Annotated in this window: 41 protein-coding genes (1 of these 41 only partly in view); 20 read left to right on the top strand and 21 right to left on the bottom strand. The window is 72.2% G+C overall.

What is annotated here, in order from left to right:
• The 3 genes from WME89_RS16475 to WME89_RS16465 all read left to right on the top strand — a co-directional run.
• Positions 1–4,097: the 3' portion of a serine/threonine-protein kinase gene (locus WME89_RS16475; RefSeq protein ID WP_438010097.1), read on the top strand. It extends 352 nt beyond the left edge of the window; only the last 4,097 of its 4,449 coding nucleotides appear in the window; its start codon lies beyond the left edge, outside the window; its stop codon occupies positions 4,095–4,097.
• Positions 4,094–5,377: a patatin-like phospholipase family protein gene (locus tag WME89_RS16470; protein WP_438010096.1), complete on the top strand. Its 1,284-nt coding sequence runs from the start codon at positions 4,094–4,096 to the stop codon at positions 5,375–5,377. The genes WME89_RS16475 and WME89_RS16470 overlap by 4 nt, the downstream gene beginning before the upstream one ends.
• A gap of 330 nt (positions 5,378–5,707) precedes the next feature.
• Positions 5,708–7,099 (top strand): PAS domain S-box protein, encoded by a 1,392-nt coding sequence (locus tag WME89_RS16465; protein WP_438010095.1) that lies wholly within the window; start codon positions 5,708–5,710, stop codon positions 7,097–7,099.
• A gap of 70 nt (positions 7,100–7,169) precedes the next feature.
• Here the strand turns inward: WME89_RS16465 and WME89_RS16460 are convergent, their stop codons facing one another.
• From WME89_RS16460 to WME89_RS16450, 3 genes are all read right to left on the bottom strand, one after another.
• Positions 7,170–8,525, bottom strand: coding sequence for a hypothetical protein (locus WME89_RS16460; RefSeq protein WP_438010094.1), 1,356 nt, complete (start codon positions 8,523–8,525; stop codon positions 7,170–7,172).
• 2 nt (positions 8,526–8,527) lie between these two features.
• Positions 8,528–9,544: a hypothetical protein gene (locus WME89_RS16455; RefSeq protein WP_438010093.1), complete on the bottom strand. Its 1,017-nt coding sequence runs from the start codon at positions 9,542–9,544 to the stop codon at positions 8,528–8,530.
• Between the two features lie 706 nt (positions 9,545–10,250).
• Positions 10,251–12,458, bottom strand: coding sequence for a PilZ domain-containing protein (locus tag WME89_RS16450; protein ID WP_438010092.1), 2,208 nt, complete (start codon positions 12,456–12,458; stop codon positions 10,251–10,253).
• Positions 12,459–12,751: 293 nt separating this feature from the next.
• Between WME89_RS16450 and WME89_RS16445 the strand changes: the two genes are divergently transcribed.
• The 7 genes from WME89_RS16445 (at position 12,752) to WME89_RS16415 (ending at position 21,222) form a co-directional block, all read left to right on the top strand.
• A complete protein-coding gene (locus WME89_RS16445) occupies positions 12,752–13,117 on the top strand; it encodes a hypothetical protein (protein WP_437626173.1) in 366 nt (121 codons plus the stop codon).
• A 363-nt stretch (positions 13,118–13,480) separates the two neighbouring features.
• A complete protein-coding gene (locus tag WME89_RS16440) occupies positions 13,481–14,122 on the top strand; it encodes an RNA polymerase sigma factor (protein WP_438010091.1) in 642 nt (213 codons plus the stop codon).
• Positions 14,123–14,132: 10 nt separating this feature from the next.
• Positions 14,133–15,491: a FecR domain-containing protein gene (locus WME89_RS16435; protein ID WP_438010090.1), complete on the top strand. Its 1,359-nt coding sequence runs from the start codon at positions 14,133–14,135 to the stop codon at positions 15,489–15,491.
• A 398-nt stretch (positions 15,492–15,889) separates the two neighbouring features.
• Positions 15,890–16,867, top strand: coding sequence for a phosphotransferase family protein (locus WME89_RS16430; protein WP_438010089.1), 978 nt, complete (start codon positions 15,890–15,892; stop codon positions 16,865–16,867).
• 6 nt (positions 16,868–16,873) lie between these two features.
• A complete protein-coding gene (locus WME89_RS16425) occupies positions 16,874–18,229 on the top strand; it encodes an MATE family efflux transporter (protein WP_438010088.1) in 1,356 nt (451 codons plus the stop codon).
• 221 nt (positions 18,230–18,450) lie between these two features.
• Positions 18,451–19,587, top strand: a complete 1,137-nt coding sequence (locus WME89_RS16420; protein ID WP_438010087.1) for a hypothetical protein — start codon at positions 18,451–18,453, stop codon at positions 19,585–19,587.
• Positions 19,588–19,794: 207 nt separating this feature from the next.
• Entirely contained in the window at positions 19,795–21,222 is a 1,428-nt protein-coding gene (locus WME89_RS16415) for a hypothetical protein (protein ID WP_438010086.1), read from the top strand.
• Positions 21,223–21,371: 149 nt separating this feature from the next.
• Here the strand turns inward: WME89_RS16415 and WME89_RS16410 are convergent, their stop codons facing one another.
• Positions 21,372–22,691, bottom strand: a complete 1,320-nt coding sequence (locus WME89_RS16410; protein WP_438010085.1) for an expansin EXLX1 family cellulose-binding protein — start codon at positions 22,689–22,691, stop codon at positions 21,372–21,374.
• 509 nt (positions 22,692–23,200) lie between these two features.
• On the opposite strand from WME89_RS16410, the gene WME89_RS16405 reads away from it, so the two are divergent.
• The 3 genes from WME89_RS16405 to WME89_RS16395 all read left to right on the top strand — a co-directional run bounded on the left by WME89_RS16405 (position 23,201) and on the right by WME89_RS16395 (position 28,549).
• The gene (locus WME89_RS16405) at positions 23,201–24,724 is read left to right on the top strand and encodes a 3' terminal RNA ribose 2'-O-methyltransferase Hen1 (protein ID WP_438010084.1); all 1,524 of its coding nucleotides are present in this window, start codon (positions 23,201–23,203) and stop codon (positions 24,722–24,724) included.
• A complete protein-coding gene (locus WME89_RS16400) occupies positions 24,721–27,288 on the top strand; it encodes a polynucleotide kinase-phosphatase (RefSeq protein WP_438010083.1) in 2,568 nt (855 codons plus the stop codon). Before WME89_RS16405 ends, WME89_RS16400 begins: the two co-directional genes overlap by 4 nt.
• Before the next feature lie 190 nt (positions 27,289–27,478).
• Entirely contained in the window at positions 27,479–28,549 is a 1,071-nt protein-coding gene (locus WME89_RS16395; protein ID WP_438010082.1) for a PAS domain-containing protein, read from the top strand.
• A gap of 185 nt (positions 28,550–28,734) precedes the next feature.
• Here the strand turns inward: WME89_RS16395 and WME89_RS16390 are convergent, their stop codons facing one another.
• From WME89_RS16390 to WME89_RS16345, 10 genes are all read right to left on the bottom strand, one after another.
• A complete protein-coding gene (locus WME89_RS16390; RefSeq protein WP_438010081.1) occupies positions 28,735–30,609 on the bottom strand; it encodes a cellulose binding domain-containing protein in 1,875 nt (624 codons plus the stop codon).
• 522 nt (positions 30,610–31,131) lie between these two features.
• A complete protein-coding gene (locus tag WME89_RS16385; RefSeq protein ID WP_438010080.1) occupies positions 31,132–32,517 on the bottom strand; it encodes an MFS transporter in 1,386 nt (461 codons plus the stop codon).
• A gap of 435 nt (positions 32,518–32,952) precedes the next feature.
• Positions 32,953–34,350, bottom strand: coding sequence for a sigma-54-dependent transcriptional regulator (locus WME89_RS16380; RefSeq protein ID WP_438010079.1), 1,398 nt, complete (start codon positions 34,348–34,350; stop codon positions 32,953–32,955).
• A complete protein-coding gene (locus WME89_RS16375) occupies positions 34,347–37,391 on the bottom strand; it encodes an ATP-binding protein (protein WP_438010078.1) in 3,045 nt (1,014 codons plus the stop codon). Before WME89_RS16375 ends, WME89_RS16380 begins: the two co-directional genes overlap by 4 nt.
• Positions 37,388–37,660, bottom strand: coding sequence for a hypothetical protein (locus WME89_RS16370; protein WP_438010077.1), 273 nt, complete (start codon positions 37,658–37,660; stop codon positions 37,388–37,390). The genes WME89_RS16375 and WME89_RS16370 overlap by 4 nt, the downstream gene beginning before the upstream one ends.
• Before the next feature lie 345 nt (positions 37,661–38,005).
• Positions 38,006–38,968, bottom strand: a complete 963-nt coding sequence (locus WME89_RS16365) for a macrolide 2'-phosphotransferase (RefSeq protein ID WP_438010076.1) — start codon at positions 38,966–38,968, stop codon at positions 38,006–38,008.
• A 322-nt stretch (positions 38,969–39,290) separates the two neighbouring features.
• Positions 39,291–40,499, bottom strand: coding sequence for a DTW domain-containing protein (locus WME89_RS16360; protein WP_438010075.1), 1,209 nt, complete (start codon positions 40,497–40,499; stop codon positions 39,291–39,293).
• A 47-nt stretch (positions 40,500–40,546) separates the two neighbouring features.
• Positions 40,547–41,002, bottom strand: coding sequence for a cupin domain-containing protein (locus tag WME89_RS16355; protein ID WP_438010074.1), 456 nt, complete (start codon positions 41,000–41,002; stop codon positions 40,547–40,549).
• Positions 41,003–41,287: 285 nt separating this feature from the next.
• On the bottom strand, positions 41,288–41,590 hold the full coding sequence (locus WME89_RS16350) for a hypothetical protein (protein ID WP_438010073.1): 303 nt from the start codon (positions 41,588–41,590) through the stop codon (positions 41,288–41,290).
• 57 nt (positions 41,591–41,647) lie between these two features.
• On the bottom strand, positions 41,648–42,772 hold the full coding sequence (locus tag WME89_RS16345; protein WP_438010072.1) for an IS1 family transposase: 1,125 nt from the start codon (positions 42,770–42,772) through the stop codon (positions 41,648–41,650).
• A 345-nt stretch (positions 42,773–43,117) separates the two neighbouring features.
• Between WME89_RS16345 and WME89_RS16340 the strand changes: the two genes are divergently transcribed.
• A complete protein-coding gene (locus tag WME89_RS16340; RefSeq protein WP_438010071.1) occupies positions 43,118–44,047 on the top strand; it encodes a hypothetical protein in 930 nt (309 codons plus the stop codon).
• Entirely contained in the window at positions 44,037–44,669 is a 633-nt protein-coding gene (locus tag WME89_RS16335) for a hypothetical protein (protein WP_438010070.1), read from the top strand. The genes WME89_RS16340 and WME89_RS16335 overlap by 11 nt, the downstream gene beginning before the upstream one ends.
• A 16-nt stretch (positions 44,670–44,685) precedes the next feature.
• Here WME89_RS16335 and WME89_RS16330 read toward each other — a convergent pair whose 3' ends face one another.
• From WME89_RS16330 to WME89_RS16305, 6 genes are all read right to left on the bottom strand, one after another.
• Positions 44,686–45,252 carry a sigma-70 family RNA polymerase sigma factor gene (locus WME89_RS16330; protein ID WP_438010069.1) on the bottom strand — a complete coding sequence of 189 codons (567 nt, stop codon included), beginning with the start codon at positions 45,250–45,252 and terminating at the stop codon, positions 44,686–44,688.
• Entirely contained in the window at positions 45,249–45,662 is a 414-nt protein-coding gene (locus WME89_RS16325; protein WP_438010068.1) for a transcriptional regulator, read from the bottom strand. Before WME89_RS16325 ends, WME89_RS16330 begins: the two co-directional genes overlap by 4 nt.
• Positions 45,663–45,932: 270 nt before the next feature.
• Positions 45,933–46,931, bottom strand: coding sequence for a methylmalonyl Co-A mutase-associated GTPase MeaB (gene meaB, locus WME89_RS16320; RefSeq protein WP_438010067.1), 999 nt, complete (start codon positions 46,929–46,931; stop codon positions 45,933–45,935).
• Positions 46,928–49,585 (bottom strand): methylmalonyl-CoA mutase, encoded by a 2,658-nt coding sequence (gene scpA / locus WME89_RS16315; RefSeq protein WP_438010066.1) that lies wholly within the window; start codon positions 49,583–49,585, stop codon positions 46,928–46,930. Before scpA ends, meaB begins: the two co-directional genes overlap by 4 nt.
• Complete coding sequence (locus tag WME89_RS16310; RefSeq protein ID WP_438010065.1) at positions 49,578–50,039, bottom strand: VOC family protein; 462 nt, start codon at positions 50,037–50,039, stop codon at positions 49,578–49,580. Before WME89_RS16310 ends, scpA begins: the two co-directional genes overlap by 8 nt.
• Before the next feature lie 233 nt (positions 50,040–50,272).
• Positions 50,273–51,772: a M14 family metallopeptidase gene (locus WME89_RS16305; RefSeq protein WP_438010064.1), complete on the bottom strand. Its 1,500-nt coding sequence runs from the start codon at positions 51,770–51,772 to the stop codon at positions 50,273–50,275.
• A gap of 214 nt (positions 51,773–51,986) precedes the next feature.
• Between WME89_RS16305 and WME89_RS16300 the strand changes: the two genes are divergently transcribed.
• The 4 genes from WME89_RS16300 (at position 51,987) to WME89_RS16285 (ending at position 55,491) form a co-directional block, all read left to right on the top strand.
• On the top strand, positions 51,987–52,622 hold the full coding sequence (locus tag WME89_RS16300) for a rhomboid family intramembrane serine protease (RefSeq protein WP_438010063.1): 636 nt from the start codon (positions 51,987–51,989) through the stop codon (positions 52,620–52,622).
• A gap of 156 nt (positions 52,623–52,778) precedes the next feature.
• Positions 52,779–53,435, top strand: a complete 657-nt coding sequence (locus tag WME89_RS16295) for a uracil-DNA glycosylase family protein (RefSeq protein ID WP_438010062.1) — start codon at positions 52,779–52,781, stop codon at positions 53,433–53,435.
• A gap of 412 nt (positions 53,436–53,847) precedes the next feature.
• Positions 53,848–54,168 carry a hypothetical protein gene (locus WME89_RS16290; RefSeq protein ID WP_438010061.1) on the top strand — a complete coding sequence of 107 codons (321 nt, stop codon included), beginning with the start codon at positions 53,848–53,850 and terminating at the stop codon, positions 54,166–54,168.
• 513 nt (positions 54,169–54,681) lie between these two features.
• Positions 54,682–55,491, top strand: coding sequence for a class I SAM-dependent methyltransferase (locus WME89_RS16285; RefSeq protein WP_438010060.1), 810 nt, complete (start codon positions 54,682–54,684; stop codon positions 55,489–55,491).
• Between the two features lie 161 nt (positions 55,492–55,652).
• Here the strand turns inward: WME89_RS16285 and WME89_RS16280 are convergent, their stop codons facing one another.
• On the bottom strand, positions 55,653–56,747 hold the full coding sequence (locus WME89_RS16280) for an NADH:flavin oxidoreductase (protein WP_438010059.1): 1,095 nt from the start codon (positions 56,745–56,747) through the stop codon (positions 55,653–55,655).
• Between the two features lie 316 nt (positions 56,748–57,063).
• Here WME89_RS16280 and WME89_RS16275 point away from each other — a divergent pair, with 316 nt between their 5' ends.
• Positions 57,064–57,639: a TetR/AcrR family transcriptional regulator gene (locus WME89_RS16275; RefSeq protein WP_438010058.1), complete on the top strand. Its 576-nt coding sequence runs from the start codon at positions 57,064–57,066 to the stop codon at positions 57,637–57,639.
• The last annotated feature ends 32 nt before the right edge of the window (positions 57,640–57,671 follow it).

Here is a 57,671-nt window from a genome sequence, read left to right as displayed (position 1 = left end):
TGTCGGCGTTCATCGTCTCCGAGGCGGCGAAGGGGCTGCACTACGCGCACGAGCGCAAGGACGAGGGCGGGATGCCGCTCGCGATCGTCCACCGGGACGTCTCGCCGCAGAACGTCCTGATCTCGTTCGAGGGCGTCGTGAAGATCGCCGACTTCGGCATCGCCAGCGCGAACCTCTTCCGCGAGGAGCCCGGCGTGCTGAAGGGCAAGTTCGGGTACATGTCGCCCGAGCAGGCGCGCGGCGAGCGCGTCGACAGGCGGAGCGACATCTACGCCCTCGGCGTCGTGCTCTACGAGCTGCTCGCCATGCGCTCGCCGTACGGCAAGCTCGACGACGAGGCGCTCCTCCAGGCCGTCAAGGAGGGCCTCTTCGACCCGCCGTCCGCGCACGCGCCCGACACCCCCGCGGAGCTCGAGGCGATCGTGATGCGCGCCATGGCGCACGCGCCCGAGGACCGCTTCCAGACCGCGCGCGACCTGGCCGGGGCGATCGCGCGCGTGCTGCTCGCGAAGCAGGAGCTCGTCGACAACGCCTCGGTCGAGCAGACCGTCGCCCACCTGCTCGGCCGCGAGCGCGAGCAGGACGCGCGCGCGAACGCCGCCGCCGAGGGCGCGAAGCAGGAGGAGCAGGACGAGGGCTCGGTGGTGCAGCCGCAGACGCTCGCGGCGGTGCCGGCCGCGCGCACGGGCGGCGAGGCCGAGGGCACCGGCGCGCCGCGCGTCGTGCGCGAGGTGCGCCACGTGGCCGTGGTCACGATGCGCATCGAGGGCGTCGACGCGCTGCTCGGGGCGCAGGGGCGGCTCGCCGGCAAGCGCAGCGGGCGCTCGATCCGCACGACGCTCGACGCGATCGCCTTCAAGCACGGGGCGATCTGGTCGTGGGAGTCGCACGCGAGCGCGCGCGCCGTCGTGGGGCTGCTCGCGAACCCGTCGCGCGCCGCGGCCGACGCCGCGTCGCTGGCGGTCGACGTGCACGAGGCGCTCGCGGGCGCGTCGGAGGACCTGCCGGTCGAGCTCCGCGCCGCGATCGGCATCGTGCGCGGCATCGCGTACGGCGAGCGCGACGAGCAGGGGCACCTCATCAACCACGCGCTCAAGGAGCCCGCGAACTTCCTCGCCGAGCGCCTCGGCAGCCGCACGCCCTTCGGCAAGACCTGGGTCGCCGGCGGCGTCTACCGCCTCGTCCGGCGCGACTTCCGCTGGGGCGACGCGCCGTCGCTCGACCTCGACGACGCGCGCGGCTACCAGGTCCCGCACCAGATGCGGCTCTACGCGCTGCAGCGCCCGCTGACGCGCGAGGAGCGGATCGCGGAGATCGCGCTCTCGCCGAACGACCTCGTCGGGCGCGACGCGGAGCGGGCCGACCTGCACGCGGCCTACCACCGCGCCGTCTCGCCGCCCGTGAAGGGCATCGTCGAGCCCCCGTCGCGCTTCGGCGAGAGCGAGCCGCCGCCGAGCCGGCCGAGCAAGCCGCCGAGCCCGCCGGGCGGCGCGCTCCGGGGCCAGTCCGTGGCGCGCGTCCTCGTCGGCGAGATGGGCATCGGCAAGAGCGCGCTCGTCTCGACGTTCCTCTCGGAGCTCCCGGGCGAGGCGCGCGTGCTGCACGTCGAGTGCTCGCCGGTGAAGAGCGAGCTGCCGCTCGCCACGATCTGCGACGTGCTCCGCGACGTCACCGGGATGGGGCTCGACCACACGATCGACGACGCGGCGCACGTCATCCGCGCGCTGCTCGGGCCGATCGCGCGCTCGCCGCTCGGGGCGCGCATCGTCACGCGCCTGGCCGAGCTCGTCACGGGCAAGCAGCTCGACCACCCCGAGGAGGACGCGACGGCCTACGGCCGCGACACGGTGGCGCGCGGCGTCAAGTACCTGCTGGGCTCGCTGGCGCGCCACCAGCCGCTCGTCGTGGTCATCGACGGCCTCCAGTGGGCCGATCGCCCGAGCCTGGAGCTCATCTCGGAGCTGCTGAAGCAGCGCTCCGAGCGGCTGCCGGTGCTCGTGCTGCTGCTCACGCGCCCCGAGGAGCGCGTGACCCCGTTCATCGAGGGGCTCGTGCGGATCGAGCTCCGCGGGCTCAGCGCCGAGGAGCAGATGCGCCTCGTGGAGGCGCGCCTCGGGGTGCGCGAGGGCGTGGCCGCCGTGTGCGGCGAGCTCGTGCCGCGCGTCGCCGGCAACCCGTTCTTCCTGCTCGAGATGGTCGACGCGCTCCTCGAGCGGGGCACGCTCGAGATCGTCGAGCACCCGGGCGGGCGGCACGAGCTCGTCCGCCACGACCGGACCGGCGACCGCGGCGAGCCGCTCCCGTCGACGCTGGAGCAGCTCATCGGCGACCGCCTGCGCGAGCTGCCGCCGGCGGAGCACGACGTCGTGAACTGGCTGGCGGTCGCCGGGGGCCCGCTGCTCAAGGACGACATCCTGAACCTGACGCGCCTCGCGGACGACGAGGCGGTGACGCGCCTCTGCGCGCGCGGCCTCTGCGATCGCCGCGCCGGCGCGGTGGACTTCCGGCACCCGCTCGTGCGCGACGTCGCCTACCTGGCGCTCGACAGCGCGAGCCGCGTGCGCATGCACCGGCGGCTCGGCGAGCACCTGTCGACGACGCCGCTGGCGCAGGGGCTCTCGGCCGCCATCGTGGCGCAGCACCTCGCGCGCGGCGAGGCGCCGGGCCCGGCAGCCGAGCTCTACCTCGACGCGGCGCGGGCCGCGCGCGCCGCGCACCAGGCGCAGCTGTCGCGCCGGTACTACGAGCGCGCGCTGTCGCTCCTGCCGACCGGCGACACCCGCCGGATGATCGCGCACGAGGCGCTGGAGGCGATCTTCCGCCACCTCGGCCGCCGGCGCGAGCGGCGGAAGCACCTCGCGGCGCTGCGCCAGCTCGCGAAGGAGAGCGGGCAGGCGCGCTGGGCGGCGCTCGCGCTCGTGCGCACCGCGCGGCTCGACCTCGACGACGGCCACCTCGCCCGCGGCCTGCCGGTGGCCCAGCGCGCCGCCGAGATCGCGCGCATCGCGCGCCGCCCCGCGCTCGAGGTCGAGGCGCTCACGATCCTCTCGGAGGTGCTGCGCGAGCTCGGCGACGTCCAGGGCGCGATCAGCGCGGCCGACCGGGCCCTGCGCGTGACGCACATGGGTGGGCTGACGCCGCGGGCGCGCGCGGAGGTGCTGCGGACGAAGGGGGTGCTGCTGCGCCGGGTCGGCCGCGTGCAGGAGGCGGTGGAGGCCTACGCCGAGGCGATCGCCGTGTTCCGCGCGGTGGGGGCGCGCCGCAGCGAGGCGCGCGCGAAGAACTCGCTCGCGGTGGCGATGTTCGTGCTCGAGCGCTTCGAGGACGCGATCGCGGTCGGGCTCTCGTCGATCTCCATCGATCTCGCCATCGGCGGGCGTTTCCAGATCGCGAAGACGCTGAGCAACATCGGCCACGCGTACGCCAAGCTCGGCGACACGCCGCGCAGCCTCGCGTACATGAAGCGGGCGCGGGAGGCGCACGAGCGCTATGACGATCAGGACGCGCGGGCCGACACGCTCCTCTGCTCGGCGGGGATCCTCCTCGAGGCGGACGAGCTCGACGCCGCGTACGCGCTCTGCGCCGACGCGAGCGTGCTCATCGCGGTGACCGGCAGCGTCTACGACATGATCCACGAGCGCAACGTGCGCGGCCTCATCGCGAGGGCGCGGGGCGATGTCCAGGAGGCGATCGCGAACGCCTCCGAGGCGCGGCAGCTCGCCGAGTCGCAGGGGCTGATGAGCTACCACGCCTACGCGACGGCGATCGAGGCGGCGGCGCGGGTGGACGCGGGCGAGGTGCACTCCGGGGTGCTGCTCGCGCGGACGGCGCTCGGCGCGGTCGAGGCGAGCAGCTCCGAGTACGGCATCGAGGTGCGCGACCTCTGCTGCGCGGCGCTGCAGAAGGGCGCGCCGGCGAGCGCCGTGGACGCCTACCACCGCGCCGCGATGCACGTGCGCCAGGTGGCCGGCTACATCCGCGACGCGCGGCTCAAGGCGCTGTTCCTGGAGCGCACCGTGGTGCGACGCATCCTGGCCGCGGAGGCGGAGGGTCCGGCGGCGGGGCAGGACCCGCTCCGCCGCGGGGAGATGGCATGAGCGGTACCGGTACAAGGACAGCGACGAAGCCGCGACGGAAGGTCGCGGTGATCCTCTCGGGCGGCGGCGCGCGGGGCGCCTACGAGGTCGGCGTGATGTCGTACGTCCTCGACGCGTTCGCCCGCCTCCGCGGGGCGCCGCCGCGCATCGACATCCTGTGCGGGACGTCGGTCGGCGCGGTGAACGCGTGCTACCTCGCTGCGCACCTCGACGACCCGACGCTGGGCGTCCGGCGGCTCGTCAACCTCTGGACGCAGCTGAAGCTGGAGACGGTGCTCGGCTTCGGGGTCCGGCAGGCGATCTCGCTGCCGAAGCTCCTGTTCGGCGGCGGGTCGGAGGGCGTGGGCCTGTTCGACGTCTCGCCGATGCAGAAGCTCGTCGAGCGCGAGATCCCGTGGCGCGCGATCGCGCGCACGCTGCGCCACGGCTACCTCTCGGCGGTCAGCGTGTCGACGACGGAGATCGGGACCGGCCGCACGGTGATCTTCATGCAGACCGGGCCGGACGGCGCGCTGCCGACGACGGCGCCGCCGCGGACCATCATCCGCGGGGCGCTGATCGGGCCGCCGCACGCGCTCGCGTCGGCGGCGATCCCCATCCTGTTCCCGCCGGTGCGCATCGGGCGCGACCTGTACATGGACGGCGGCGTGCGGCAGAACACGCCGATCGCGCCGGCGCTCCGGCTCGGGGCGACGCACGTGCTGGCGATCGGCCTGTCGCGGGAGGTACGCAGCATCGACGCGGGCGACAGCGGCAAGCCGCCCGGGATGGCGATCGTGCTCGGCAAGGTGCTGAACGCGTTCCTGCTCGACCATATCCAGACCGACTTCGAGGTGCTGACGCGGGTGAACCACATGATCGAGGACGGCGAGCGGGCGTTCGGCCCGGATTTCCTGCACTCGATCAACGGGGCGGCGGCGCAGCGCGGGGCGCTGCCCTACCGGCGGGTGGAGACGCTGGTGGTGCGGCCGAGCGTGGATCTCGGGCGCCTCGCCGCGGAGCACGTGAAGGCGGGGAAGATGCAGGGCGGGCCGGCGATGATGCGGCGGCTGCTCTCGCTGGTCGACGTGGGGGCGGAGAACGACGCGGATCTCGCGAGCTACCTGCTGTTCGACGGGTCGTTCACGAAGAAGCTGATCGAGCTCGGGCGGGCGGACGCGGAGGCGAGGCGGCACGACGTCGCCGATTTCTTCGGGAGCGCGGCGGAGGAGGCGGAGCCGACCCTCTCGGACAGCGCGGAGTGGTCGATCCCGCCGCCGGTGGGTCCAGGCGGCGCCTAGCACGACCGGGCGAAGCTCCTCCTCGGAGGACAGGAGCCTCGCCCCGCGCGCGGCCAGGGCCCGGCGGAGACGGGCTCCATCCGGTCCCGCCAGGGGCGCGCTCGGGGGCGAAGTGCGCTGTCCAGCGCGGGCGCTCCACGAGCAACTCCACTCCTCGCATCGCGACAGACACGTCGCCGGCGCCGCGCCCGTGAGCGGGCGCCTCCGCGCGCCTGCCCTTGCCTTTTCGTGACGCGAGAGGGCAAGATACGGTGTGGTGGAGCACCTGCGACCTCCGGATGCGCGCCGTCGTCCGAAGAGCGGGCACCTCCACCTTCGAAAGAAGCGTATATGATAACGGAACAGGCGGTCGATCCCTCCGTCGTGCACCCGAGCCGGCCTCGCTGGGACGACGCGAAGCTGGCGGTCATGGCCGAGGTGGCGCCCGTGGCGATGATCGTGTGCGACCGGGAAGGCGTCGTGCGCTTCTGGAACCGGGAGGCGGCGCGGCTGCTCGGGTGGGCTGAAGCGGAGGTGATCGGCCGGGAGCTGCCCTGCCTCGGCCACGCCGAGGTCGACGCCTGGTGGGAGCCCCCGGGCGCGGGCGCGTCGATCGCGGCGCGAGGCGTCCGCAAGGACGGCTCCGGCGTCGCGCTGGAGATCAAGCCGGCGGTGGTGGGGCGCGACGCGTCGGGCGCGGCCTCCGCCGTCGTGGCCGTCCTGCGGGAGGCCGGCGACGAGCGGCGCCCTGGGGACGCCGCCGCGAGATCGGGGGCGAGCGAGGCGCTCCGCGAGAGCGAGGAGCGCTTCCGCATGGTCACCCTCGCCACCCAGGACGCCATCTACGATTACAACGTCGTGACCGGCGCGGTGTGGCGCAGCGACTCTTTCGAGAGGATCTCGGGCCAGCCCGAGGAGGTCTACGCGGACGCGAGCTGGTGGCGCGAGCACCTCCACCCGGACGACGTGAACAACGTCACCGAGGCGCTCGGGTCGGCGATGAGCTCCGGCGCCAGCAGCTGGACCGCGGAGTACCGCCTGCGCCGCGCGAACGGCGAATACGCCGTGCTCGTCGATCGCGGCGTCCTCCTCCGGGACGCGGGCGACAAGCTGATCAAGGTCGTCGGCGCGGTCTCGGACGTGACCGAGCAGCGGCGGCTCGAGGCGCAGGTGCAGGAGTCGATGGTCCGGCTCAAGGCGGCCGCCGAGGCGCTCGAGGAGCAGAACCAGCGCCTCGAGGAGGAGATCATCGAGCGCATGCGCAGCGAGGAGAGCCTGCGCGCCCAGAACGAGGCCATCCGGCTCATGTCCGCGCCCGTGGTCCAGGTCTGGGATCACGTCCTGGCCCTGCCGCTAATCGGCTCCATCGATGACGTGCGCGCGTCGCGCATCACGGAGACGCTCCTCGAAGAGGTCGTGAGGACACAGGCCAGGTTCTCGATCATGGATCTGACGGGCATCGAGAGCGTCGACCTGGCGACGACCAAGCACCTCCTGGACATGATGCGGGCCATCAAGCTGCTCGGGACGCGCGGGGTGGTGTCGGGCATCTCGCCGCAGATCGCGGCCACCATGACGGAGCTCGGCGCCGAGACGCAGGGGCTCGTCACCTTCGGCACCCTGAAGGACGCGCTCCGCTACGCGATCGGCGCGGCAACGCGCGCCGCGGCCGCGCCGCTGCCCCGCCCGGGCCCGGCGGGCGGGACGGGGGCGCGGACCGCGGGGCCGCCGGGCCGGCGGTGACCCGCTCGGCGGGAGGGCGCCTGTCGGGGAGGGCTGCGCCCGGAGCGCGCCGCGCGGTCCGGGCGTTGCGTCAGAGGACCTTCAGGAAGGCGATCAGGTCGGCGCGCTGGCCCCTCGAGAGGTGGATCGGGAATCGCCTGCCGTCCTTCGAGTCGTTGTAGAAATCGCTGTTGAAGTAGTCGACGACCTCCTCGATCGACATCGCGGAGTTGTCGTGGAAGTACGGGGCGTTCCGCGCGAGGCGCCGGAGCTGCGGGACCTTGAAGCGGCCGACGTCCTCGAGCCGACCGGTCGTGGCGGCCAGCCCGATGTCCTTCTTCACCTCGAACGGGACGATGACGCCGTCCTCGTCGACGAGCGGCAGGACGATGGGCTCGAAGGCGCCCCCGCCCGCGTGGTGAGAGAACCTGAGCCCGTGCCGGTTCCGCTCGGAGACGCCGATGTTGAACGTCCGTGTCACGCTCGGCCCGAAGACGGGGTTCTTGACGTCCGTGTCGCCGTTGCCCAGCGCCTCGACGTTCGAGAGGTTGTTGAACACGTTGGGCACGTTGTGGCACGTCATGCAGGATCGCTCGAATACCTTCTTCCCGCGCTTCTCTGCGTGCGTCGCGATCGCGACGGTGTAGAACGGGTCGCGCGCCAGCTTGCGGAACATCGGGTCCGACGGGTCGCGGAGCGCGGCGAGCCGCGGATCCGAGAGCTGGGAGAGCTGGAACGCCTCGAGGTCGTTGCCGTCCTGGACCGTGAAGAGGTCGTCGAACCGCCTGTCCGACTCCTGCGTGTGGCTGAAGACCGCGCCCCGGTCGGTCTCGAACATGGTGCGCGCGCGCGCGTCATGGAGGAACCCGTTCGAGAAGGCCAGGTTGACCAGCCGGATCGACTTGCGCCAGAAGAACACCCTGCGGAACGGGTCTTCCTCGGCGCGCTGGAGGTTGAAGCGGTTCGGGCGGTACTTGACGAGGGCCAGCTCGTCGAGGTTGCGCAGGCCGTCCGGATCGCCCTGCGCGTCGCCGTGGAGCCCCGTGAAGAGCGCGTCGTCGAGGCCCACCGACGCGGACAGCGGGGGGGCCGGGAGCCCGAGCTCCACGACGAGCCCGCGGTGGCACGTGAAGCACGTGCGCTGGTTGCTCACGACCGTGCCGCCGAAGGCCAGAGAGGGCCCCTCGAAGATCGCCTGGGTCTTGTCCTCCGTGTCGGCGTCCGCGGCGAGGCCGAAGAGGGCGCGACCGCGCGCCGGATCGGCCCCGGGCTGGATGGGATTGAACCGCAGGGTCTCTTCCAGGTGCAGGTTGTACGTTCCGCTGTTCGTGGCCCGGATCTCGGACGCCGCCCCGCCGAGCAGCTCCTGGTCGTCGCGTGAGCCGCACGCCGGGAGGGTAGCCGCGGCGAGGGCGGCGAGGAGGAGGCGCGAAGGTCTCGTCGTCATGGCTAGTTCCCCTCCGGGCTGCAGAAGTTCAGGCCCTTGGTGTGCACCCCGGTGAAGTAGTCCTCGCACGCCCCGGCGCCGCCCCACGGCCGGATCGGCGGCGCCACGTTGCCGAAGGTCGCGTCGATATCCCAGGCGTATCCCCGCGGGATCACGCCGCCGAACTGGGTGCCGTTGCTGTAGGTGGAGAACAGGTGATCGAGCGGCGGGAACGTGTAGTACTCGGGCGGCTCGATCGTGATGCTCAGGAAGAAGCCGTTGCGCAGGTAATCCGCGAAGCTGACCGCCTCCGAGGCGGGCAGCGTCCTGGCGTAGCCCCGGATCGTCGACAGATCGATCCTGTACGGGTTGGAGAGGCACAGGTTGGGCGGCGGGAAGCCCTCGACCACCTGAGCGTACTCGGGCAGATCCGCGCGCACGGTCTTGTCGTAAGCGAGCGTGAACTCGAGATCGACGTCGCCGTCCTTCTCAGGCTGGAAGAAGGGCGAGCCGATGGCCCGCACCGACGGCAGCTCGATCGTGATCGAGCCGGGCGGGGGCGCCGCGAAATCGAGCTCGCTGCCGAGCAGATCCCTCGTGGTCGCGTCGTAGTAGAAGTCGAGGAGCCCTGCCTGGCTGATGATCCAGAACTGGTATCGCCCATTCACGATGTCCTCGCTCTCGGGCCAGAAGGGGTTCGGGAAGAAGTTCACCCCCGGGGTCCTGTCGACGCTCGGGTGGGGCACGAGCACCCCCTTGCCGGTGACCCTGACCCGGACCGTGTTGTGGTCCTCGCTCCATCGCAAGGTGGCCTGCATCTCGCGCTCGCAGTCGTTCGGCAGCGCGATGACCGTCGCCTCCGGCGGGACGCCGGCGCCACGGTACAGAGGGACCCGCATGAAGCCTTCATGATGATCGCCTCCCGACTCTGCCTCGACGGGAGCGCCGGCGAGGCCGGACGAGCCGGCCGTCAGGACACCGGCGCCGAGCGCGATGACGACCCCGACATGACGCGGTTTCAGGTGACGTGGCCTGGACATGGAATGGCTCCTGTCCGCAGAGGCGGCGCCACGCGGGGTGGACGCGCGCCCTGCGCGTGAAGGGCGGAGATGTGGTCGATACAGGTCAGCGGCTCACGTCAGCTGCCGAGATACGGACGTCAGCAGCCGCGCAGCCGGTACACTGCACACGAGGACGACCGCCTCCCGCCCCGAGCAGCAAGGAAGCACGCCCTCAAGGAGCGTTTATATCCGAAGGGGACGTAATTCTAAAGACCAAATGAAGACGTATTTACTTGACGACAGCGACGCCGGAGCGGTCACGTCTCGTCACCGGATGTCACAACCTGCCGAACTGGACGACGGAGTCCCCCTCTGGCCGCGCGCGGCAGCGGGTGAGTCCATGGCGCGTCGAGGAGCGCTGACGGAGAGCGCGGAGCGGCGACAGGGATGGTCGTCGAGGTGCTTGTCCCCTCACCCCGCCTCCCGGCTCGACGCGGGTGTCTCCGCGGCGGGGGCCGAGCGCGCGGCGCTCGGGGGCGGGTGATCGCGGCGGCGAGCGGGCCCCTGTCGGAGCGCGCTCACCCGGCGCGTGTCATCGAAGAACGTGGTTGGGGGGGTGCCGGGATCTGCCGGCGGCGGCGCCGCGGGGAGCGGCGCGTGGCGCGTGGGGGCGCCGTGGAGAAGGACCGCCCGCGCAGGGGGCGCCGAGGGTAACCCGGCGCCTCGACCTGGCGGGCCCGCGCCCTCAGCGCTCTTTGCCCTTCTTGTCGCTGCCCTTCTCGGACTTCTTCTTGGCCTCTTCGGCCTTCTTCTTTTCCTTCTTCGACTTCGACGCCACCTTCTTGGGCTCGTCGCGGCCGAGCGAGATCTCCAGGCGATCACCGCGCGCCTTCGCCTTGTAGGCGGGCACTCCGTCCTTGAACTGCAGGGTGATCTCCGCGCCGTGGGGCGTGTTGACCACGCGCACCGAGGCGATGCGCTTGTCCTTGCGGGCGAGGCCGCTGCCCGAGGAGAGCGCGCGCCGGTCAGGCAGCGACACGGTGAAGCCCATCGCGCCGGCCGCGCCGTTCAGCTCCTCGACCGGGCCGTCCATCTTCAGCTTCAGCACGATGGGGTTCCGCACGTTGCCCTGGCCCCACTCCCGCGGGCTCTCCTGCGCGTCGTCGTCGTCCGCCTCGGCCGCGTCCTCCTCGCCGGGTCCGCCCGGGATCGCCGCGCCCTGCGCGAGCGGGTCGCCGGCGAGCGCGCTCGGCTCGGCGGGCGGCGTCGGCGGCACCGGCTCCGTCGTCGACAGCGGGGTCGCGCCGAACAGCGGGACGTTCGCCGTCAGCACGCCGCCAGGCGCGGCCGCCGCGCCGCCCGGCGCCGTCGCCGCGGCGGCGGCGGCCAGGGCGGGCGCGCCCGAGGACGCCGCCGGCAGCGCCGGAGCGCCCTCGGCTGTCTCGCCAGGCCCGGCGGTCGGCGCGTCGCCGCCGCTCAGGCCGAGCAGGCGCGCCGCGCCGAACACGACGAGCACCGCCGTCAGCCCGAGGAAGCTGCCGATCGCGGCGGCCTTCTTGTTGAAGCGCGGCGGCTCCGTCGCCTCGCCCGCCGCCTCGTCGGCCTCCTCGCGGACCACCCGGCGCCGGCCCGTCTTCAGCGCGCCGGCCGGCGGCGGCGCCGTCTTGCGGCGCGGACCGTCCTTCGCCGCCCCGTCCTCCTCGCCCGCGGCGCGCGCCGCACGCCGCGCCTTGATCCTCGCGACCATACCGGCCATCGCCGTGGCCGCGCGCGCCCCGGCCCCGGCGAGCGCGGGCGCGATCTTCCCCGCCACCGCCTTGCCCGCCTGCGCGGCCCTCTCGCCGACGTCGCGCAGCCGGCTCGGCTCGGCAGCGGCGACCGATTCGGCGCCCGCCTCGTCCGACCCCTCCGGCGCGGCGTCCTGCGCCGAGGGCGGCGCCGCGTCTTCCGCGCGCGCCTCCCGGGCCGACGGCGCCGGCGACATGTCGCCGTCGTGATCGTCCTCCGCCTCGGCCGCCGCGCGCTCGACCGGCTCGCGCGCCGGCGCCGACGACGCCCGCACCGAAGCGCGCTCGACCGGCTCGCGCGCAGGCGCCGGCGCCACCGACGCCCGCGAGGCCGCGCGCTCGCCCTGCGGCGGCGCCGATGAAGCCCGCGCCGGCGCGCCCTCGCCGTGCGGCGGCGCCGACGAGGCGCGCGCGCCCGCGCCGGCCTCCAGCGTCGGCGCCGACGGCCTCGGCGGGGGCAGGCTCTCGGACGACGCGGACCGCGGCCGCGGCGCCCTGGCCGCGCGGGGCGCCTCGTAGCGCAGCGTCACGACGAGCTGCGGCACGCTCGTCGCCGGGTCGACCTCGACCTTCACGTGGTCGATGTACGCCTCGCGGCGCGTGCCCAGCTCGACCTCTTCGAGCTCGAGGGAGCGGCCGACCTTGAGGAACTCCAGGTTGGAGCCGACCTCGAGGTCGTCGGGGCCGCCCGTGCGCACGCGCGCCTTCATGGGCGAGCCCAGGCCGTCGATGTGGAGCCGCACCCGCGCGCCGCGCTGCGCCGTCTCCGCCGCGTGCGCCGAGCCCGAGGGGACGGTGAGCGCCGGCGCGGAGCCCCCGGCGCCTGCGTCCATCGACGAGCACATCGCGCGCACCGCCTCCTCGGCCTCGGCGTCGAGGCCGGTGAAGCGGAGGCCGAACTCGCCGCCGCGCGCCTCCTCGGCGCGCCAGCAGACCTCGCCCTCGACGACCAGCTCCTTGCCGAGCCCGTCGAACCGGCAGATCAGCGCGTCGCCGACCCGCGGCAGGTACGCCGTGCGCAGGCGCATCCCCTCCGGGGACATGTCGATCGACTCGGCCTCGAAGCCGCCGCCCGACGTCTCGCCGACCGCGACGAGCGCCTCGATGCGGACCCGCTGTCCGGCGCCGGCGCGGCGCTCGCCGCCGCCCTCGCGATCTCTTTCCAAGGATTCCGGCGCCTTGCGAACGCCATCTCCCTCTGCGCCTCGAACGTTCATACGCCCACTCCTCCGCCTTGGCCGCGAAGCCGCGTCCGCGATCGCGGGACCTCCGCGGTGCAGAGGGCCCTCTGGCCGGCAGTACGGCGTAAGCCCCGGGCTGGCCAAATTTGGAGCACGCGCGGCGGTGCGGGACGCGCGCGGAGCGTCGGCCACGCGGCCCTTCGGGACGCGCGCGGAGCGTCGACCAACCGCTCGCTTCGCCTGGCGCGTGGGGGGCCAGACGTGGGAAGCTCTCGGCGATGGGCAAGGACGAGCCGCCGGAGAAACACGACAAGCCCGCGCCGGCCGCGAACCAGGACGTCGTCTTCATCCACAGCCCTGTCGAGCAGGGCGAGGGCTTCCGGGTGATCCGGAGCCGCGAGGACCGGATCGAGATCGGCGAGCTGCGGCCCACCGAGCACGGGCGCCCGCTGACCGGAGACCTCGTGAAGCTGACGCAGCGGTCCGAGCACGCCCGGCTCTTCGACGTGGAGGTGCTCCTCCCGGCGCAGCGCGCGCCCGAGGCGCAGCGCTCCGGCCCAGCGCAGGTCGCGACCGACACCTACCGCTCGAACTGGGAAGCGATCTTCGGCCAGCGCGAGGAGAGCAACAAGCTCTCCAACTGAGCCCGGCGCAGCCGCCGTGCGCGGCCACGACGTCGCGCCCGCGCCAGGCGACAGCGACGCTGCTGGATGTGAACTCCACCTGATCCTCTCGACAGCAAGGATCGCTCACGGGAGATCACATCGGCTCACCCCGTTCCTGCGCTGGAGCGGCTCCCCTGCCCTCCTTCGTTGCGTCCCCTCACCTTCGCATCGACTCCTCGCCTTCGCCGGAGCGGCTCCGGGGCGAGCGGAGGGCCTCTCCGTCCGCGCGTCGAATGTTGAGCCGCGGAGGGCACCTGGGGAACACTGCTGGGCGTGGTCAGAGCGCGCCGATCGACCGTCCCCCCCTTGACAGGGATCGCGTCCTCCGCGCAGAGCGGTAACGTGCAAGCGCTGCCGCTGTCTGCCACGGACGACGAGACGCTCGCGCGCGCCGCGGCGCAGGGGCACCCGGGCGCCGCGCCGGTCGTGTGGCAGCGGTTCGCGCCGCTCGTGCGCCGGATCCTGAAGCGCACGCTCGGCCCCGGCGACGAGGTCGACGACCACGTCCAGGACACGTTCCTGCGCTTCTTCCGCGTGGCCAAGGACCTGCGGGACCCGTCGCTGCTCTCGAGCTTCATCGTCGGCATCGCGGTGCGCGTCGCGCGCGCCGAGCTCAGGCGCCGGCGCGTGCGCCGCTGGCTCCAGCTGTCGCCCTCGGGCGAGCTCCCGGAAGTCGGCGGCGCGCAGCAGGATCCGCAGGGGCGCGCGGCGCTGACGCGGCTCTACGCCATCCTCGACCAGGTGGACGACCGGTCCCGGACGCTCTTCGTCCTCCGGTTCATCGAGGGGCTCGAGCTCACCGAGATCGCCGCCGCGCTCGGTTGCTCCCTGGCCACGACGAAGCGCCACCTCGCGCGCGCGTCGCACCGGATCCTCACCGCCGCGCAGCGCGATCCCGCGCTCTCGGCCTACCTCACGAAGGCCCCGCAAGCGCTCGATCAGCCCGGGAGCCTCCTTGCCTGCGGAGGAGAGCATGATGAATGAAGCGGAGAAGTTGAGCCGTCTCGCTGACCTCGCGCGGGAGGGCATCCCCGCCGACGTCGACGCGGCGCACGACGCCGCCGAGCGTGCCCGCTTCGTGGAGGCGGTGAGCCGCGGGGCAGCCCTGCGCCGCGGGGGAGCCTGGGCTCGTATCGAGGCGTGGCTGCGCTCGCTCGGGGTCTGGCCGGCGCTGGCGGAGCGGCCGCGGTGGGGGCTCGCGCTCGCGGGCGCGGCGGCGCTCGCCGTCGCGCTCGTCGTGCTCTGGCCGGCGCGGCGGCTCGACTACGCGGTCGAGGGCGCGCCCGTCGCCGCCGGCGGGTACATCTCCGCGGCGGCGGGCGACGAGGCCCGGCTGCGCTTCACGGACGGCACCACCGTCGCGCTCTCGCCCGGCAGCGCGCTGCGCGTGGCGGAGGTCGAGGCGACCGGGGCGCGCATGCTGCTCGAGCACGGCCGCGCGTCGCTGCGCGTCACGCCGCGCCCCAAGGCGCGCTGGTCCGTCGAGGCGGGGCCGTTCGCGGTGCTGGTCACCGGGACGGCGTTCGACGTGTCCTGGACGCGCGGCGACGGCACCTTGCGCGTCGATCTGCACGAGGGGAGCGTGACCGTGCGCGGCCCGCTCGCGCCCGACGGCCTGCCGCTCCGCGCGGGGCAGCGGCTCGTGGCGCGGATGCACGAGGGCGACGTGCAGATCTCGAGCGCCGACGCCGCGAGCGCGGCGGCGCCGGCGCAGGGCGGGCCGTCGTCCGCGCAGGCGGCGCAGCCCGGAGGAGAAGAGAAGACCATCGGACCCGGCGACGTTGCGCCAGACGACGCCGGGGCCGCACGGCCGGAGGGCTCGCGGGCCGAGGGGGCGCCCGCGGGCCCTTCGCCGGACGGCTCTGGGGCGGCGGCGGACGGCGCGGCGGCGGCGCCGAGCTGGGCGAAGCGCGTGGCGGCGGGCGATTTCCGTTCGGTCCTGGCGGAGGCGGAGCAGCGCGGCCTCGGCGGGGTGCTCGAGCGGGGCTCGCTCGACGACCTCGTCGCGCTGGCGGACGCGGCGCGGTACGCGCGGCGCGGCGACGTCGCGCAGCGCGCGCTCACCGCGACGCGCAAGCGGTTCCCCGGGACGAGCCACGGCAAGGCGGCGGCTTTCCTGCTCGGGCGCATGGTCGACGACGGCGGCTCGCCCAGCGCGGCCGTGGCCTGGTACGACGCTTACCTCGCCGAGTCGCCGGGCGGCCCTTTCGCGGCCGAGGCGCTCGGCCGCAAGATGGTCGCTGTCGAGCGCACGGGCGGCCGGGCGGCGGCGCGGCCGCTCGCGGAGCTCTACCTGAAGCGCCACCCGCGCGGCGCGCACGCGCCCGTGGCGAGCGACCTGATGAAGCCGTGATGCAGGGCGGGTGACGCCGGGGCGGCCGCACCCGCCAGACGCTCCGCTATCAGCGGATCACCATTGGATGCTGCTGTACAGGTAGCTCCTGTCGTCGCGGTCGCCGCGGGTGCACCTTCCAGCTGATGCTGCCGCGGTGGAACCCCGCGCCCGAGGAGCAGTAGAGGCGCACGAGCTCGCGGGCGCTGCGATCGCAGTCCGCGCCCATGGCGACCTCCCCGGCAGGGCACGCGACGGGCGGACACCGAGTGGGGCGCGCAGGAGGGCGGCGGCGCTGCGCAGGAGGGGCGACAGGGGCAGCTGGGACGAGCGGCGGCGGGGCGGCGGCCGCCAGGGCCGGTCGGCCGAGCCAACACTGGTATACTTGCCACGCTGGTCGCCGATCGACAGGGGAACACGTGGAAAGCAAGACCAAGAACACGAAGACACGCCCGCAGATCGCAGCCATGGTCGCCAGGGCCTTTGGCGGCATGACGCTCGCAGACGGCGAAGAGGCCGTGCTCGAGCTGAAAGAAGGCTGGTTCAACGCGGCCTACGACATCCGGCTCGCCGACGGCCGGCAGGTCATCCTCAAGATCGCGCCGCCGAGAGGCGCGGAGGTCCTGCTCTACGAGAAGAACATCATGGCGACCGAGGTCGCTTCCATGCGCCTGGTCCGGCAGAACCCCGCCATTCCAGTGCCCGAGATCTACTTCTACGATGATGCCCGTGACGTGTGCGACTCGGATTATTTCTTCATGGAGAAGATCGCCGGGGACAACCTCGAGCACGTGAAAGCGCGCCTGTCCCCCGAAGCGCAGGCGTCGGTCGAGCTGCACATCGGCGAGATCATCCGGGAGATCAACGGCTTTACCGGCACCTATTTTGGCTACGAGGGGAACCCGGACCTGCGCGCGAGCACCTGGAGAGAGGCGTTCATCAAGATCGTGGAATCGGTCCTGGAAGACGGCGCCCGCAAGAACGTGGTCTACGACCACGGCCACGACGAGATCCGCGCCGCCGTCCTCAAACACGCCCGCGCGCTGGAGGAGATCGACACGCCCCGCCTGGTCCACTGGGATGCCTGGGACCTCAACTTCCTTGTCAAGGAGGGCAGGATCGCCGGCATCATCGACTTTGAAAGGGCGATCTGGGCCGATCCCCTGATGGAGGCCCAGTTCCGGCCGCTCTTCAGCGACGGTATCACGAGCAGCATGCGCGGCTATGGCAAGACCTCCTTCACCTTCGAGGAAGAACAAAGGTGCAGCCTGTACTCGCTGCACCTCGCCCTGGTCATGAACACGGAGTGCTATTACCGCAACTACGACACCAACTTTGTCTACGACCTCTCCAGGCAGTTGATGGGCGCGAGCATGGACTGGCTGAAAGCCAACTGAACGCTCATGAGCGGCATGTCCAGGGTTGAACGCCTGGGGACCGAGAAGGTCGGGAAGCTCCTGCTGGAGATGTCGTCCCACACCACGCTCTCGCTGCTTGTCTATGCTGCCTACAGCGTCACGGACATCTACTTTCTCTCCGTGGGCATCAATTCGCTGGCGGCCGCCGGGGCCTCGATCATCTCGCCGGTCCTGATCGCCCTCGGCGCCGTCGCCACGACCGTCGGGGCCGGCGGCGCCTCGGTGGTCTCCAGGGCGCTCGGCGAGCAGGATGTGGAGAAGGCCGCCCGGACGGTAGCGAACATCTTCCTGATCTTCTGGACGGTGGCGATCGCCATCGCGGCCCTGGGCGCGGTTTGCATCGCGCCGCTCGTCTATCTGCTCGGGGCCACCGACAGTATTGCCCCCTATGCCATCGAGTACGGGCGGATCATCTTCCTGGGCGCCATCACCAGCACCGGCTACTCGGCCATCGTCAGGGCGGATGGCAACACGGGGTACTCGACCGCCATGTGGATCATCCCCATCTGCGTCAGCATCGTCCTGTGCTGGCTCTTCGTCATCGTCTTGCAGCTCGGCGTCAAGGGAGCCGCCCTGGCGACGGTCTCTGGCCAGACCATCTCGACCGGCATGAGCGTCCATTTCTTCTTCTTCCGGAAGAACCGCTCCTATCACATCAAGGCGTCTCACTTCAAACCGGACTGGCCCGTCATCGCCGAAGTGCTGATGATCGGGCTCCCCTCGCTCATCAAGAATCTCAGCGCCAGCCTGATCGCCATCGCGACCAACAACCTGCTCAGGCGGATGGGCGGCGACAGCGCCCTTGGCGTGTTTGCGATCGTCCACAGGCTTTATTCCGGGCTGATCACGCCGCAGACAGGCATTGTCCAGGGGATGCAGCCGCTGGTGGGGTACAACTTCGGCCAGAAGAAATTCGAGCGGGTGCGGGAGGCCATCCGGCTTTCCCTCGGCGCCGCGGTCGTCTATGGGTCGCTCGTCTGCGGCATCTGCCTGATGATGCCGGCGGCGCTGATCGCCCTGCTTTCCAGGGAGAGCGCGATCATCGCTGAAGGGCAGACAGCCTTGCGACTGCTGGCGCTCTCCTATCCCCTGACCGGCGTGGCCATGGTCACGGCGGCCTCGTTTCAATCGGTCGGACGGGCCAAGGAGGCGCTGCTGTTCACCCTCGGGGGCATCCTCCTCGTCAAGCTGCCGGTGCTGCTGCTGGCCTCCCGCCTGTTCTCCCTGACGGGTATCTGGGCCGCGGAGGCGAGCTCGGAGCTGATTCTTTGCATCGCCTCCTTGATCATGCTGAAGAAGATGCCCCGCTGGTCCTGGTCATGGCGTGACGAGAGGACGTAGCCGCGGCGCCGCCCGGCGCGGGGCATGAAACGACCCTCTTTGCCGCCGACGCTCTCGCGTGGCGCGGCGTCCTCCCGGAGACGCCGCACCCTCTACCCGGCCTCCTGACCCGCCCGCGCGCGGACCGTCGTCGATGCCTCCTGGAATGGACGAGGGTGCGTCCCTGGAGCCGACGAGGATGCGTCTCCGCCCCTGCCCGCGATCTGATAAAGCCCTGGCGTGTGCGCGCCTCCCCCCTGCTGACCTGGCTCCTGCTCGCCGCCGCGCTCGCCCCGGCGCAGGCCGCGGCGGCCCCCCCTGCGCCCTCGCAGGAGCCCGCGGCGGCCGCCTCGCGGGTCGCGATCGTCGAGGCCGACGCCGACGACCCGCTGGTCCGCGAGGCCGCCACGCGGCTCCGGGCCGAGCTCGGCGCGGCTGGGTTCGAGGTGGTCTCCGTCCCGAAGGCGCGCGACGGAGACATGCGCGACGTGCGCGCGGCGCTGGAGCGCGCCGCGCGGGACGAGGGCGCATTCGCGGCCGCGGCGATCTTCCGCTCCCGGGCCGGCGCCACGGCGGACCTCTGGATCGTCGACCGGGTGACGCAGAAGACGGTGGTGCGCACGGTGGAGGTGGCCGGGGCGGCGGCGCCCTCGGTGATGGCGGTGCGCGCGGTCGAGCTCCTGCAGGCGAGCCTGCTCGAGGCGAACCTGCTGGCGTCGCGCCCGCCGCCCGGGGGCGCGGCGGCCGACAGCGTCGCGGTCCCCGACGACGTGCGGCGGTGGATGGCGCCCGTCCGGCGGCAGGCCGCGGCGGATCCGGCGGCGGAGCGGCCCGGCCTGCTCGCGGGCATCGGCGTGGAGGCCGGCCTCACGGCGCTCCAGAGCGCGGGCGGCATCGGCCCGGCGCTCGGGCCCGCGCTGCGGCTCTCGTACGGGGGCGGCGCGGCCGGCGGCGGCGTGCTGCCCGCGGGGCTCGCGGCGCGGCTCACGTTCGCGGGGCCGACGCTGGCGCCGGCGCTCGAGGGCGCGCTCGGCACGGTGTCGGTCCGGCAGGAGATGGCGTTGCTGGAGGCGGTGTGGGCGCTGGAGACGGGCGGCGCTGTCTCGCCCGTGCTCTCGGCGGGCGTGGGCGGGTTCCACCTCTTCGTCAGCGGCGACCCCCGGCCCCCGCTCCGCAGCGCGACCGGCGAGGTCTGGTCGGTCGCCGCGGCGCTGGGCGCGGGCGCCGGGCTGCGCGTCACCGAGCGCGCGGCGCTCCTGCTGGACGCGCACGCGATCTTCGCCGAGCCGCGCGCCGTCGTGACGCTCGGCGGCGAGCGGCTCGGCACCGCGGGGCGGCCGACGTTCGCAGGGTTCCTGGGGCTGCTCGTGCGGCTCTGACGCGGTGTGGCCGGCGTCCGCGAGGTGTCCCTCCGGGGCTGCTCGCCCGGCCCTGACGCGGGCTCATCGCCCTCGGGGTGCAGGGGAGGACGCCTGCGGCGCACGAGCGCGTTTGGCCGCGCTGGAGAAGCTTCGATTCCGTTAATGTCAGGAAAACGGACAGGGGGCGCCCGTTGTGGGCAGGGGCTCCTGGCTCGGGAGGCATCGATGACCATGCGAAGATTCTCGGCGACGTTGCTCGCCACATTCGCTTTCTCGACAGGATTCCTCGGTTGCTCCGACGACTCGAGCGACGGCACCGGCGGGAGCGGGACGGGGACGAGCTCCGCCTCCGGCAGCGCCAGCTCGGGCGCGGGTGGCGACAGTGGCGCTGGCGGGCGTGGCGACGGCGGCTCCAGCGATGGCGGCTCCAGCGATGGCGGCTCTGGCGGGGGTGACGGCGGCTCGAGCGCCGACGGTGGCTCCGGAGGAGACGGCGGGGCCGGCGGCTCCGGGGGAGGCTCTGGCGGGGGCGGCTCCAGCGGCGGGGCGGGCCTCGCCGCCCGGTGCGAGGCTGACGCCGACTGCGGCCGCGGCGGCCTCTGCATTCCGGAGTCGGACTTCGAATTCTTCGGCGGGGGCCCGGCGGGCGGGTACTGCACGACAGCGTGCAGCGCGGACAGCGACTGTGCCGGGGAGGGCAGCGTGTGCGTGAGCGGCATGTGCCTCCTGGGCTGCACCCTGGGAGAGCCTCCGCTCGACACCATCGTGACGGCGCTCGATCCGGGGAAGTGCCAGGGTCGCGAGGACCTGCGCTGTGACGCGCTCGACGACGCATCCATCTGCGTGCCGAGCTGCGGCTCGGACAGCGAGTGCACCGGCGGCCGCAAGTGCGACCCCCGGTGGAACCTCTGCGTCGACGAGCCGACGACAGGGCTGCCGGACGGCTCGCTGTGCCAGATCGGCCGCGACGGCACGGATCCCTGTGCGTCGTGGTGTATCGATTTCGGCGACGACTACGGCGTGTGCAGCGGGCTGTGCGTGCTCGGCGGCGAGGTCGCCAACGAGGACTGCGGGGGTCTCGAGAGCGGACTCTGCGTCTACAGCCTCATCGAGGATGCCGGCGCTGGCGACGTCGGTGCGTGCGCCACCGCGTGCACGAGCCACAGGGACTGCCCGTTGCCGCAAGCCTCGTGCGTGTCCGTGGGGCTCGACACCAACGGATTCTGTCTGGTCGGAGTGACGCCGTGTCCGCGCGGCCAGCGGCAATGCACGTCGGCCGAGGTCTGCACCCGGACGCCCGAGGGCCCGTTGTGCCTCGACGAGAGCTATCCGCTGGAGGACTCGGGGGCTGGTGGTGCCGGCGGCGCGGGCGGCGCAAGCGGCGCGGGCGGGGCTGGTACAGGCGGCGCGGGCGGCTCCGGCGGCGAGGCTGGTACGGGAGGCTCCGGCGGCGAGGCTGGTACGGGAGGCTCCGGCGGCGAGGCTGGTACGGGAGGCTCCGGCGGCGAGGCTGGCACGGGAGGCTCCGGCGGCGCCGCTGGCACAGGAGGCGCGGCCGGCACGGGCGGCGGCGCAGGCGGAGTTGGTGGCGCAGGCGGCGCGGGCGGGGCTGCTGGTGCCGGCGGCGCGGGCGGGCTCGGCGGCGGCGCCTGATCCGCCAACGCCGCCAGGGAATCCAGCGGCTCCCAGAGCTGCTGCGAGCAGGCGCCGCCCCGTTCACGGGCGGCGCGGCGCCGGGCGAACGGCCCGGCGTCGGCATCAACCGATCACGAGGCGCTCTGGACGAGCGCTGCGCAGCGGGATCACTCGCAGGTCGAGAACTGGGCTGAAGCGGTCTGCTCGGCCGTGCTGACCTCGACCGTCGTCTCGATCGCCTCGCCGAGGACGTCGGTCACGCGCACGCGCCACGGCCCCGCCGCCATGTTGCCGTCGCCCACGCGCCAGTAGTTGTACGATTGCCGCGTGGCCTCCTTCCAGCTCCCGTTGAGGTACACCGCGAGCTTGGCGATCGGGGTGCGGTGGCCCTGCACGCGGAACTCGTTCCACCAGGCGTTCTGCTCCTTCAGCACGAGAGAGATGTTCCCCTCGACCGGACAGGGCACGTATTTCCAGGAGATCTTGCCCCTGGCCCCGCCGTTGCCGGTCCCGAGATACCCCTCGTCCGCCGACCCGATCTGCTGAAACGCCTCCCGGCTCAGATCGATATGCCCGGCCGTGCACTTCGGGTTGCCGGCCGACGGGCACTGATCGACGACCGTCGCCACCACCTTGCGCCCATCGTCGCGGCTCACCTCCACGCAGGCCCCGCACGCGGCCGCGCTGTTGTAGTCCGCCGTGTTCATGGCCGCGAAATACCGCCCCTCGCCGGTCGCGACGTGCGCGACCCGGTCCCCCTGGACCGGGAAGCTGCAGTTCACCGCGCCCGAGGAGCCCTGGTCGAGCGTGTACCACGTCACCGATCCATCGCCGTCCTCGTAGCTCGGGAGCGGGATCGAGCAGGTGCCGCCGCTCCCGCCGCCGCTCGTCGTGCCCCCGCCCACGGAGCTGCTGCCGCCGCCGCTCGCGCTGCCGGTCGAGCCGCCGGAGCCGACTGTCGCGCCCGAGCCGCTCCCCCCTGCCCCGCCCGCGCCGCCCGAGCCGCCCGAGCCGCCCGAGCCGCCCGAGCCGGTCGTCTGACCCGAGCCGCTGCCTCCCGATTGCGTCATGGACACCATCGCCGGCTGGTAGTCGCTCCCGGTCGCATTCGCGCAGAACCCGAAGCTCGTCGCGCCCCCCACCGGGATCGCCGCGCTACCCGGCTGCGAGGTCGCCGTCAGGAGCGAGCCATTCCGGCTGGACGCGGCGTTCCACAGGCTGCTCACGGCAGACTGCTTGAGATCGATCACCACGGTCCAGGACGTCACCGGCGTGTTCCCCTGGTTCGCGACGTTCACGTTCGCGCAGTAGCCGCTGCCCCAGTCGACCGCCCTCGTCAGCGCCGCGACCCCGAGCCCGTCGGTCGTCACCACGGAGCTCGTGAGGTCGTCCGCAGCCTCCTCGCCCGGCGCCGCGGCGGTGCACCCCGCGACAAGCAAGCCAAGAAAAGATAATGCAACAGCGGATCGATAAGCCAAGGATCGCATCGTATTCTCCACGTCGTGGGGGGCGCCGAGAAGGCGCGACCGACGACCTCTTCAATAATGCAGATTCCGCAGCTCGCCATCTCTCGAATGCACAACAGAGCATTTTAATGAACAAGCATTCTGGAATGTTCCCTCCTCATCGGAGAAAAGCCGCTGATCCGTCGAACATTTCACCTTGAACAAAAGCGCCCACGCGGGCGCGGATTGCCCACATCGAGCCCCACAAACGCCCACATCACCACCGCAGCTCCCCCTCGAACACTCGATATAAGCGAACGCCAGCTAGCCTTTATCCTTCGCTGTCAAGAGCCCTCGTCGGGTCGAGCGCCGGCGCGGGAGCGCCCTCCGCGCGCCACGCTTGACGCGCGCGGCTCGCACGCGATCTCACCCCATCGCCGCTCCACGCACGACGGGTGACTCGCGCTCTGCCGCGCGCGGCGCGCGGCGCGCGGGCGCTGAGCGGCCGAGATTGTCGCCGATTGCCCTGCTCACGTAGACTGTGGCGCCCGATGCTCCTCACGCTCACCACCACGCACCGGCCGGCGACCGACCTCGGCTACTTGCTCGTCAAGAACCCGGCGCACACGCAGTCGTTCTCGCTCTCGTTCGGCAAGGCGCACGTGTTCTATCCCGAGGCCACCGAGGAGCGGTGCACCGCCGCGCTCCTGCTCGACGTCGACCCCGTGGACCTCGTGCGCGGGCGCGGCGCGGGCGAGCCGGGCACGCTCGCGCAGTACGTCAACGACCGGCCCTACGTCGCCTCCTCGTTCCTCTCCGTGGCGATCGCGCAGGTCTTCGGCTCGGCGCTCGGCGGCAAGTGCCGCGACCGGCCGGAGCTCGCCGATGTGCCGCTCCCCCTCACCGCCACCATCGAGGCGCTGCCGTGCCGCGGCGGCGAGGGGCTGCTCCGGCGGCTCTTCGAGCCCCTCGGCTACGAGGTCGCGGCCGAGCGCCTCCCGCTCGACGAGGCGTTCCCGGAGTGGGGCCAGAGCTCTTACCTGCGCGTCTCGCTCGCGAGGACGTGCCGGCTCAGGGAGCTGCTCGCGCACCTCTACGTGCTCGTGCCCGTGCTCGACGACAAGAAGCACTACTACGTGGGCGACGCCGAGGTCGACAACCTCCTCGCCAAGGGCGAGGGCTGGCTGGCGCAGCACCCCGAGCGCGAGGCGATCGCGCTCCGCTACCTCAAGCACAGCCGCCCGCTCTTCCGCGCCGCGCTCGCGCGGCTCGTGGCCGACGAGGACGCGAGCCCCGAGGAGGCCGAGGACGAGAAGGCCGCGCCCGAGGACCGCGCCGAGGCGCGGATGAGCCTCGACGAGGAGCGCCGCTCCGCGGTCGTCGCGGCGCTCCGCCGGGCCGAGGCGCGGAGCGTGCTCGACCTCGGCTGCGGCGAGGGGAAGCTGCTGAAGCGCCTCGTCGACGAGCGCGTGTTCGAGCGCGTCGCCGGGGCGGACGTCTCGATGCGCAGCCTCGAGATCGCGAAGAACCGGCTCCGCCTCGACGACCTGCCCGACAAGCAGAAGCGGCGCATCCAGCTCTTCCAGGCGTCGGTCACCTACCGCGACGCGCGCTTCGCGGGCCACGACGCCGTGACCCTCGTCGAGGTCATCGAGCACGTGGACCTCTCGCGGCTCGGCGCGCTCACGCGCAGCGTCTTCGAGCACGCGCGGCCGCGCGTCGTCGTCGTGACCACGCCGAACGCCGAATACAACGAGCGGTTCGAGGGGCTGCCGCGCGGCGCGCTCCGCCACGGCGACCACCGCTTCGAGTGGACGCGCGCCGAGTTCCACGCCTTCTGCGAGCGGGTCGCGGTAGCGCACGGCTACACGGTCGAGCACCTGCCCATCGGCCCGATGGATCCCTCGCTCGGCGCGCCGACGCAGATGGCGGTCTTCGTGCGCGCAGGCGGCGAGGGCGGCGCGAGCGGCGCTGGCGGCACGGGTGGCGCGAACGGCGCTGCCGGCACGGGCGGCGCTGCCAGCACGGGAGGCGAGGACGGCGCCGGGGCGCGGGGCGAGGAGGTGCCGGCGTGAGCGAGCACAAGCCCCTCGCCGTCCCCGACCTCTCGCTCGTCGTGCTCGTCGGCGCGTCCGGCTCCGGCAAGAGCACCTTCGCGAGGGCGCACTTCAAGCCGACCGAGATCCTCTCGTCCGACCACTACCGCGGGGTCGTTTCCGACGACGAGAACGACCAGGCCGCGAGCGCGGACGCGTTCGAGGTCCTGCGCTTCATCGCGGGCAAGCGGCTCGCGGCCGGGCGGCTCACCGTCGTCGACGCGACCAACGTGCAGGCGGACGCGCGCCGGCCGCTCGTCGCGCTCGCGCGCGAGCACCACGTGCTGCCGGTGGCCATCGTGCTCGACCTGCCCGAGAAGCTCTGCCACGCGCGCAACGCCGACCGGCCGGACCGGCAGTTCGGCCCCCACGTGGTGCGGGGCCAGAGCCGCGAGCTGCGCCGCTCGCTGCGGGACCTCCGGCGCGAGGGCTTCCGCTACGTCCACGTGCTCTCCTCGCCCGAGGAGGTCGCGGCGGCCACGATCGAGCGGCAGCGCCTGTGGACCGACCGCCGCGACGACCACGGGCCGTTCGACATCATCGGCGACGTCCACGGCTGCTTCGACGAGCTCGTCGAGCTGCTCGACGCGCTCGGCTACCGCCTGGAGGGCCTGCCGGACGCGCCGCGGGCCGCGCACCCCGAGGGCCGCCGCGCGCTCTTCCTCGGCGACCTCGTGGACCGCGGGCCGCGCTCGCCCGACGTGCTGCGCCTCGCGATGGCGATGGTCGAGGCGGGGACGGCGCTGTGCGTGCCGGGCAACCACGACGTGAAGCTCCTGAAGAAGCTGCGCGGCCGCGACGTGAAGCCGACCCACGGCCTGGAGCTGACGCTCGCGCAGCTCGAGGTGGAGACGGACGAGTTCAAGGCGAAGGCGGCGGACTTCATCGACGGGCTCGTCAGCCACTACGTGCTCGACGAAGGCAACCTCGCTGTCGCGCACGCGGGGGTGAAGCAGGCGTTCCAGGGCCGCGGCTCGGGGGCGGTGCGCGAGTTCTGCCTGTACGGCGAGACGACGGGCGAGACCGACGAGTACGGCCTGCCCGTGCGGTACAACTGGGCCTCGGAGTACCGCGGCAAGGCGATGGTCGTCTACGGCCACACGCCGACGACGGTGGCCGAGTGGGAGAACCGCACGATCTGCATCGACACGGGGTGCGTGTTCGGCGGCGCGCTCACGGCGCTGCGCTACCCGGAGCGCGAGCTCGTCGAGGTCAAGGCGCGCCGCGTCTACTACGAGCCGCAGAAGCCGCTCGCGCCGCTCGCGAGCGAGCCGAGGGCCGCATCGCGCGGGCAGGCCGGCGACGTGCTCGACATCGACGACATCCGGGGCCGGCGCGCGATCCGGACGCGGGTGCACGGCATGGTGACGATCCGCGAGGAGAACGCGGCGGCGGCGCTCGAGGCGATGAGCCGCTTCGCCGTGGACCCGCGGTGGCTCATCTACCTGCCGCCGACGATGTCGCCGAGCGAGACGGCGAAGGACGGCGGCCTGCTCGAGCACCCGCGCGAGGCGTTCGCGTACTTCCGGCAGAACGGCGTGGGCCGCGTCGTGTGCGAGGAGAAGCACATGGGGTCGCGCGCGGTGCTGGTCGTGTGCCGCGACGAGGCCGCGCGGCAGCGGCGGTTCCGCCTCGACGAGGGGCCGCTCGGCGTGTGCGTCACGCGCACCGGCAGGCCGTTCTTCGCGGACGAGGCGCGGAGCCGGGAGCTCATCGACCGCGTGCGCGCGGCGCTCGACCGCGCGGACCTGTGGACCGAGCTCCGCACGGACTGGGTCTGCCTCGACGCGGAGCTCCTGCCCTGGTCGGCGAAGGCGCAGGATCTCCTGCGCGGGCAGTACGCGGCCGTGGGCGCCTCCGGCCGCGCGTCGCTCGACGCGGCGGTGCGGGCGCTCGGGATGGCGGCCGCGCGGGACGAGAGCGCGCGGCCGCTGCTCGATCGCCACGCGGCGCGGAAGGCGGCGATGGATGGGTACGTGGCGGCCTACCGGCGCTACTGCTGGCCGGTGCGCTCGCTCGCGGACATCCGGCTCGCGCCGTTCCACCTGCTCGCGAGCGAGGGCGCTGTGCACGCAGCGCGGGATCACGGCTTCCACCTGCGGCAGCTCGCGCGCCTCTGCGAGGTCGATCCGGCGCTCTTCGTCCCGACCCCGCACCGCATTGTCGACCTCTCGGACCCGCAGAGCGAGGCCGCGGCGGTGGACTTCTGGACGGAGCTGGTCGAGCGCGGCGGCGAGGGGATGGTGGTCAAGTCGTGGGAGTGGGTCGTCCGCGGCCCGCGCGGGCTCGTCCAGCCGGCGATCAAGTGCCGCGGGCCGGAGTACCTGCGCATCATCTACGGCCCGGAGTACCTGATGCCGCAGCACCTCGCGCGGCTCAGGAACCGCAGCGTCTCGTCGAAGCGCGCGCTCGCGCTGCGGGAGTACGCGCTCGGCCTGGAGGCGCTCCACCGCTTCGTCGAGGGCGAGCCGCTCTACCGGGTGCACGAGTGCGTGTTCGGCGTGCTCGCGCTGGAGAGCGAGCCGATCGATCCGCGGCTGTGAACGGGGCGGGAGAGAGCGAAGAGCGCGCGCGAAGAGGTGATGTCGCCGACAGCCGCCCTGCCGGGCGGGCCGCCTCTTCAGGGGCGGAATTCCGAGCGAGGGTATTCGCTGTCTGCGGCGTCACATCAGCTCTGCGATGGGCGACGAGGGTGGCTGTCTATCTCGGGGCATCTGGTATGGTCCCGCGGCCATGCAGCTCGACGATGCGACGGTCAGCTCGCTGCGGCGGGAGAACGAAAATCTGCGCCGGCGCCTCGCCGAGACGGAGCGGCGCCTCGCGGCGCGCGAGGCCACGGCTCTCGCGGCGGAAGCCCAGGCAGGCGGGCGCCCCGCCGCGCCGGTGAGCCCGGGCCCGGGCGGCGGGGCGGAGCGGGCGGGCGGCCAGGCGGAGCGGGCGGATGGCCGGGCGAAGCGGGCGAGCGGCCAGGCGGAGCGGGCGGATGGCCGGGCGAAGCGGGCGAGCGGCGAGGCGGAGCTCGACGGCGGGGGGATGCTGAGCGCCATCCTCGACAACGCGCCGATGTACATCTACGCGAAGGACCGTGAGGGGCGATACCTCCTCTTCAACCGCCGCTGCCAGGAGATCGCGGGGTGCTCGTTCGAGGACGTCCGGGGGAAGACGGACTACGAGCTGAACCCCCGCGAGGTCGCGGACGCGTATTCTCAGGCCGATCGCGAGGTGCTCGCGACGGGCAAGCCGATGAGCGTCGAGGAGGCGGTCCCGACCGGCGCCGGGACGCTGCACGTGCTCTCGGTCAAGTTCCCGATCATGGACGCGGCGGGGCGCGTCGCCGGGGTCTGCGGGATCAGCACCGACGTCACCGAGCAGCGGAGAGCGGAGCAGGAGAATCAGCGTCTCCAGCAGGAGATGCTCCGCATGCAGGAGTCGATGCTGCGCGTCCTCTCGACGCCGCTCATCCCCATCGCCCGCGGCGTGCTCGTCATGCCGCTCGTCGGCGACGTCGACGGGCGGCGCGCGGAGCAGGTCCTCGAGGCGCTCCTGGAGGGCGTCTCCTCGAGCAGCGCGCGCGTCGCGATCCTCGACGTCACGGGGGTGCCGAGCGTCGGCCCCGAGGTGGCCGACGGGCTCGTGCGGGTGGCGCGGGCCGTGGGCCTGCTCGGCGCGGAGGTGGTGCTGACCGGGATCCAGCCCCGCATGGCGCGGGCGCTCGTCGAGATGGGAGAGGGGCTGAGCGGGCTGATCACGCGGAGCACGCTGGAGAGCGGGATCGCGTACGCGATGGGGCGGATCGGGCGGTGAGGCCGCCGTGGCCAGACGTCTGGCTGTCCGTGGCCAGACGTCTGGCTGTCCGTGGCCAGACGTCTGGCTGTCCGTGGCCAGACGTCTGGCTGTCCGTGGCCAGACGTCTGGCTGTCCGTGGCCAGACGTCTGGCCGTCGCGCTCCGCGGGGAGGCCGAGGCCTGACGCGCCGCGCCCGGCGAGCCTCAGGGCACCGGCATCTCGAACGCGACAGCGTAGTTCGGCTGCGCGACCCGCGTCATCGACCCCACGAAGGGATCCGAGTCGCGGAGCTGGCCCGAGCGCCACGTGCGGCCGGCGAACGCCGTGCCGTCGCTGGTCATGGCGTAGCCGACATAGAGTCCCGACGTGGGGAGATCGCTGCCGCACGTGATGCGCACCGTGTCGCCGGAGATCTCGACCGAGGTGATCCGGATCCGGGAGCTCCCCGTGCGGACCTCGAAGCCGCGCCCCTGGGCCCACTCGGTGAGCGCGCCCTGGTGGGGCGCGGGCAGCGAGCTGTCCCAGGCGAGCGGCGGCACGGGCACGTGGAAGCGCACCGTGATCACGCGGCCGCTGCGCTCGACGCGGGTCGGCTCCAGCGGCCGCCAGTCGCGGCCTTGCACGACCTTCTCGTGGTAGATCTGCCCGAGCTTCTCGCCGAGCCGCTCGTAGCCGTCCGTCGTCATGTGGAGGTTGTCGCTCGCGTACGGATACTGGTACTTCGGCCCGGAGCAGATGATCTCGCCCGGGCGATCGACGCCGGCCTGCCACTGCGCGAGCGTCGCGGCCGACCGCTGGTTCGAGCCGCTCGGATACGCGTGCTGCTGCGACACGAACATCGGGATCGCCTGGGTCTGCCCCGTCAGCGGCTTGAGATCGCTGTTGTAGTCGCGCCAGAGCTGGATGAGGTCGTTCTTGTAGGTCGAGCTGCCGGCGTCGGACTCTCCGTGGGTGATCACGATCGCCCCGACGCCGTACGTCTTGCCCTGCGCGCTGGCGAGGCGGGTGATCGCGCCGGCCTCGAACAGCGACGCCGCGTAGGCCCGCCCCGTGGTGCCGGTGTCGGAGGCGCCCTTCTTGATGACCGACATGGCCTGTCCGCTCTCGCCGACGACCGTGTGTACGCTGATGAGATCGCCGCCCGTCGCGGCCTGCGCCAGCGTCGTGATCTGGTCGCCCATGGCCGTGTGCGGCGACTCGCCATAGATGTTGCGCGGATACGCGCTCGGGTAGCCGGTGGCCATCGAGCGGATGGGCTCGACCAGCGGCACCATGGAGAGCGACCTGTTGTTCGTGTCCCACGGGGGCACGCTGGCGCTGCCCAGCGAGAGCTTGAGGTTGTGGTAGCGCTGGGTGGTCGCCCTGACCGGCGTGGCCTGCGCTCCGACGGAGAGGCTCTGACCCGTGCCGATGATCCCGGACCAGGTCCAGGCAGGGCCCGTCGTTCCCCCGCCGCCCCCGCCGCCGCCCCCGCCGCCGCCACCAGCGCCGCCGCCGCCCGCGCCGCCTGCCCCGCCCGCGCCGCCTGCCCCGCCCGCGCCAGAGCTGGCCGAGGAGCTGCTGCTGGAGCTGCTCGAAGCGCTGCTGGAGCTGCTCGAAGCGCTGCTGGAGCTGCTCGAAGCGCTGCTGGAGCTCGAGGTCGACGTGGAGCTGCCGGTCCCGCTGCCGTTGACCGACGTGAGCGCAGGCCTCCCGGCGCCGTTCGCGCAGAAGCCCCAGCTCGTCGACGCGCCCGCGTTCAGCGAGCCGTTGTAGGTCTCGTTGACCGCGCTCAGCTGTCCGCCCGACGGCGTGACCCGCGCGCCCCACGCGTTGCTCATCGTGGAGCCGTTGAGCGCGACGACCATCCCCCAGGCCGTGGTCAGGCTGGTGCTCGTGTTCTTCACGGTCACGTTCGCGCAGTACCCCGTCGACCACTGCGACTGCAACGTGAGCTCCGCCGACATCGTCCCGTCGCCGCTGCTCAGCTCGTTCTCCAGCGACACGATCTCTTCGTCGTCGGAAGGCGCTCCGCTGCAGGCGATGAGGCCGCAAGCGATCGAGACCGAGCAGTAGCTCAGTAAGCGGGTAAGACGCATGAAGTTTCTCCTTGAAGCGAAAAGTTAAGCCGCGTGTCCTCGCGGCGAGGCGCTCAAGCCACCGCGCAGAGGATGAAGCGCGTGACACGGTGGGCTCAGGCTGTATTCCCGGCCAGCGGACCTCCGATCACGACGCATGCTGAATCGAACAGGCGTCGATCCATCAGCAAGGTAAAGAATCAAGGGGGATTGTCGCTGGATGTAATCAACATCCCCATCGTGCGCGCGTGAAGGCGGGAGGCGTCGAGGTCAGACGGAGAGTGGCAGACGGACTGAGCGTGTTCGCCTGTCCGGCCATGTGCTTGCTCCAGGGCGGAGCCAGCTCAAGAGTTGGATTGTGTTCGATGCCCGGGGCCGGCATCGCGCAAGGCGCGCAGCGCGAAGTTAGCCGCGCGCTCGCCCTGGCCCGTAAACGGACGCGCGCTCCCTCGGCAGTCCCGGGGGAGCGCGCTCTGATCCAGCTGGCCTGGAGCGGCGGCCCGTGGAGCCGCCGCGATCGACGAGGGGTCGCCCCCCCGGCCGTCAAGCGGCGCGGTCGATCTCGTCCCAGAGGCGCACGTCGCTGCGCTCCTTCAGGAAGATGCCGCCGACGACCACGGTGATGAGCGCCACCGTGATGGGGTAGAGCAGGCCGGCGTAGATGTTGCCGGTCGCGACGGTCACCGAGGAGGCGATGAGCGGCAAGAGCCCGCCGAACACGCCGTTGCCGATGTGGTACGGGATCGACAGCGACGTGTAGCGCACCTTCGCGGGGAAGGCCTCGACGAGGTAGGCCGCGATCGGGCCGTAGACCATCGTGACGAAGAGCACGAGCACGAGCACGAGCGCGGTGAGCGCGACCGGGCTGTCCGCGTTCTGCTTCATCGCCCAGAACACCGGGAAGAACCCGATCGCGCCGCACAGGTTGCCCGCGAGCATGATCTTCTTGCGGCCGATGCGATCCGAGAGCGCGCCGAAGAACACGAAGAACGGCATGCCGAGGGCGAGCGCGGCGGCGACGATGACCGTGGCCGTGATGAAGGGGACCTTCAGCGTGTTCTGCAGGAAGTAGAGGGCGTAGAACTGCCCCGTGTACCAGACAACGCCCTGGCCCGCCGTGGCGCCGAACAGGGCGATCAGGATGACCTTCCAGTTGCGCTTGTTGCCGAGGCTGTCCTTGATGGGGGCGGCCGACGTCTTCCCCTGCGCCTTGAGCTTGGCGAAGATCGGCGACTCCTTGAGGCGGGTACGCACGTAGAAGGACACGGCGACGAGGAGGACCGAGAGGAGGAACGGGACGCGCCAGCCCCACTCCTTGAAGTCCTCCTCGCCGATGGCGAGGCGGGTCCCGAGGATCACCGCCAGCGAGACGAACAGGCCGAGCGTCGCCGTGATCTGGATGAACGAGGTGTAGAAGCCGCGCTTCTCGTCGGGCGCGTGCTCGGCGACGTACACCGCCGCGCCGCCGTACTCGCCGCCGAGCGCGAGGCCCTGCACGAGGCGGATCAGGACGAGCGCGATCGGGGCGGCGATGCCGATGGTGTCGTACGTCGGCAGGAAGCCGATGACCGCCGTCGCTCCGCCCATGAGCAGCAGCGTCACGAGGAACGCGTACTTCCGGCCCACGATGTCGCCGACACGCCCGAACACGAGCGCGCCGAACGGGCGCACGACGAAGCCGGTGGCGAAGGTGCCCAGCGTCAGCAGGAAGCCCGCTGTCGGGTTGTCCTTCGGGAAGAAATGGGTGGAGATGATCGCGGCGAGGCTCCCGAAGATATAGAAATCGTACCACTCGATCATCGTGCCGCCCGCGGACGCGAAGATGACCTTCCAGAGAGTGGAGCTGCTGACGACCTCACGCGCGCCCTCGCTGTCGTGGGCGCGGATGCCGGGGGTCACGGCAAGGCTTTCGGGAGACGACTGTGCCATGGGAGGGATTCCTCGATGTAAGGAGTTGCAGCGCTTGTCGAGCAGCTCGATGCAGGCCTCTGGCCGGCGTCGAGCCGTGGAGAAGGAGCTACGGTGTCTTTCATCGTCCCTCCTCCCGCGCGGCGGCGTCGCAGCCGCGGCGCGCCAGGAGCGAGGGCCGGGCAGCGCGCGAGCGCGCGCTGACGCTGAGTGATACCAAGTCCCCCGGCTCGCCGCGTGCTGAACTCCATCATCCGAATACCACGCGAGGAGCCGGGAGAATACCCGTTCCGTCGTCGGGGTAGCACGTAGGCGGCCTCGTCCGGAGATGCCGCGTTACGATCGGTAACACCAGGCGGCGAGTCGCGGGCACCGCCGAACGGTAGACGAACGGCAGGCCTCCTCGCCTCGCCGTCCCGGCCCGGGCGCGCGCACCTCGCGCAGCGCCCCGCCGGCTCAGGAGCGCGGCCGGGGTATCCCGAGCCGCTGCCGGCGCTCCCACAGGGCCTTGCGGCTGATGCCGAGGCGGCGGGCGAGCTCGGTCTCGGTCAGCTCGTGCTGATGCTCGAGGACGAAGCGGCGGAAATAGCCCTCGAGGGAGTCGGACGACGGGACTCCGTCGAGCACGGCCGCGGGCGGAGCGGGCGCTGGCGGCGACAGCGGGGCGTCGAGCCCGAGCTGGGCCACGCCGATCTCGCTGCCCCCGGCGAGGACCATGGCGCGGTGGACCGTGTTCTCCAGCTCCCGGACGTTGCCCGGCCAGGGCGCCGCCGCGATGGCGGCGCGCGCCTCCGGCGACAGCGTGAAGGGCGCCCGGCCCGTCGCCAGCGCGCGCCGCTCGAGCAGCGACCCCGCGAGGCGCACCGCGTCGCCGGGGCGCTCGCGCAGCGGCGGCAGCTGGATCTCGAGGACCCGCAGCCGGAGGTGGAGATCGCTCCGGAACGACCGCTCGCGCACCATGGCCGTGAGATCCCGGCTCGTCGTGGCGATGAGCCGGACGTCGACGGGCCGGGCGCGCGCCGAGCCCACGCGACGCACCTCGCCGGTCTGCAGAAAGCGGAGGAGCCGCGCCTGGACCGCCGCCGGCAGCTCGCCGATCTCGTCGAGCAGGAGCGTGCCGCCCTCCGCCGCCTCGCACAGCCCGGCGCGCGCCGAGAGCGCGCCGGGGAAGGCGCCGCGCTCGTACCCGAACAGCTCGGCCTCGATCAGCCCCTCGGGGATGGCCGCGCAGTGGACCGGGACGAACGGGAGCTGCCGCCGCGGGCTCAGCCGGTGCACGGCGCGGGCGAGCGTCTCCTTGCCGGTGCCGCTCTCGCCGAGCACCAGCAGCGTCGCCTCGCTCGGCGCTACCCTGCGCACCCGCGCGAACACCTCCCGCATGGCCGCCGAGCCGCCGATCATGCCCTCGAGCTCGTCGTCCGCTGGCGCGGGCAGCGCGGGCGGCGCCGCGCGCGGCGCGATGTCCGCTGACGCTGGCGGCGCGGGCGGCGCGGGCGGCGCGCGCCGCGCGGCGGCGAGGTGGTGGTCGACGAGGGCGAGGAGCTCGGCGTGGTCGAACGGCTTCGACAGGTAATCCGCGGCGCCGCGCTTCACCGCGTCGACGGCCGCCTTCACCGTGGCGTAGCTCGTCATCAGCACGACAGGCGCGTCGCCGCACCGGCCGACGAGCTCCGTGCCAGGCGCGCCGGGCAGGCGCACGTCGGCCACCACCAGATCGAACGCGCAGAGGTCGTGCTCCGCCTCGGCCTCGGCGATCGACCCCGCCTCGACGACGGCGTGCCCGTGGCGCTCGAGCAGCCGCCGGAGCTCCGCCCGGATGACGACCTCGTCCTCGACCAGCAGGATCCGGCTCATGGCTCCGCCTCGGCCCCGCGCCGCGCCGCGCCCGCGAGCGGGAGCCGGACGATGACCGTCGTCCCCTGCCCCACCGCGCTCCGCAGCGAGAGCGTCCCGCCGTGATCCTGGACGATCGAGCGCGACAGCGGCAGGCCGAGCCCCGTGCCGCTCGGGTCGCGCTTCGTCGTCACGAACGGCTCGAGCACCTCGGCGAGGAGCTCCTCCGGGATGCCGCTGCCGTGGTCCTCGACCTCGACGACGATCTGGCCCGCCTCGATCCGCCCCCGGACGGCGACCGTCGCGCCGGCCTCGGAGGCGTCGCGGGCGTTCGCGAGCAGGTTGACGAAGACCTGCACGAGCTCGCGCCGGTCGCCGATGACGACGAGCGACTCCGGGCAGGCCTGCTCCACCTGGACGCGCGGCGCCGCGCGGTCGAACCGGATCAGCCGCTCGGCCTCGGCGATCACCTCGGCGATCGGCACGCGCCCGACCCGCGCCCGCGGGATCTCGCCGGGCGACGGCACGGCGCCGGTGCGGCTGTGGTCGAGCAGCGATCGCAGGATGGCCTCGATGCGCGCCGCCTCGCCGAGGATGAGGCCCGCCCGCGCGCGGAGCTCGTCGCTCTCGGCCTCGGCCCGGAGGTTCTGCGCGAGGCAGGCGATGCCGGTGAGCGGGTTGCCGACCTCGTGCGCCACGCCCGCGGCGAGGCGGCCGAGCTGCGCGAGGCGATCGCGGTGGGCGAGCTGCCGCTCGAGCGCGCGCTGCTCGGTGCGGTCCTCCACGAGCAGGACCACGCCCCCCGAGGCGGCCCGCGCGTCGAGCGGGTCGAGCGCGGCGCGGTGCACGCGCAGCGCGCGCACGCGCCCCGCGACGCGCGCCTCGATCTCCTCGGCGCCCGCGGCGGCCTCTCCGGCGGCGGCCGCGCTGGCGGCGCGGGCGAACAGCTCCGCGAACGGGGCCGGCAGCCGGTCGAGCAGCGCCCCGACGAGGTCGCGCTCCTCGGCGCCGACGAGCGCCTCGAAGCGCCGGTTCACGAGGCTGATCGCGCCGTCGGCCCCCACGGCGCAGACCCCGAGCGGGAGCTGCGCGAGCACCGAGCGGAGCCACCGCCGCAGAAGGTCGAGCTCCCTCGCCGCCCCGACGAGCGTGGTCTCGCCCCGCGCGAGGCGCCGCTCCAGCCACCGGAGCTCCTCGGTGAGCGCGCCGCTCGCCTCTCGACGCGGCGCCGCGGCGGGGGCGTGGGCCTCCTCCGCGGCCGTCCTCGCGAGCACCGGACCGACGAGCGGCGACAGGTTGCGGTGCAGGCGCTCCTGGAGCGCGTGGAGCTCCGTCGGCCGCGTCTCGTCGCGCGGGATGTCGAGCTCGATCCGCGCGCGCGTCACCTCGATGCCGGCCGCCTCGCGGCCGAGGAGGCGCGCGAGCCGCTCCTCCAGCGCGCCCACGCTCGCGGGCACCGTCGCGCGCTCCACCGACGGGCCGATCTCGCGGCGCGTGCACAGGCGCGCCGCCTCGCGCTCCTCCTTGGCCGGCGGGCGCAGGAGCGAGACGAGCCCGAGCGTCGCGCCGTTGACGGCGAGGGACGCGAACGTCGGCAGCGACCAGGTGTCGAGCGCCCTCGCGCTCATGGCGCGCGCCGCGTGCGCCGCGGGGTCCGCGGGGTCGAGGCCCGCGCGCAGGAGCTCGAGCCACGCCGGATCGAGCCCGGTCATCTCGGGCAGGAGCGGCGCGAGGCACGTGGCCGTCCAGGTCGCGATGCCGGCCGCGAGCCCGGCGATGAACCCGGCGCGCGTCGCGCGCTCCCAGAAGAGCGCGGCGAAGAGCCCCGGCAGGAACTGCGCGAACGCGACGAACGACACGATGCCGCTCTCGACGAGCAGCCCGCGGTGCTGCTGCGCGCGGTGGAAGAGCCACCCGCCGACGAGGATGGCGGTCAGGAGGCCGCGCCGGAGCCAGAGCACGCGCGCGTAGACGTTGCGGCGCAGGGTCCTGCGGGCGAGCGGCAGGAGCAGGTGCGTCGCGCTGTCGCTCGCGAGGGCGACGGCCGTGACCATGGCCATGGCGCTCGCCGCGGAGATGCCGCCGATGAAGGCGGCGAGCGCGAGCCAGCCGTGGCCGAGCAGCTGCGGCACGAGCAGCACGTAGCTGTCGGCCGGCTCCGCCGGGGCGAGGCGGGTCCCGGCCCAGAGGACGGGCAGCACGGGCAGGTTGAGCGCGAGCAGGAACAGCGGGAAGGCCCAGGCCGCCCTGGCGAGGGCGCGGTCCCCGGCGCCGCTGGCGAAGGCCATGTGCCACTGCCGCGGCAGCAGGAAGGCCGCGGCGAAGCTGATGACGAGCATCGAGGTCCAGCCGCTGTCCTCCCGCACGGGGCGGCCGAGCGCCTCGACGTCGGCGGCGTGATCGCGGAGCCAGCCCGCGAGCCCGCCCGCCCCGCCGAACACCCCGAGCACGGCGAGCAGGCCCACGGCCGCGAGCACGGCGAGCTTCGCGGCCGACTCGAACGCGACCGCCGCCGCGAGGCCGTCTTCTCGCCTCTGCCCGGCGGAGGGGCGGGCGCCGAAGAAGGCCGTGAAGAGGGCGAGCAGCACGCAGAAGATGGCGCCGACGGCCTCCTCGTGCCCCGGCCCCGAGAGCACGCGGACCGACTGCTCGGTCGCGCGGAACTGCTGCGCGATGTAGGGGACGCTGGCGACGAGGGAGAAGGCGGCGGTGAGCGCCCCCGCGGCGGGGCTCTGGAACCGGAACGCGAGCAGGTCGGCGAGCGAGGAGAGGCGCTGCTCGCGCGTGATGTGGAGGACGCGCGACCAGAGGAGCGGCGTGGCGATGCACGCGAGCGTCGGGCCCAGGTAGACCGCGAGGAAGACGAGCCCGTGGCGCTGCGCGAAGCCGACGCCGCCGTAGTACGTCCACGACGAGGCGTAGACGCCGAGCGAGAGGGCGAAGACGAGCGGGTGCCGCGCGAGGGCGCGGGGGATCCACGCGCGCTGCGCGGCGAGCGCGAGCGCGGCGAGCACGCCGAGCCAGGCCACCGTGGCGAACAGGAGGACGCCGACGTCGATCACGGCGGGAGCTCTCGGTCGGCGCGGCCGCCGTCGCCGCGGGCGGCATCGCCGCGGTCGGGCGTGGCGCGATCGACGTCGGCGCGGTCGGAGCGCGTCGCGAGCGCGGCGAACACGATCAGCGCGAGCCACACCGCGAAGACGGCCACCACCGCGAGCAGGCCGCGGGCCCAGAGCAGGCGCGCCGGCGACACGAGGAGGACCGTGCCCAGCAGCATGAGCACGAGCGCGCGATCCGCCGCGCCGACGTCCGCGCCGTGTCCTCCGCTCATGACAGGAGGCTACCCAGGGCCGCAGCGGCTGAATACGCGTGGCCGCACAACGCAATGCGTCATGACGTGGTCGGCGGATCGCGACGTGGGCCGCCGGTCCCGCGGGCGGGGGCGGAGCGCGACGTGGGTCGCCGAGCAGGCGAGCGGGGGGCGGAGCGCGACGTGGGTCGCCGGTCCAGCGGGCGGGGGCGGATCGCAACGTGGGTCGCCGGTCCAGCGGGCGGGGGCGGATCGCAACGTGGGTCGCCGAGCCGGCGAGCGGGGGGCGATCCCCAAGCCCGCGCTCGGCCGTGCCCTCGGCGCGCGCGACGCCCGTGATGCGATGGGCGTCGCGCGCGCCGGCGGTCAGCCGCCCTCGGCCGCGATCCCGGCGAGCATGCTGCGCGCGTGCTCGATGACGCCCTCGTTGCTCGTGTCGACGCCCCACTTCGCCGCCAGCGAGGGCCACGCCGCCCAGCGCTCGGCGGCGTGGGCCGCGAGGCCGGGCCACGTGGCGCCGCCGGCCGCCTCGAAGCGCCCGATGAGCTCGTCGAGCACCCCCTTGCCGAAGGCGCCGGCGAAGAGCGAGAAGTCGTTCGCGGGGTCGCCGAGGTGGGCCTCGGTCCAGTCGAGGATCCCGGTGAGCCGACCGCCCTCGGCGACGAGCATGTGCCCGGGGTGGAGGTCGCCGTGCACCAGGGCCAGGTGGCGCGGCCAGATGGCGTCGTTCGCGAGCCAGCGCTGCCAGCGCGCCCACAGCGCGTCCGGCGGCGCCAGCACGGCGCGCGTCTCGTCCATGGCGCGCGCGACGGTCTGGCGCTCGTCGCCGATCGACTTCACGGGGACGCCCGCCGCCTCGGCCTCCGCCGCGTCGATGCGCTGCAGCGCCGCCAGGGCCTCCGCCATCGACGCGATGAACGCCGCCGAGGGCGCCGCCGGATCGACGCGGTTCCAGCGCACCCCCGCCTCGGGATCGACGGTCACCGCGGGCACGTCGCCGAGCCGCGGATAGGCGATCACCTCGTCGGTGTGCACGCGCCAGTCGGGCACGGCCACCGGCAGGTGCTTGCGCACGAGGGCCAGCACGCGCGCCTCCACGCGGGCCGACTCGACCACCGCGCGCCGGCGCGGCGTGCGCACGACCCACGGCACGCCTTCCTCGTCGTGGGCGTGCACGACGAGGAAGTCGAGCCCGCTCTGGTCGAAGTCGGCGTGGGACGTGGTGAGCCGGAGCCCCGCGCGGCGCGCCGCATCGAGGAGCGCGCCGGCGGACTCGATCGGCGCGAAGGAAGAAGGACCCGTGGACGAGGTTTCGTTGCGTTCGGTCATGATGCGAGCCTCTTCGCGCGCCGCCGTCAGGGCAGCGCGCGTGGCTGGGGGGAAGACTCGCGGCGCGAGCTCACGACCGACCCGACGTGCGTGGCGTGCTCCCTCCAGGCTGCCGGGCGTGAGTCGACGCACCCCGGTCTTCCACGTTTCGAGGGAACTCGAGACAACGAGGGAAGACGGAGCACGGACAGGCACCCGCGCGCTCGCCACGTATCCCCGGCAGGGCCGAGGTCTACACGGAGGGCGAGGATGCCGAGCTCAGCGGAACCGGATGGACTTCACGGCCGGAGGGTCTCATGCAGCGCCCCGCGCCGCAACCTCCTCATTCGGCCGCGATGTCGAGGAGGCGCGCGAGGACGACCTCGAGCCAGCCCAGCGTGCGCCCGGCGCGCCCGCTCCCGCGCGGCGCCGGGTCCCCGGCCAGGAGCGCCTGCGCCCCGCTGGCGATGCCGCCGGGCCGCCGCCGCAGGTGCCGCGCGCAGAGGTAGCGCAGGTCGAGGGACGGCGGCCGCCAGGGGCCCTCCTGCGCGAGCAGGTCGACCGTGAACGAGCCCCAGGCGCCGAGCACGCTGTCGTGGCCAACGAACGCGCGGAAACGGGCCAGGGCCGCGCCCGCTTCCTCGCCGTCGAGCAGGCGACGCTCGGGCACCTCGAGCTGGTGCGCGACGCTGGGGCCCAGCGGCCGCCGGGGGCGGAGGAAGGCCTCGAAGCGCTCGCCCGACGGGCGGCAGGCGACGAGGTGCACGAGCTCGGACCGGGGCCCGGCCGCGCCCGCCTCCGCTGGCCCCTCGGCGCCGGCTACCGGTGGCCCCTCGGCGCCGGCTACCAGTGGCCCCTCGGCGCCGGCCCCCGCCGGCCACCCGGAGTTGGCCCCGCCGTCGACGAGCACCACCCTCGAGGGCGCCGCGAGGTAGGGGCGCAGCGGCGACAGCGGCGAGATGGCCTGCGCGCGCCGCCGCCGTCGCGGGGCGTCGCTCGTCGCCTGGTACGCGATCTGCCGGTCGACCATGAACTCGAAGGCCCGCAGCATCGCGTCGAAGCGCGCGGGCTCTTCCTCGAGCGCGGCCAGCGCGCTGGCCACGGCCTCGACCGTGGCGAGGCACTCGGGCCGCGGCTCCTTGCGGATGCGGTAGTTGCCCGGCGCCCGCGGCGTCACGCCGATGCGGCGCACCGAGGCCAGGCGCGGGTTCAGCGCGAGCATCTTCCTCGCCTGCCACCACGTGCCGTCGACCACGATGAGCGACCGCACTGGCGGGCCGCCCGCCGGGTCGGCGTCGCCCCCGGGGAAGAGCACGGCGGTCGTCGGATCGCTGGCGAGCGCGATGATCCGCGCGTCCTCCTCGAAGATCACCCCCTCGTGCAGCTCGGAGTTGGGCAGCGACAGGTGCGTCATGCGCGCGGTGCCGATGCCCACCCGCCGCTCGCGCGGGTGCTGGAGGAGCACGACCCGGGTCCGCGTCGGCAGCGAGGGCAGGAGCGCGCAATAACAGACCGGACGGGGGCGCCGGCAGCGCCAGCAGACGTCGCGCATGGGCGAACCCTAGGCCGCGCTGGCCGGGAGATCCACGTGGGCAGGCCTCACTTGGCTCCGTAGGGTGTCCCGTCCTTGTGGACGTAGCCGTCGGGCAGGGCTCGCAGGTCGATGTCGGGGTACTCGGCCACATCGTTCGGGGGGTTCGTTCCCACCTCGAGCACGACGGCCTCTCGGTCCGAGCGGTTCTGCAGGTGGTGAGCGTCGGGATCCCCCGCGCGAAACCCGGCGCAGTCCCCCGCGCGCAGCACCTCTTCGCCCGCGTCCGTGACCAGCACCACCTCGCCTTCCAGCACCATGACGAACTCTTCGCTCGCGTGATGCCAGTGCCGCTGGCTCGACCACTGGCCGGGGGGCAGGCGCAGCATGTTGACGCCGAGCTGCTTCAATCCCGCCGCCATGCCGAGCCGCAAGCGCTTCCGCTCGCGGCACTGGGCGTCATACGGCGGTGGATACGCGGTGCCAACGCGGACAGGGGCCTGAGCCAGGTCGATCTTCTTCATCTTGTGCAAATACCCTTCTGCGCCAGAGGTGCGCAGCCTACCGAGGTCGCGCGCTCGGTGCCAGTCGTGTGCTCGGTGCCAGAGGAGGGCTCCGATCAGGCAGAATTTCGATTCTCCCGGCAGGTTCGCGGCAGGTGGTGGGGTACTTACCCCACTCTACTTGAAACGACCCCACTCTTGTGGGCGCAAACAACCCCACTATTCCGCCGTCGGGTCGGCGGGCGGAGCAAGAGCTGGGGAGGCATCCACTTGGGGGGGGAGGCCGCAGTGCTTGTGCCTGATCGCCTACGGCCTTGCCGGCTCCAACTTGCCGTCCTGCATCACGCCGATCTCAGCAAGGGGCTTCTCCACCGGCTTGTAGATACGGACGCGTGCCTCAACGCCGGGAAACCGCTCGCGGACCTTTTCCGCGATCTTTACCGACGTTTCTTGGGGCTTCGTTACGTTCCTGACCTCGCCCTCGGCGACCAACCCATGACGGCCTTGCCTGACCACCACATCGCCGACGCCGCCCGCCTCGCAGGCTTCTATCAGTGCAGCATGGTCGGTTCCAACTACGTCCACGCGAACGTTGTGCCAAATGCTCATGGCGCAGCGCTTACCACGCCGATGCCCGGTGCGCCGGTCCACGCACCCAAGCCGCTGCTATTCGCCCCATTCGCCGAACAGGCTGAGCTGCACCGGCTTCCGGGGCTTCGGGCGCCAGGAGAGCAGATCGAGCTGGCCGGTCGGCTCGACGGGGTCGGGGGCGGGGGCGCTCGGGGTCGCAGCGATGGGCACGGGAGCGGGCGGAGGTGGAACAGGAGCAGCGGGTGGGCTCGGCGCGGCGCCGCCCTGGACCACGCGCAGGAAGCCCCTGCCGCCGGGCAGCTCGCGCGCGGTGCCCTCTGGCGTGCGCGGGGCGAGCGGCTTCGCGCTCGGCGCTGGCGTCTCGGGCACGGAGAGCAGCGCGTCGAGCAACTCCGGGAGCTCCCAGATGTGGTTCGTCACCCCGGCCGCCATCGCGGGCGTGACGCGCGTCGTCTTCACGATCAGGCACAGGTTGTAGTGCGTCAGACCGAGCGAGACAGCCGCCCGATGGTGCTCCGGGTCTTTGCTGAAGGCCAAGACCAGGCGCCTCATGCGTCCGATGTGGTGCCGCAAGGTGGCGTTGTTCCGCTCGACGTGCGCGGTCGTCGCGGCGTCGATGTTCGGAGCGCCGAACACCACGCGCCGGGTCAGGAACGGGTTGCGGGGCGGCTCGTAGCGGTGGTCGTCGTCCCGCTGGCCGCCGCGCGAGAACTGCTTGATGACCTGGCCGTAGTCGACGCCAGGACCGAAGCTTGCGCCGATCGCGCCCGGGTAGGCGGCGAAGCCGTCGGAGGTGATCGACGGCATCACGACGAGCCGCGAGCGGAGATCCTTGATGAACGCGTCGGCGCTCGTCTCGTCGCGCTTGCCGACGTGCCACGTCACGACGTAGCGGCTCGGCATCGCGAGCGCGGTGAACGTGTACGCCTCACCGAGGCCGGCCGCGTGCTCCGCGGGCGTCACGCGCGACTGCTTCTTCTTCACGAAGGACCAGACTTCATCGCTCTCGATGAGCGAGAGCGAGAGATCGCGCGCCATCGTGTTGTGGAGGCTCTGCGCGGCGACGCCGACGCGGAGCGCGAAGCGGCGGATCGTCTTCCGCTCGACGCCGGTCATGCGCTCGGCTGCGCGCTCGCTGTTGCCGTCCACCAAGGCCGCGAGCACGGCAAGCTGCCGCTCGCGTGGGAGCACGTTCGCCACGGGACCCTTGCCTTCCCCCGTAGGTGGCCGCATGCTCGCGGTGCGATGCGCGTTCGGCGGGCCACCGCCGGATGTTTCGCAGCCCCGTCTCGGGTTCCAGCCGAGGCGGGGCGCTTTCGTCTAGGGTCCTTCGATTATAGCGTTTTTGCCGAGGAAAACCGCTCGGAAGGGCTCGGGGTAGATGCCGACAGGACGGGGTATGTCCTAGCTCTGCGACGCCGCACCTGTACCGCATGGCGGTACGACGCAGACCGTCGTCCGCTTGCGTCTCCCGCGGTGTCCCCTGGTAACCTGGGCGCCGCATGGCCGACGTACGGCGCGGCTGGCGACAGCGAGGATACAACGGTGACCGATGACACGTTCAATTTCTACTTGTACCGTATAACGGTACATCCATCGACGCAGCTCGATCTTTTCAACTTCCGGGAGACCAGCGACCGTACAGAACTGCTGCGCCGCACAATCGAGGCCCAGCCTGATGCAGCGGCGAACGACGACACCAGATGGTTTCTTACGAAGCCTTCAGTCGTGGACAGCAACGGGTATCACCTGAGACTGGGGCGACGCGTGCGAGTTGTTTTAACGGCGATGGATACTGCTGGGCAGTTCCACGATCGCGAGGACAGCACGGTCCTCAACACGCACGTGTTCATCGATGTTCAGTTTCAGGTCAGTGCCATCGCCTTCAAGTCTCAGCTGTCTCCGACGGTCAAAGGTCTCGGTAACAGCCTGGCGACGGCGCTGAATCGCTCGGAGACCGCCGGCAAGCTGAAGGTAGAGTTCGAGGTGGCTCCGATGAAGGAGCCAGGGTCCTTCCTGCGCAAGATACGTAGCGCATATCGCGTCACTAACCTGTCGGTGACAACAAGACGCCCTAACCCATGGGACGCTTCCAACTTTTACAGAAGCGTCGCCGAGTCGTTGGAAGACATGGGCGGCCGCGAGGCTGAAATCAAGTGGAAAGGTGAGATGACACCTAACAGCGTCATGGAGGAAGCTGTTAGCGAGGCTGCGGCGCTAGGACGGGACGCGACCGCATTTTTGCGAGAGAGCCCGGAGTCAAAGAAGGTCACGCGTCATACCCTGGCAGACGAGCACATTTCACTCGGCCAGCGCATTGACAACACGATCGAGAATGGTAAAAAGCTTCTAAATGTGGCCAGGTTATTCTATAAGGACATCCGATCTGGAGGGAAGACCATTCAGGAAGTGAGGACCGTCGCCGATCAGGAGAAAATAGTTGTGAAGGTTGGCGTGAGCAGCGATGAGCGATAGTAAGCTTTCGCGAGAGCTGCGCATTCAGAAGGCGCAGGCGGAACTGATCGCAAGAAACTCGTTCTGGCCATGGTTCTGGTCGTCCGGAGCCAGAACGTTCCGCGACAGGTGGCTCGTTGTTCATGGTGCTATCGGCGTACTGCTGGCCCTTGCGATCCCAGGTAGGCTATCGGATGCGGCTGTGCCTTCTAGCGTCCCGTTCGTTGCCATACTAGTGGGACTTGCAGTCGCATGGTCTGGGAACGCTGGTGCTCTGCTGCAGACAGCGGAACTCCAGAAAGCTGGAGCCGGGGAAGACGGCAGCTACGAGAGCTTCAGGATGTGGGCGCTGCAATATCAGGCCGCAGTGCTCGTGATTCTAGCGTGCACCACAGCGTGGGCACTGGCTGCAGCTGGCCTCTTCAACAATGCATTGGTGGCATGGGCGCCCGCATGGGCCCGCGTGGTGGGCAGAGCGCTCCTGTTCGGCTTCTCGTGCCTTACCGTGCGCGAGTGCTGGCAGGTTGTTGGCGCAGTTCAGATGAAGCTGCTTGGGCAACTTGAGATTAGGCAGGCGCAAGAGCGGGCTCGCAGGGCGAGACAGGTGGATGATGCTAAACGTCTGCCGGAGAAAACGCAGTAGGCCACCGTCCAGCATCCTATGCTCGGCGCCGCCACCTCCGGAGCCGCAGGGCGAGCGCCTCCCGCGCGATGCGAAGCCTGGACGCCGCGGTGCTCGGGTTCATCCGGCGCCGCTTGGCGTACGCGACGAGCGACTCCGGGTCATCGACGGAGAGCAACGCCTCCAGCTGCCAGGGCGGGAGCTCGGTCATGGCGTCCAGTACCTCGCGCGCCTCGATCTGGGCGTGCAAGTCGATGCCGACGGGCTCGCGCAGCAACCCGAGCGGCGACGGGTGGAGCACGGCGCGGCGCACGTACGCGCTGTGGACGTAGTGCGAGGCGAGGCGCCACGCGATGCCGTGAAGCCACTTGCGGAGCGCGTCCCTAGGCTTGTCCCGCGGGTCTGGTCTGTAGAGCCCACGGCGGACGGCGTTCCAGACGTTGAGCAACACCTCGGCCTCCACGTCGCGGCGATCGCGCTTCGGGATGCCGGCGAGCGTCGCCAGGACGATGCCGCGCTCCGCGAGGATCGCCTCCATCGTCGGCTTCTTCCTGGGGTGTCGCGCGGTCGGCTGGCTCTTCGCCCCCTTCCGCCGGGGCTTCACCCAGACCTCCCGCAGTGGGCGCAGCGGCTGGCGTCCACCACGCCGGGCGACAAGAGGCGCTCGACGCTCGTCCCAGCGACGCGTGCGGTGAGCAGCACCAGCGCGGGCGATCCGCGCTCGGCACCGCAGGCGACGCGGTACAGCGTGCGGGTGTTGACGCCGCCCATCGCGGCGCTGACGTCGCGCCAGGTGCCCAGGCGAGCCTTGATGCCGCGCAGGGCGGCGGGCAGCCGTCGCGTCTCGTCAGGGGCGAGAGAGAGGGAGGGGCTTCGGCGGTATGGGCGGCGCGCGGGCGCACCGCTCCCTTGCCCGATCTCGGGCGGGATCAGGTATAACTGCATTTGTTCGGCTCCGTGTGAGCGGATGTCGGACCACGCAGCCCGGACGATTGCCGTCGTCGCGGGCTGCACTTCTTCCGGCCGAACCTACCCGCTCACGCGAGCCGCGGAGTCAAATGACCCCACTTTCGGTCAAATGACCCCACTACCTCGCGGCAGCCTCCGGTCTGAATTTCAATTCTCCCGGCAGGTTCGCGGCAGCCTCCGGTCTGAGTTTCGATTCTCCCGGCAGGTTCGCGGCAGCCTCCGGTCTGAATTTCAGTTCTCCCGGGAGGCTGTCGGCAGCCTCCGGTCTGAATTTCAATTCTCCCGGGAGGCTGTCGGCAGCCTCCGGTCTGAATTTCAATTCTCCCGGGAGGCTACCGGCTCCCAGGCGTCGAGCAGCTCTCGCGCGGCGCGCAGCGGGCTCAGCGAGCCGGCCTCGACGAGGCCCTCCATCGCGGGCATCCGCTCGCGCACGGCGGCGCTGCGCAGGAACGTCTCGCGCAGCTGCCCCTCGATGAGCTCGTACAGCCAGCGGCGGGACTGCGCGGCCCGGCGGCGCCCGAGCCAGCCGCCGGCCTGCATGTGCGCGCGGTGGCGCAGCACGATCTCCCACGCTTCCCGGACGCCGCGGTTCTCCTGGGCCGAGCAGACGTCGACGACCGGCGTCCAGCCGTGAGGCGCCGGCGGGAACAGGTGCAGCGCGTTCTCATGATCGCGGCGCGACCGCGCGGCCCTGTCGGCGTTGTCGCCGTCGGCCTTGTTGATGATCACGAGGTCGACGACCTCCATGATCCCCCGCTTCACGCCCTGCAGCTCGTCCCCTGCCCCCGGGAGCATCAGGAGCAGGAAGCAGTCCGTCATGTCGGCGACCGCGACCTCGGACTGGCCCACACCGACGGTCTCGACAAGGATGTTGCGGTACCCGGCCGCCTCGCAGAGCAGGACGGCCTGGCGCGTGGCCCGCGCCACGCCGCCGAGCGAGCCGCCCGACGGCGAGGGGCGGATGAAGGCGCGCGGATCGCTGGCCAGCCGCGGCATCCGGGTCTTGTCGCCGAGGATGCTCCCGCCGTGAACAGGGCTGCTGGGATCGACAGCGAGCACGGCGACCGTCTCCGCCCGCTCGCGCACGAGGTGAACGCCGAGGGCGTCGACGAACGTGCTCTTGCCGACGCCGGGGACGCCGGTGATGCCGAGCCGCACGGCGCCGCCGCTGTGAGGCAAGCAGAGCTCCAGGACCTCCTCGGCGAGCGCCTGGTGGCGGGGGAGCGAGCTCTCGGCCAGCGTGATGGCGCGCGCGAGCGCCGCGCGGTCGCCCGCGAGGAGACCGTCGACGAGCTGCCTCGGGCTCGGCTTCAACCCTGGCGAGCCTCCTGCGCGGAAAGCCGCTCGATCAGCGTGCGGACGATCCGCGCCGCGGCGTCCGGGATGACCGTCCCCGGGCCGAAGACGCCGGCGACGCCGCGCTCCTCGAGATAGCGGTAGTCCTGCGGGGGGATCACGCCGCCCGCCACGACGAGGATGTCCCCGCGGCCGGCCTCCCCGAGCGCCTCGATCAGCTGCGGCACGAGGGTCTTGTGGCCCCCCGCGAGCGACGAGATGCCGACCACGTGGACGTCGTTCTCGACGGCGTGGCGGGCCACCTCCTCCGGAGTCTGGAAGAGCGGGCCTATATCGACGTCGAAGCCGAGATCGGCAAAGGCGGTGGCGATCACCTTCATGCCCCGGTCGTGGCCGTCCTGGCCCATCTTGGCGACCAGGATGCGCGGGCGGCGGCCCTCGAGCGCGGCGAACTCGCGGGCGAGCGCCTCCACGTCGCGGGCGGCCCCCGCCTCGCGGATCTCCGCGCCGTAGACGCCGCTGACCGTGCGCACCGGGGCCTCGTAGCGGCCGAAGACGCGCTCGAGCGCGTCGGAGATCTCGCCGAGGGTCGCGCGGCGGCGCGCCGCCAGGGCCGCGAGCTCGAGCAGGTTCCCCTCGCCTGTCTCGGCGGAGCGGGTGAGCGCGGCGAGCGACTCGCCCACGGCGGACTCGTCGCGGGCGGCCTTCACGGCGCGGAGCCGCGCGACCTGCGTCTCGCGAACCGCTGTGTTGTCGACCTCGCGCAGCTCGAGCGGCGCCTCTCGCTCCAGCCTGTACGCGTTCACGCCGACGATGACGTCGCGGCCCGCGTCGATGCGGGCCTGCTTGCGGGCCGCCGCCTCCTCGATGCGCAGCTTGGGCAGGCCGTTCTCGATGGCCTTGACCATGCCGCCGAGCGACTCCACCTCCTGGATGAACTGCCACGCTCGTCGCGCCAGCCGGTCGGTGAGGCGCTCGACGTGGTGGGAGCCGCCCCACGGGTCGATGACCCGGCAGACATCGGTCTCGCCCTGCAGCAGGAGCTGCGTGTCCCGCGCGACCTTGGCCGAGGAGTCCGAGGGGAGCGCCAGCGCCTCGTCGAGGGCGTTCGTGTGCAGCGACTGGGTGCCGCCGAGCACGGCCGCGAGCGCCTCGATGGCCGTGCGCGTGATGTTGTTGTACGGGTCCTGCTCGGTGAGGCTCCAGCCCGAGGTCTGGCAGTGGGTGCGCAGCGCCATGGTCCTCGGGTTCTTCGGGTGGAAGCCCTTCACGATCTTCGCCCAGAGGAGCCGCGCCGCGCGCAGCTTGGCGATCTCGGTGAAGTGGTCCATGCCGATCCCGAAGAAGAACGAGAACCGCCCGGCGAACTCGTCGATATCCATGCCCGACGCGATCCCGGTGCGCAGGTACTCGAGGCCGTCGGCGAGCGTGTAAGCGAGCTCCAGCTCGGCTGTCGCGCCGGCCTCCTGCATGTGATAGCCGCTGATGCTGATCGAGTTGAACCTGGGCGTCTTCTCGGCGGTATAGCGGAAGATGTCGGCGACGATCCTCATCGACGGTGCCGGCGGGTAGATATAGGTGTTCCGGACCATGAACTCCTTGAGGATGTCGTTCTGGATGGTCCCGGAGAGGAGCTCGGGCCTGACGCCCTGCTCCTCGGCGGCGACGATGTAGAACGCCATGATGGGGAGCACGGCGCCGTTCATCGTCATCGACACGCTCATCCTGTCGAGCGGTATCTGGTCGAAGAGGATCTTCATGTCCTCGACCGTGTCGATCGCCACACCGGCCTTCCCGACGTCGCCGACGACGCGCGGGTGGTCCGAGTCGTAGCCGCGGTGGGTCGCCAGGTCGAAGGCGACCGAGAGGCCGGTCTGCCCGGCGGCCAGATTGCGCCGGTAGAACGCGTTCGACTCCTCGGCGGTGGAGTACCCGGCGTACTGGCGGATGGTCCACGGGCGGACCACGTACATGCTCGTATACGGCCCGCGCAGGAACGGCGGAATGCCGGCCGAGAACCCGACGTGCTCGGGAGGCGCGGAGTCGGCGGACGGCGCCTCGCCCGGCTCGGGGAGCTCCGCCGCCTCGTCGAGCTGCCGCAGGGCCGAGCGCGCGAGGCTGCGCGTGAGCTGCTCGATGTACCAGGAGCCGGCCGCGGGGCTCTCGGCGGCGTCGAAGCGGGCCTCCTCGCGGAGGATGACCCGGGCGTTGCCGAGCAGGCGCTCGGGCGGGGCGATCACGAGGTCGTCCGCGCCGCCGGCCAGGGCCGCCATCATGGCGACGATGCCGCGGAGGAGGTTCTTGTGCGGCTCGTCGCCGGGCACGGCCGCCGACGGGACGATGGCGGTGAGGGTGGCGCCCGGCCGCAGGCGCTCGGCCAGCAGGCGCGCGGCGCGGAGGCGGGCGATCTCGAGGAAGTAGCTGCACCCCACCGTGAAGCGCAGCTCCGGCGCGCCGCCCCGGAGCTCGGCCACGAGCGAGGCCACGAGCGGGCCGCCCTCCGCCGGCGGGAGCGCGGGGCTGTCCGACGCGAAGAGCGGCGGCACGAGGAGCCCCTCGGCGCTCGCCCAGGCGAGATCCTCGGCGGTCTTTCCCTTGAGATCCCGCTCCAGCGCCTGCTTCCAGGCCCCGAGCGCGACCGGCGCGAACTCCGCGAAGAGCTTCTCATTCATGGGATTCATTGGACTGCACGACCTCGATGAGATGGCCGAACGGCGCGTCGTCGCGCGACCTCGGGTGCAGGAAGAAGATCGTCGTCCCCCGGGAGCCGGGCCGCGGCGCCGCGTCGATGATGCGAAAGCCCCTCGCCTTGAGCTCGTCGAAGGCGACCTGCACGTCGCGGACCCGGTAGGCGACGTGGGCGAAGCCCCCGCGGCCGCCGTTCTTGTCGATGAGCTTCTGGACGGGAGAGTCGGGCGAGAGGGGCTCGAGGAGCTGGATGAGGTTCTCGCTGTCGCCGATGCGGAGCAGCACCTCGCGGACCTGGTCCGTGCCCCGGACCTCCTCCCGGTGCACCTCGCGGAAGCCGAGCAGCTCGTACGCGTTCACCTGCGCCTCGAGCTGCCCGGCAGGCACGGCGATGGCGAGGTGGTCGATGAACAGAAAGCCGGGGATCTGGTCCTTCATGCGCTCTCCTGGGGCCAGCGGCGAGGTTCTAGAACACCAATCATGTTGAAACCCGGAGAATTTTCACAGGGCGGCGGGGAGGCGGGGAGGAAGAAGAAAAAGAATCTCTCCCTCTCGCCGTCTCTCGCTCGCCGCCACCTCGCCTCCCTGTGAAATTCCTGCTTTTTTTCGGGGGTTTCAACCCGTTTGTCGCTCTAGCGCAGCGCTCGGCCGCTGCAGATGATGGTCCTTGCTCACCGGACCCGCCACGCCGGGTGCTCGTCGTCGATCGCGGGCACCTCCACGAGGCCGTTCTCGACCGCGCCGTCGTCGCTCTCGGGCTCGCACAGGTACACGGCGATCGCGCCGAGCGGCTGATCCGTGTCGACGCGGGACCAGCCCTCGGGGGCGCGCCGCGCCTCCTCGCGCCACCGCACGGCCACCTCGCCGACCCGGGCCGCCTCCAGGATCGCGCGGCCGCCCTCGGCGCCCAGCGACGCCACCTGGGCGACCTCGACGTCGTGGACGCCCTCGGCCGGCGTCACGCGGAGCCCGTGCCGGCGCAGGGCCTCGGCGATGGCCGGCGGCACCAGGTAGGCCCGCGGCCGGTCCACCACGGTGGTCCCGACGAAGCGAGCATGGTGCGGGAGCCGCAGCGTGACGGGCGCGCCGTCGAACGTCCGCGGGCTGCGCGTGAGGATGTCGATCGGGGTCCCGGTCGGCTCGAGCCGGTAGCGGACCGCGACGCGGGCCGGCGGCCGCGCGCTCGCGGCGACGACCTCGCGGATGGCGTCCGCGTGCGCGGCGGCCCAGGAGAGGGTCTCGATCTGCCAGGCCGAGGCGGTCTGCACGCGCTCCTCGAACGGCAGGTAGCTGTAGCACTCGAGCAGGAGGTCGAGCCGGCCCGTGAGCCCGCGGTAGTTGGAGCCGAACCGCGGATGGTGCGGGTAGGTCATCCAGCCGAGCCCGACCGGCGCGGCGGGGTCGACCTCGCCGTCCGCGTCCAGCACGCGCTCGTCCTCGACGAAGTTGCCGTACCAGCAGCTGTCGAAGCCTCGCTTCTTCACCGCGGCGATCACGTCGGGCACGAGGCTGTCGCGCATCATCGCGATCGGCTCGGCGCGGCCGGACTCGACGGTGTGCGGCACGTCGACCGTCATGTGGAACCGGTGCACCGAGCCGTTCGTCGCGTGGTTGTCGATCGTGAGATCGGGCGCCCACGGGATGCACACGTGCTGCTGGAGCAGGCGCATCTCGGGCGCGGCCTGGCGGAGGTAGTCGCGGTTCAGGTTGATGCCCTGGCTCTGGGTGCGGGTGCCGACGACGGGGCCTGGCTGACCGGCGAGCTTCTTCAGGTCGAGGCGGCGGTTCTGCGGGTCGAGCGCGTCGTTGCCGTCCGGGTTGAAGAGCGGCACGACGAGGAGCACGAGCGTGTCGAGCCAGTCGGGGTGCCTGCCGTCGAGCAGGTCGCGGACGAGCGCGAGGCTCGCCTCCTTGCCCTCCACCTCCCCGGGATGGATCCCGTCGAGCATCAGCACCACGGGGCGCCCGGCGCGGCGCGCCTCTTCCGGGGAGCTCACGCCGTCCTTCGACAGCACGAGCAGCGGCAGCTCGCGCCCGCCGGGGCTGGTCCCGAAGGTCGTCACGCGCAGGCGCGGGTCGTCGCGGGCCGCGAGCGCGCGCGCGAACCGCATCACGTCCGCGTGCAGGGAGGTCTCACGGAACCCGGTGGCTTCGGCGCGGGTGAGCAGCATGAGGTCGAGTTCTACCCCGCTGCCCGCGAGGGCGGGCAGCTATCGACGCCAGGGCAGCGTCCGGGCGCCTGGTCCGCCGGCGCGGCTCCCCCGCGCCAGCGACGAGCTCGACATGCCCGGCTTCACGATCGCGGGAAGACCGCGCGCGCGTGGCGGTTGCACGAGCTAGGCTTCGGTCGTGGGCTCCTCTGCACGGGGCTCGCGAGGGATCAGGATGAGCACCATCGAACCCAGGTCGATCACCCGTGAGCTCAAGCTCCATGCGGCGCTGCTCGGGGGCTTCGTCGCCCTCCTCTGGAGCATCGAGATCCTCGATGCCGTCGTCTTCCGTGGATCGCTCGATGCGCTCGGGATCCGCCCGCGCACGGTCCCGGGCCTCGTCGGCATCGCGCTCGCGCCGCTGCTCCACGGCGGCTTCGCCCACCTCGCGGCGAACACGCTGCCCTTCGTCGGGCTCGGCTGGCTGATCATGCTGCGCAAGAAGCGCGATCTCCTCCTCGTGACGCTCGTCGCGGCCCTCGTGGGCGGCCTCGGCGTCTGGCTCCTCGGGGCCCCCTCGTCGGTGCACATCGGCGCGAGCGGCGTGATCTTCGGCTATTTCGGCTTCCTGCTCCTCCGCGGCTGGTTCGAGCGGAGCGCCCTCTCGATCGCGCTGTCGCTCGTCGTCGGCCTCGTCTACGGCGGGATGATCTGGGGCGTGCTCCCCACGCGGCTGGGAATCTCCTGGGAGGGCCACCTGTTCGGCTTCCTCGGCGGCGTCCTCGCGGCGCGCCTCCTCGGCGGCCGCCTGCGCGCGCAGGCGGCCCGCGCCGGAGCACGCCCGCTCGCCGGCCACCGGCTGCGCGGATGAGCGCGTGCGCTCCGCGGACGAGCGCGCCGGCGCGGTGCGGAGGAGCGCGCCTGCGCGGCGGCGGCGTGGAGGAGCGATGAGCGCGCTTGCGCGGCTCGCCCCTTCGCCTCATCCCACGCTGGTTCGATGAGCCCCCCTGCGGTTCGCCTTTCTGTCATGAGCGCGGAGGAGCGGCTCGCCGCGCTGCATCGCGAGCTCGAGGCGTGCCGGGCGTGCCCGAACATGATCGGCCCCGTCGTCCACGGCCCGGCGGTCCCCAGCCGGATCCTGCTCATCGGCCAGGCGCCGGGCCCGCGCGAAGGCAGCTTCGGCCGTCCGTTCGCGTGGACGGCGGGCCGCACGCTGTTCCGCTGGTTCGAGGGGGCGCTCGGCGTCGGCGAGGCCGACTTCCGGCTGCGCGTCTACATGTCGGCCGTCGCGCGCTGCTTCCCGGGCAAGGCCAGGGGCGGCGGGGACCGGAAGCCGGATCCCGAGGAGATCCTGCGCTGCCGGACGCACCTGGAGCGAGAGGTCGGGATCCTCGAGCCGCGGCTGATCCTGCCGGTGGGCGGCCTGGCGGTGGAGCAGGTGCTCGGCCACAGAGGGCCGCTCGCGAGCGTGATCGGCGAGGTGCGCCGGGCGCACTACCACGGCGTGGAGGCCGACGTCATCTGCCTGCCGCACCCGAGCGGCGCGTCGACCTGGCACAAGACCGAGCCGGGGATCTCGCTCCTGCGACGCGCGCTCCGCCTCGTCGCGGAGCACCCGGAGACCCGGAAGACGTTCGCCAGCGCCTCCCCCGCGGCGCCCGGCGAGCCGCCCTGTTCGCCCTGAAGGAGGCCTTGCCCGGGGAGGGGCGGACACCGCCGGGGAGGGGCGGACACCGCCGTCCGTGTAGCCCACGACGGCATGACGGGGGCCTACGGACAGCGCCTGAGGCTCGCGAGACACGCCGGACGCGCCGCGCCCCGCACACCCTCGTCTCCCGACATACCCAGATCGCGTCGCTGCCGCCGGACGGATTGTCATTCTGGCAGGATGCGCCATTCTACATGCGGCCGGCGTGTCCACTTTGGCAGAGCGGGACCAGAACCCCCGCGATCCACGCGATGCGACGCCGATACGGCCAGCTGCCGGCTGCTGGCATGAGGCTCGCATTCACTGCAGGCGTCGCGAAGACGCTGGCAGCGCCGGACATCACCGGACGCGCGGCGAGCGGGCGCTGGACGACGAGGCAGGTAGCACCATGATGCAGACTCTCCGGAAGATGAACGAAGGCAGCCTCCTCCAGCGCACCATGCTGCATATCGCCCTGTTCGTCCTCGGGTCGGCGAGCGTCGTCGCGCTGGCGAGCGTGCTCCTCGTGTCGACCGCGAAGGCCTTGCTGCCGCCTCACGACGCGACAGACACGGGCGCCGACAAGGCGAATCAGGAGCAGGACGAGGAGTCGGGCGGTGACTCGAGCTCGCCCGAGGCGGCGGCGGGCACCGCCGGCTCCAGGGCGGGGACGAAGGCGCTCGCGCAGATGCGCGTGGCGAATCGCCGCGATGACGCGGTCGCGCGGTGAGCGTCGCGTCACTCCCCCGCCCCGCGCGCGAGAGCGCCAGGGAGACCCACCCGACACGCGAGCGGCCCTCTCCCACAATCTCCCTGCTGTAGGTTTCTCCTCCTTCTCCGAGCATCCTGCGACTGCCACACGCATCGCGCAGGGCAACACACACAGCTGCCGAGGGCGCCGATTGACGGCCTGTCGCTTGCCGCTGCTGGCCTGGGCGGGCGCGCCTGCGCCGAGGGTTGAAGTCGTCCTGCCACACGGCGCGACACGGTGAGTCGCCCCGATGCCGTGGAGAGCGTGGAGCTTTGTCCCGGTGTGCGCGGCCTGGAGCACAGGCGCCGAGTCGCAGCCCGCGGCAGCGTCGTGGGGGCCTGGCGGTGGTCCTGGAGGTGCAGAGAGGCCTCCCCTGCGTCCGTGCGCGGCGTCCGTTGCGGCCATCTGGGTGTCGGTCGGCGGAGCCGGGGATACCGCGCCGGAGCTCGGCGGCTGGATCTGCTCGGCGCGTCCGTGATAGCACCGCTGCGGATGACGCAGCCCCCGAGCCCCCTCGCCACCCCCGTCGCATGGGACATGGTCGCCGACGATTACGCGGTCGACATCGTCCCGCACTTCGAGAAATACGCCGCCGACGCGCTCCGGCTCGCGGACGTCGAGCCGGGCGCCCGCGTGCTCGACGTGGCTTGCGGGCCGGGCACGCTGTCGCTGCTCGCCGCGGGGGAGGCGCGCGTCACCGCCATCGATTTCGCCCCCGCGATGGTCGAGCGGCTGCGCGAGCGCGCCGCGCGCGCGGGGCTCGCGGTGGACGCCCGCGTCGGCGACGGCATGGCGCTGCCCTTCGAGGACGGCTCGTTCGACGCCGCCTTCTCGATGTTCGGGCTGATGTTCTTCCCCGATCGCGACCGCGGCTTCCGCGAGCTCTTCCGGGTGCTGCGCCCCGGCGGCCGGGCCGTCGTCGGGAGCTGGACGCCGATGGACAGGGACCCGATCGCGGCGGAGCTCTTCTCCGCCATCCGCGCCGAGATGCCCGGGCTCCCGTTCGGCGAGGGCAAGGCGCCGCTCGGCGACCCGGACGAGTTCCGCGCCGAGATGGAGGCGGCGGGGTTTCGAGACGTCTCGGTGCGCGAGGTCGCGTACGAGATGGAGGCCGCCTCGACCGAGGAGCTCTGGGGCACGATGCGCCGGAGCAACGCACCGCTGGTGCTGCTGCGGGACAAGCTCGGCGCCGAGCGCTGGGACGAGGTCGGCCAGGCGATCCTCGCCAGGCTGCGCGCGCGGTTCGGCGACGGCCCTCAGCGCGTCTCGATGGCGGCCAACCTGGGCGCCGGCGCGCGGTAGCGCCGCGCCCGCGGGTTCGTTCGCGATTCCGTGACGGGGAAGAGAATTTGAACCACAGAGGCACAGAGGCACAGAGGCACAGAGTTTCTTCTTCTCTCCTCTGTGCCCTCTGTGCCTCTGTGGTTCAATCACTCTCATGAATTCAGGGACGAGCTTGCCTATCAGAAGTACTGACCGAGGCTCTCCTTGGTGAAGCGCTTCAGCTCCGAGGTGCGCCCGGTCCTGATCTTCTCCACCCAGGCAGGGTCGTCGAGGAGGGATCGCCCGACCGCGACGAGATCGAAATCGCCGCGCTCGAAGCGGCGCGCGAGCTCACCGATGCCCTGGGGCCCGGAGCTCTCGCCGGCAAAGGCCGCCACGAAATCACCGGAGAGGCCCACCGAGCCCACGGTGATGGTGGGCTTCCCGGTGATCTTCTTCGCCCACCCCGCGGCGTTCAGATCGGAGCCGGCGAACTCGGGCTCCCAGTAATGCCGCTGGGAGAGGTGGAACACGTCGGCGCCCGCCTCTGCGAGGGGCAGCAGCCATTGCTCCATCTCGTTCGGCGTCTTCGCGATCTTGAAGTCGTAGGCGCCGACCTTCCACTGCGACAGACGGAGGATCACCACCATCTCCGGCCCGACGGCCTCTCGAACCGACCTGAGGACCTCCACGGCGAAGCGATTGCGCTCGCCGATGGTCTTCCCTCCGTACTCGTCGGTGCGCTGGTTCGTCACCTCGTAGAAGAACTGATCGATGAGGTACCCGTGGGCGCCGTGGATCTCGATGGCGTCGAAGCCGAGGCGCTTCGCGTCGGCCGCCGCCTTGCCGAAGGCCCGCACCGTGGCCTGCACGTCTTCACGAGACATGTTCGCGGGGCCCTCCAGATCCGCGGGCTGCTCGAGGCCGTTCCCATTCCGATGCGCGAGGCCGACGTGCCACAGCTGCGGGGCCATCTTTCCCCCCTCCGCGTGCACGCGGTCGATGACCTTCTTCCATCCATCCAGCGCTTGCTCGCCGTAGAAGTGCGGGACGTCGCGGTAGTGAAGCTTGCCCGGCCGCTCCACGACCGTTCCTTCCGACAGGATCAGCCCGACGCCGCCGGCGGCGCGCCGCGCGTAGTACTCGACGTTCAGCTCGCTGGGCGCGTTTCCCGGCGAGCGCTGGCGCGTCATCGGCGCCATGACGAACCGGTTCTTGAGCGTCAGCCCCTTGAGCTGGAATGGCTTGAAGAGCGCGCTGACGTCCTCGTTCTTCTCTGGATGCTCGCTCGTCATCTCTCTGTCCCTTCTCCGATCCTCTGCTCGCTGCTCGCGTCACCGCGCCGCGACCCGGAGCGCCCCTGGCGCTCCGGTCACGCGCGCGACGAGGAGCCGCCGCCTCTTCCCGAGAGCCGCCGCTCGGCGCGCATCGCGCCTTGCGCGTGCCAAGGAGCGCGAAACCAACTGGATGGTTTAAAAGCTAGAGGCCGGCCTCAGCCTTGTCAAGCGGGCGAAGCGGCGAGCGGTGTGCGGTGGCTCCCCGCGCGAGGGTTGAAGGGATCCTGCGCTCTTGCCCGGGCATCGGTGAGGGCTTTATCCTGAAGATGTACTGATGCCCTACGATTCGGCGGCGACCAAGAAGAGGCTCCTCGACGCCGCGCTCGATGAGTTCGCGGAGCGAGGGCTGGCCGGCGCGCGTGTGGACCGCATCGCCGAGAAGGCCTGCGCGAACAAGCAGGCCATCTACGCCTACTTCGGCTCGAAGGAAGACCTGTTCCGGTGCGTGCTCCAGGAGCGGTGCGAGAGCGCGCTCGAGGCCGTGCCCCTCGACGCGTCGGACCTGCCGGCCTTCGTCGCAGGCGTCTTCGACTACCTGGTCGAGAACCCGAAGAGCGTGCGGATGATGCTGTGGCGGCAGCTCGAGCTCCCCGACGAGGCGGAGCACGACGCGGTGGCCGCCAAGGTGCAGGCGCTCGCCGCGGCCCACGAGCTGGGTGTGCCGCCGAGGCAGTGTGCCGAGGACCTGTTCACGATCCTCCTCGGCCTGTCGATGGCGTGGTTCACGTGCGCCCCTGGCCAGCAGGCCGCGAAGGGAGCCGCGGCGCAGCAGCGGCTACATGCCTTCAGGCGCTCGCTGATCGCGTCGACCGACGCGATCGTGAAGACGATGACGAAGAAGAAGCGATAGAGAGGTCGACCTCGGGAGCGCTCTCCGGGATC

This window comes from Sorangium sp. So ce321, from assembly GCF_051530195.1.
Taxonomy (GTDB): Bacteria; Myxococcota_A; Polyangia; order Polyangiales; family Polyangiaceae; genus Sorangium.
The sequence above is the reverse complement of the archived record's forward strand: the minus strand, read 5'-3'. Positions and strand labels throughout refer to the sequence as shown.

What these genes read in the sequence shown, in the direction of transcription:
- WME89_RS16455 (WP_438010093.1), bottom strand. Translation starts at nt 9,544, where the DNA reads ATGTCCAGGCCACGTCACCTGAAACCGCGTCATGTCGGGGTCGTCATC.
- WME89_RS16280 (WP_438010059.1), bottom strand. Translation starts at nt 56,747, where the DNA reads ATGACGAGCGAGCATCCAGAGAAGAACGAGGACGTCAGCGCGCTCTTC.
- WME89_RS16285 (WP_438010060.1), top strand. Translation starts at nt 54,682, where the DNA reads ATGACGCAGCCCCCGAGCCCCCTCGCCACCCCCGTCGCATGGGACATG.
- WME89_RS16395 (WP_438010082.1), top strand. Translation starts at nt 27,479, where the DNA reads ATGCAGCTCGACGATGCGACGGTCAGCTCGCTGCGGCGGGAGAACGAA.
- WME89_RS16445 (WP_437626173.1), top strand. Translation starts at nt 12,752, where the DNA reads ATGGGCAAGGACGAGCCGCCGGAGAAACACGACAAGCCCGCGCCGGCC.
- WME89_RS16415 (WP_438010086.1), top strand. Translation starts at nt 19,795, where the DNA reads ATGACCATGCGAAGATTCTCGGCGACGTTGCTCGCCACATTCGCTTTC.
- WME89_RS16310 (WP_438010065.1), bottom strand. Translation starts at nt 50,039, where the DNA reads ATGAAGGACCAGATCCCCGGCTTTCTGTTCATCGACCACCTCGCCATC.
- WME89_RS16410 (WP_438010085.1), bottom strand. Translation starts at nt 22,691, where the DNA reads ATGCGATCCTTGGCTTATCGATCCGCTGTTGCATTATCTTTTCTTGGC.
- WME89_RS16300 (WP_438010063.1), top strand. Translation starts at nt 51,987, where the DNA reads ATGAGCACCATCGAACCCAGGTCGATCACCCGTGAGCTCAAGCTCCAT.
- WME89_RS16350 (WP_438010073.1), bottom strand. Translation starts at nt 41,590, where the DNA reads ATGAGCATTTGGCACAACGTTCGCGTGGACGTAGTTGGAACCGACCAT.
- WME89_RS16385 (WP_438010080.1), bottom strand. Translation starts at nt 32,517, where the DNA reads ATGGCACAGTCGTCTCCCGAAAGCCTTGCCGTGACCCCCGGCATCCGC.
- WME89_RS16370 (WP_438010077.1), bottom strand. Translation starts at nt 37,660, where the DNA reads ATGAGCGGAGGACACGGCGCGGACGTCGGCGCGGCGGATCGCGCGCTC.
- WME89_RS16405 (WP_438010084.1), top strand. Translation starts at nt 23,201, where the DNA reads ATGCTCCTCACGCTCACCACCACGCACCGGCCGGCGACCGACCTCGGC.
- WME89_RS16460 (WP_438010094.1), bottom strand. Translation starts at nt 8,525, where the DNA reads ATGACGACGAGACCTTCGCGCCTCCTCCTCGCCGCCCTCGCCGCGGCT.
- WME89_RS16470 (WP_438010096.1), top strand. Translation starts at nt 4,094, where the DNA reads ATGAGCGGTACCGGTACAAGGACAGCGACGAAGCCGCGACGGAAGGTC.
- WME89_RS16295 (WP_438010062.1), top strand. Translation starts at nt 52,779, where the DNA reads ATGAGCGCGGAGGAGCGGCTCGCCGCGCTGCATCGCGAGCTCGAGGCG.
- WME89_RS16305 (WP_438010064.1), bottom strand. Translation starts at nt 51,772, where the DNA reads ATGCTGCTCACCCGCGCCGAAGCCACCGGGTTCCGTGAGACCTCCCTG.
- scpA (WP_438010066.1), bottom strand. Translation starts at nt 49,585, where the DNA reads ATGAATGAGAAGCTCTTCGCGGAGTTCGCGCCGGTCGCGCTCGGGGCC.
- WME89_RS16360 (WP_438010075.1), bottom strand. Translation starts at nt 40,499, where the DNA reads ATGCGCGACGTCTGCTGGCGCTGCCGGCGCCCCCGTCCGGTCTGTTAT.
- WME89_RS16355 (WP_438010074.1), bottom strand. Translation starts at nt 41,002, where the DNA reads ATGAAGAAGATCGACCTGGCTCAGGCCCCTGTCCGCGTTGGCACCGCG.
- WME89_RS16380 (WP_438010079.1), bottom strand. Translation starts at nt 34,350, where the DNA reads ATGAGCCGGATCCTGCTGGTCGAGGACGAGGTCGTCATCCGGGCGGAG.
- WME89_RS16290 (WP_438010061.1), top strand. Translation starts at nt 53,848, where the DNA reads ATGATGCAGACTCTCCGGAAGATGAACGAAGGCAGCCTCCTCCAGCGC.
- WME89_RS16465 (WP_438010095.1), top strand. Translation starts at nt 5,708, where the DNA reads ATGATAACGGAACAGGCGGTCGATCCCTCCGTCGTGCACCCGAGCCGG.
- WME89_RS16425 (WP_438010088.1), top strand. Translation starts at nt 16,874, where the DNA reads ATGAGCGGCATGTCCAGGGTTGAACGCCTGGGGACCGAGAAGGTCGGG.
- WME89_RS16335 (WP_438010070.1), top strand. Translation starts at nt 44,037, where the DNA reads ATGAGCGATAGTAAGCTTTCGCGAGAGCTGCGCATTCAGAAGGCGCAG.
- WME89_RS16275 (WP_438010058.1), top strand. Translation starts at nt 57,064, where the DNA reads ATGCCCTACGATTCGGCGGCGACCAAGAAGAGGCTCCTCGACGCCGCG.
- WME89_RS16390 (WP_438010081.1), bottom strand. Translation starts at nt 30,609, where the DNA reads ATGCGTCTTACCCGCTTACTGAGCTACTGCTCGGTCTCGATCGCTTGC.
- WME89_RS16365 (WP_438010076.1), bottom strand. Translation starts at nt 38,968, where the DNA reads ATGACCGAACGCAACGAAACCTCGTCCACGGGTCCTTCTTCCTTCGCG.